General features: G+C 27.3%; 38 protein-coding genes (2 of these 38 cut by a window edge). 8 read left to right on the top strand and 30 right to left on the bottom strand.

Annotated elements, in window-relative coordinates; genetic code table 4:
* From ACSH4Z_RS03235 to trmB, 14 genes are all read right to left on the bottom strand, one after another.
* Window positions 1-789 carry the 5' portion of an IdeS/Mac family cysteine endopeptidase gene (locus ACSH4Z_RS03235; RefSeq protein ID WP_438340555.1) on the bottom strand. The gene continues 114 nt to the left of window position 1, outside the view, so only the first 789 of its 903 coding nucleotides appear in the window; the start codon lies at window positions 787-789; its stop codon lies off the left edge, out of view.
* Window positions 790-834: 45 nt separating this feature from the next.
* Entirely contained in the window at window positions 835-1,050 is a 216-nt protein-coding gene (locus ACSH4Z_RS03230) for a hypothetical protein (protein WP_438340554.1), read from the bottom strand.
* A 64-nt stretch (window positions 1,051-1,114) separates the two neighbouring features.
* Window positions 1,115-2,266 carry a hypothetical protein gene (locus tag ACSH4Z_RS03225; RefSeq protein WP_438340553.1) on the bottom strand — a complete coding sequence of 384 codons (1,152 nt, stop codon included), beginning with the start codon at window positions 2,264-2,266 and terminating at the stop codon, window positions 1,115-1,117.
* Window positions 2,267-2,508: 242 nt separating this feature from the next.
* Window positions 2,509-3,699, bottom strand: coding sequence for a coiled-coil domain-containing protein (locus ACSH4Z_RS03220; RefSeq protein ID WP_438340552.1), 1,191 nt, complete (start codon window positions 3,697-3,699; stop codon window positions 2,509-2,511).
* A 402-nt stretch (window positions 3,700-4,101) separates the two neighbouring features.
* Window positions 4,102-4,317, bottom strand: a complete 216-nt coding sequence (locus ACSH4Z_RS03215; protein WP_438340915.1) for a transposase — start codon at window positions 4,315-4,317, stop codon at window positions 4,102-4,104.
* A 499-nt stretch (window positions 4,318-4,816) separates the two neighbouring features.
* Entirely contained in the window at window positions 4,817-6,367 is a 1,551-nt protein-coding gene (locus tag ACSH4Z_RS03210) for a hypothetical protein (RefSeq protein ID WP_438340551.1), read from the bottom strand.
* Between the two features lie 574 nt (window positions 6,368-6,941).
* Window positions 6,942-7,697: a hypothetical protein gene (locus tag ACSH4Z_RS03205; RefSeq protein WP_438340550.1), complete on the bottom strand. Its 756-nt coding sequence runs from the start codon at window positions 7,695-7,697 to the stop codon at window positions 6,942-6,944.
* Between the two features lie 213 nt (window positions 7,698-7,910).
* Entirely contained in the window at window positions 7,911-8,552 is a 642-nt protein-coding gene (locus ACSH4Z_RS03200) for a hypothetical protein (protein ID WP_438340549.1), read from the bottom strand.
* A complete protein-coding gene (locus ACSH4Z_RS03195) occupies window positions 8,524-8,871 on the bottom strand; it encodes a hypothetical protein (RefSeq protein ID WP_438340548.1) in 348 nt (115 codons plus the stop codon). Before ACSH4Z_RS03195 ends, ACSH4Z_RS03200 begins: the two co-directional genes overlap by 29 nt.
* Before the next feature lie 152 nt (window positions 8,872-9,023).
* A complete protein-coding gene (locus ACSH4Z_RS03190) occupies window positions 9,024-9,179 on the bottom strand; it encodes a hypothetical protein (RefSeq protein WP_438340547.1) in 156 nt (51 codons plus the stop codon).
* A gap of 349 nt (window positions 9,180-9,528) precedes the next feature.
* Window positions 9,529-10,155 (bottom strand): hypothetical protein, encoded by a 627-nt coding sequence (locus ACSH4Z_RS03185; protein WP_438340546.1) that lies wholly within the window; start codon window positions 10,153-10,155, stop codon window positions 9,529-9,531.
* 360 nt (window positions 10,156-10,515) lie between these two features.
* Entirely contained in the window at window positions 10,516-12,516 is a 2,001-nt protein-coding gene (locus ACSH4Z_RS03180) for a variable surface lipoprotein (protein WP_438340545.1), read from the bottom strand.
* 311 nt (window positions 12,517-12,827) lie between these two features.
* Entirely contained in the window at window positions 12,828-15,569 is a 2,742-nt protein-coding gene (gyrA, locus tag ACSH4Z_RS03175) for a DNA gyrase subunit A (protein WP_438340544.1), read from the bottom strand.
* A gap of 95 nt (window positions 15,570-15,664) precedes the next feature.
* Window positions 15,665-16,270, bottom strand: a complete 606-nt coding sequence (trmB, locus tag ACSH4Z_RS03170) for a tRNA (guanosine(46)-N7)-methyltransferase TrmB (RefSeq protein ID WP_438340543.1) — start codon at window positions 16,268-16,270, stop codon at window positions 15,665-15,667.
* Between the two features lie 139 nt (window positions 16,271-16,409).
* Between trmB and ACSH4Z_RS03165 the strand changes: the two genes are divergently transcribed.
* Complete coding sequence (locus ACSH4Z_RS03165) at window positions 16,410-17,024, top strand: DUF402 domain-containing protein (RefSeq protein WP_438340542.1); 615 nt, start codon at window positions 16,410-16,412, stop codon at window positions 17,022-17,024.
* Between the two features lie 52 nt (window positions 17,025-17,076).
* Here ACSH4Z_RS03165 and ACSH4Z_RS03160 read toward each other — a convergent pair whose 3' ends face one another.
* The 5 genes from ACSH4Z_RS03160 to ACSH4Z_RS03140 all read right to left on the bottom strand — a co-directional run bounded on the left by ACSH4Z_RS03160 (window position 17,077) and on the right by ACSH4Z_RS03140 (window position 24,616).
* Window positions 17,077-18,354 (bottom strand): hypothetical protein, encoded by a 1,278-nt coding sequence (locus tag ACSH4Z_RS03160; protein WP_438340541.1) that lies wholly within the window; start codon window positions 18,352-18,354, stop codon window positions 17,077-17,079.
* 204 nt (window positions 18,355-18,558) lie between these two features.
* Window positions 18,559-20,754: an ATP-dependent zinc metalloprotease FtsH gene (ftsH, locus tag ACSH4Z_RS03155; protein ID WP_438340540.1), complete on the bottom strand. Its 2,196-nt coding sequence runs from the start codon at window positions 20,752-20,754 to the stop codon at window positions 18,559-18,561.
* A 59-nt stretch (window positions 20,755-20,813) separates the two neighbouring features.
* Window positions 20,814-21,755, bottom strand: coding sequence for a tRNA lysidine(34) synthetase TilS (gene tilS, locus ACSH4Z_RS03150; protein ID WP_438340539.1), 942 nt, complete (start codon window positions 21,753-21,755; stop codon window positions 20,814-20,816).
* On the bottom strand, window positions 21,745-22,299 hold the full coding sequence (gene pth / locus ACSH4Z_RS03145; protein WP_438340538.1) for an aminoacyl-tRNA hydrolase: 555 nt from the start codon (window positions 22,297-22,299) through the stop codon (window positions 21,745-21,747). Before pth ends, tilS begins: the two co-directional genes overlap by 11 nt.
* A 40-nt stretch (window positions 22,300-22,339) precedes the next feature.
* The gene (locus ACSH4Z_RS03140; RefSeq protein WP_438340537.1) at window positions 22,340-24,616 is read right to left on the bottom strand and encodes an ATP-dependent DNA helicase; all 2,277 of its coding nucleotides are present in this window, start codon (window positions 24,614-24,616) and stop codon (window positions 22,340-22,342) included.
* Between the two features lie 131 nt (window positions 24,617-24,747).
* Here ACSH4Z_RS03140 and serS point away from each other — a divergent pair, with 131 nt between their 5' ends.
* Both serS and ACSH4Z_RS03130 read left to right on the top strand, forming a co-directional pair.
* Window positions 24,748-26,013 carry a serine--tRNA ligase gene (serS, locus tag ACSH4Z_RS03135; protein WP_438340536.1) on the top strand — a complete coding sequence of 422 codons (1,266 nt, stop codon included), beginning with the start codon at window positions 24,748-24,750 and terminating at the stop codon, window positions 26,011-26,013.
* Between the two features lie 87 nt (window positions 26,014-26,100).
* Window positions 26,101-26,691: a hypothetical protein gene (locus ACSH4Z_RS03130; RefSeq protein ID WP_438340535.1), complete on the top strand. Its 591-nt coding sequence runs from the start codon at window positions 26,101-26,103 to the stop codon at window positions 26,689-26,691.
* A 69-nt stretch (window positions 26,692-26,760) separates the two neighbouring features.
* Here ACSH4Z_RS03130 and pyk read toward each other — a convergent pair whose 3' ends face one another.
* On the bottom strand, window positions 26,761-28,182 hold the full coding sequence (pyk, locus tag ACSH4Z_RS03125; RefSeq protein WP_438340534.1) for a pyruvate kinase: 1,422 nt from the start codon (window positions 28,180-28,182) through the stop codon (window positions 26,761-26,763).
* Window positions 28,183-29,133: 951 nt separating this feature from the next.
* Here pyk and ACSH4Z_RS03120 point away from each other — a divergent pair.
* The 5 genes from ACSH4Z_RS03120 to ACSH4Z_RS03100 all read left to right on the top strand — a co-directional run bounded on the left by ACSH4Z_RS03120 (window position 29,134) and on the right by ACSH4Z_RS03100 (window position 34,434).
* Window positions 29,134-30,597, top strand: a complete 1,464-nt coding sequence (locus tag ACSH4Z_RS03120) for a DUF1846 domain-containing protein (RefSeq protein WP_438340533.1) — start codon at window positions 29,134-29,136, stop codon at window positions 30,595-30,597.
* A 9-nt stretch (window positions 30,598-30,606) separates the two neighbouring features.
* On the top strand, window positions 30,607-31,791 hold the full coding sequence (locus ACSH4Z_RS03115) for a phosphopentomutase (RefSeq protein ID WP_438340532.1): 1,185 nt from the start codon (window positions 30,607-30,609) through the stop codon (window positions 31,789-31,791).
* A 69-nt stretch (window positions 31,792-31,860) separates the two neighbouring features.
* Window positions 31,861-33,294: a proline--tRNA ligase gene (gene proS / locus ACSH4Z_RS03110; RefSeq protein WP_438340531.1), complete on the top strand. Its 1,434-nt coding sequence runs from the start codon at window positions 31,861-31,863 to the stop codon at window positions 33,292-33,294.
* Window positions 33,295-33,311: 17 nt separating this feature from the next.
* Window positions 33,312-33,614, top strand: a complete 303-nt coding sequence (locus ACSH4Z_RS03105; protein ID WP_438340530.1) for a thioredoxin family protein — start codon at window positions 33,312-33,314, stop codon at window positions 33,612-33,614.
* Between the two features lie 7 nt (window positions 33,615-33,621).
* Window positions 33,622-34,434, top strand: coding sequence for an HAD family hydrolase (locus ACSH4Z_RS03100; RefSeq protein ID WP_438340529.1), 813 nt, complete (start codon window positions 33,622-33,624; stop codon window positions 34,432-34,434).
* 116 nt (window positions 34,435-34,550) lie between these two features.
* On the opposite strand, the gene ACSH4Z_RS03095 is transcribed toward ACSH4Z_RS03100, so the two are convergent.
* From ACSH4Z_RS03095 to ACSH4Z_RS03050, 10 genes are all read right to left on the bottom strand, one after another.
* On the bottom strand, window positions 34,551-36,245 hold the full coding sequence (locus ACSH4Z_RS03095) for a hypothetical protein (protein ID WP_438340528.1): 1,695 nt from the start codon (window positions 36,243-36,245) through the stop codon (window positions 34,551-34,553).
* A gap of 946 nt (window positions 36,246-37,191) precedes the next feature.
* Window positions 37,192-47,745 (bottom strand): hypothetical protein, encoded by a 10,554-nt coding sequence (locus tag ACSH4Z_RS03090; protein ID WP_438340527.1) that lies wholly within the window; start codon window positions 47,743-47,745, stop codon window positions 37,192-37,194.
* A 281-nt stretch (window positions 47,746-48,026) separates the two neighbouring features.
* The gene (locus ACSH4Z_RS03085; protein WP_438340526.1) at window positions 48,027-48,857 is read right to left on the bottom strand and encodes a hypothetical protein; all 831 of its coding nucleotides are present in this window, start codon (window positions 48,855-48,857) and stop codon (window positions 48,027-48,029) included.
* A gap of 20 nt (window positions 48,858-48,877) precedes the next feature.
* Window positions 48,878-50,350 carry a hypothetical protein gene (locus ACSH4Z_RS03080; RefSeq protein WP_438340525.1) on the bottom strand — a complete coding sequence of 491 codons (1,473 nt, stop codon included), beginning with the start codon at window positions 50,348-50,350 and terminating at the stop codon, window positions 48,878-48,880.
* A gap of 9 nt (window positions 50,351-50,359) precedes the next feature.
* Window positions 50,360-51,115 carry a phosphotransferase family protein gene (locus ACSH4Z_RS03075; protein WP_438340524.1) on the bottom strand — a complete coding sequence of 252 codons (756 nt, stop codon included), beginning with the start codon at window positions 51,113-51,115 and terminating at the stop codon, window positions 50,360-50,362.
* A 9-nt stretch (window positions 51,116-51,124) separates the two neighbouring features.
* A complete protein-coding gene (gene gyrB / locus ACSH4Z_RS03070) occupies window positions 51,125-53,092 on the bottom strand; it encodes a DNA topoisomerase (ATP-hydrolyzing) subunit B (RefSeq protein ID WP_438340523.1) in 1,968 nt (655 codons plus the stop codon).
* Between the two features lie 626 nt (window positions 53,093-53,718).
* The gene (locus ACSH4Z_RS03065; protein ID WP_438340522.1) at window positions 53,719-54,384 is read right to left on the bottom strand and encodes a LemA family protein; all 666 of its coding nucleotides are present in this window, start codon (window positions 54,382-54,384) and stop codon (window positions 53,719-53,721) included.
* Between the two features lie 29 nt (window positions 54,385-54,413).
* A complete protein-coding gene (locus ACSH4Z_RS03060; protein ID WP_438340521.1) occupies window positions 54,414-56,294 on the bottom strand; it encodes a hypothetical protein in 1,881 nt (626 codons plus the stop codon).
* A 14-nt stretch (window positions 56,295-56,308) separates the two neighbouring features.
* Complete coding sequence (locus ACSH4Z_RS03055; RefSeq protein ID WP_438340520.1) at window positions 56,309-57,253, bottom strand: hypothetical protein; 945 nt, start codon at window positions 57,251-57,253, stop codon at window positions 56,309-56,311.
* A 278-nt stretch (window positions 57,254-57,531) separates the two neighbouring features.
* Window positions 57,532-57,671 carry the end of a ribonuclease J gene (locus ACSH4Z_RS03050; RefSeq protein WP_438340519.1) on the bottom strand. It continues 1,516 nt past the right edge of the window, so only the last 140 of its 1,656 coding nucleotides appear in the window; the start codon falls outside the window, past its right edge; it ends in the stop codon at window positions 57,532-57,534.

Below are 57,671 nucleotides of genomic sequence, written 5' to 3'. Positions count from 1 at the left end.
CTGATCATCTGAGTCAGTTACATAAAGAGCCTTAACTATCCCGTCTTTATCAAAATCAGCTCCCCAAACATTAACAATATGATTAACAACAACTGAACCATAGGTATGAGAGATAGCAAGTGCCTTATTTGATATTATTTCATTTCTTAATCTTTCGCTTAGATTCTTTGCACTATGTGCATTTCTAAATGACCATCTATTTGATAAAATATTACTTTCAAACACATCTTTAAAAAATCCTTTTCAGTTAGCTTTAAGACTCCAGTTATTTGGATTATTTAACTGTTGTGATTTCGGTCCGATGCGAAAGTACGGATAACCACTTATTAATTCATCAAATAATTTAAATGGTGTAACAAAGCCCTTCCCAGTTCTTTTATCAACATTACCACCATAATCTTTTTTAATTCATTCAAAAAGTACGCTATTTTCTCTTGTAGTTCGAATTCCATCATTTCCCATATGATTAACAAAGGTATTCAAGTTGCGAAAATCAATTGTAATATCCTGCAATGAGTTTTTAAATGAAATTACTCCCTTTCTAGGATCTAGTAAATATTTATCTAAATATTGCCTATTTTGTTTAATTCAATAATGTAAAGCATTAACCACTACAATAGCACCACATAAAAAGTTATCGCCACGAGTAAATTCCTTATTTATATCAAATCATCCTTCTTCATTATCATTATGAGCATACCATCAGCTATCAACACCATCTTTTTGATTAACATAGTGAATAAATTTTGCAAAGTTAGGACTTACATCCTTTAAAAACAGAGTTTCCACAACCTCCTCGTTGTGTAAAAATTTGCCCAGTTCTGTTCCTTTGATTTACTGTGTCCTATCATTACCCAATGTTTTTTGCGGTTTATGAGGCGGGGTTGGCTTTAGATCAGGTGGGACAGGAGTAGGTTTTGGTACTGGTTCTGGTTCAGGTTGAGGTTTTGGTTTTATGTCATCTATTTTTTGACATGACAAAACAATTGCTGGTATAGAAATTACTGATATAATCTCAAAAGTAAATAATGTTGATTTTTTATGCTTCAATTTGGAAAAACCTCCTTGAAAATGATGATTTTCTTATGAACTATATTTTTACCATTAGTGCTATTTACTGAATTAAAGATAATTGTTCTTCTTGTTGAAAAATATTGGCAAGTAAATCTTTTATTTGTTCTCTTAAAGTAGTAAGTTTAGTTTTTCTATTATTTAATTCTAAACTTAGCTCCATATCTTCGCTATTTTGACTGTTTTTTTTCATTATTTGTTCTAATTGGTCATCAATATTCATTATAACAGAATTAGCAAGCGATAAATCCTTAAAAAGCGCTATTCTTTTATCTATTTGTTTCTTATATTCTTCAAATGTCTTAATTAAATTATCAATATCAAAGGAATTTTTTTGTTCCTCTTTCTTCAATTCCATAAGTTGCATGATTTGTGTATCTATATTTTCTTTTTCATCTTCAAGTTCCATTATTTCCTGACGAGATTCAGAATAATTTGGATCATAAGTTAAAAGTTTAATAACTTCTGATTTTCTTTGTTCATCATTCTTTTTTATTTCCTCAAATTCTTTTATCAACTCTTGAAAAACAGATTCATTTTCCTTATCGAATTCTTTTTCTTCATTAAGATTTTTAATTTGTTCATTCGCTTCACTAATTTCGTTATTTAATTCTTCTAATTCCTGATTAATAACATTTTTTAGTTCTTGACTCTTTTGATCAATTATTTTTTCATTTTCATTAATTTTCTTTTCTAATTTTTCTGCTTCAGGATTAGGCTTAATCATGTCTTTCGCATCATCCTTATTTGCATTATTGGATTCATTATTGCCTTCATTATCATTGCCTTGTGAATTATCTTGATTAGATCCAGAATCATCTGATTCTTCATTATCGCTGGCATCGGGATTATTAGGATCAAAATCCTTATCACTAGGATCATCACCATCATTTTCATCCGTTTTAGATTCATCTTCATGTATATCTGGTTTTTTTATTTCAGGGCTTGTTTCGGGACTATTTTCACTTGAATTATTACCCTCGATATTTGGCATTGTTCCCTCAGGAGTTTCAGGTTTTGGGCTATCGGTATTTTTTTCTAAACCTTTCGCATCGCTAATTTGCTTGTCTTTTTTATCAGTCATTTTTTCTAGCTTATTAGTCATGCCTTTACTGCACGACATTACAACTATTGTTGTGAAAAATGGAACAGACAAACTAGCTAGTGACAACAAGATTCTACTAGATCTTTTCATATTTTCCCCTTTTTAATTAATGTGCTTTTCAATATAATATATACCATAGTTTTTTTATTTTTTTTGCAAAGTGTATCTACTTTATTAAAATTATTATTTATTTAAAAATATTAAAATTTAATTTTCTATTCATTTATTTCTAAAATGTAAAACTCTATTTTTATTAGATCTTAGTAATATTAAAAAAATATAAATAATAAAATAAGATGATTATTAAATCATCTTATTAAATTCAGTAACCATTATAAGTATTTTTCAAGTTGTAATTGTTCTTGAGAAATTTTATCAATTAATTCTTTAATTTCCTTTCTTAATTCAAATAGCAAATTTCTCTTCTTTGTTAATTCATTTTTTAATTCTTCTTTATCAGGCATGTCATCCATTTTTTTCATTAGTTGTTCTATTTGATTGTCTATATCTACTATAATTGAATTGGCAATTGATAGATTTTTATACAAATCAATTTTTTTATCAATTTCTTTTTTATTATCTTCAAAGATTTTGACTAAATCATTAACACTTTTCTTGTCCACACTATCATCTTTTAAAAGCTCTTTTAGATCATTAATTTCTAAATCAGCATCTGCTTTTTCTTGTTCCAAATCTTTTATTAAGTTAGAGAATTCTTGATCATTAGAATTATAAACTAGTAGTTTTTTAACTTCTTCTTGTCTTTTGTTAGCCTCTGATTTTATATCCATAAAATCTTTTATAAGTTTATCATAAGTTTCTACATTACTCATATCAGAGGTTTTCTCTTCATTTAAATACTTAATTTGTTCATCTGCATCTTCAATAGTTGCTTCTAAATCATTCAATTCTGATTTAAAAATAGCTTTAAGTTCAACGATTTTTTTATCGATTTCATCTTCGTTAACCTTAATTTCATTTTGTATTTTTTGTGCTTCTGGACTAATTTTTGGTGTTATATCATCTTTTTTAGTATCAGGTGTTTTGATTAAACCCCTTTCTTTAAGAGAATTAAAAAGTTCAGTCAAATCCTTTTCTTTGATTTGTGTTTTAATCTCTTGTAAACTTTTTTGTAATGATTCTATTTTAAACATTTCTTCTATTTCTTCATCTGTTAAGTTGCTTAACAACTCATCTTCTATTGGATCCGGTGTTGGCTCTGGAACAATCGGAGATGTAAGGGTATCATTGCCATCCTCTTCTTCTATTTTGCCATCAGGAAGTGTTTTTCCTAAATGTTTAATTTCTGGTTTCTTTTCTTGTTCTTCTTTCTTTTTAGGATCTTCTGGTTTCTTTTCTTGTTCTTCTTTCTTTTTAGGATCTTCTGGTTTCTTTTGATCATCTATTTTAGGATTGCTAGGTTTGTTATCATTATTTGAACTGCATGAAATAACAGTTGCAGCTGTTATAAAAGGTATTGAAATGCTTGCTAATGTTAATAAAATTTTGTTAGATTTTTTCATAAATTTCCCCTTAAAATGTTTATCAATTTACTAAATTACACCATAGTTTTTTTTTTTTTTTTTTGTGAAATTTATTAACAAAATATCAAAAAATTCTGTTTTTATAAATAAAAGTTATCCTTAGTTTTATCAATTGAGTCTACTGGTTTAAGTCATTAATATAAAAAATAAGATGACTCTAAAATCGAAACTGTAGAAAATTTTGTGTAAATTAATTTCTGGCTTATTTTTTTATAAGTAATTTGAGAATAGCAATTACACAAAACAAAATTTATTATACAAAACAAGCCCACAATTAGGAACAACTTTATTTCATTTTTCCAACTGATTTTGAATTGCAAAATAAACTATTTTTATTAATATGTAAACTGACTTTTCAACAAGTTTATTTTCTTCTTTAACTTAAATCTTATTTCATCAATAAAAACTATGGCATAAGTTTTTTTCTAAAGGTCTATTTCTTCACTCTGTTATGTGTGGAATTATCTTATTAGTTACTCTACTTACAAAACTTGGATCAACATCTATAGCATACATATCTTTTAATGTATCTGATATGTCCCTAGTTAATACACCTCTTGAATATAAGCTAATAATTTGGCTTTCAATTTTGGAAATATCGTATTGAAATTTAGAAACTACTTTTGATACAAATCTTGAATTTCTATCTCTTGGAATTTAGTTCAATTTCTCCGAAATTAGATCTTACATTTTGGAATAACTACCATTTCAATAGTTGTCTTTTATAGCTCTTTCGTGTTCATATTTATCTCATGCAAGAAAGTTTTTTAATTTTTTCTTGCATCATAATTTCTATAAGATCTTTTATATTTTTCTTAATAATTTCATAAACATCTTCTTTGGTTGTTGGTTTATATTTAATCATGTAATTCTCTTGAGCTTAGCATTTTAATATCTTTTTTGGCATATTAAAAAATCTCCTGTGTAAATATTTTAAATTTAAATATTTGCCATTGGGAGATTTTTAAACAAAATTATCTATGGTACCTAATTTCTAATTTAGGGTTTTTATATTCTTTGAATATTTTTAACTATTGCTCTATATTTGCAACGAAGGAATAAAAATCGCCAAAAAAGAATCAATTTATTTTTTTCTTTATTTTTTTCAACCAAGGTTAAGAGTTTGCCCAGACCTATTGTCAATTGTTATTTCAAACCCGTCTTTTTCTTTATTATCAAAATAAAATCTTCTTAATGTCTTAATTTTTCCGCTTTCTACAACGACTAAATATTCAACAAAATATAGTTCTGTTTTGTAAAATCTTTCTTTTTTATTATTTCTTTCAAATAATCGAGTTAGTACATTTACTTTATCAGTTTTATATGTAGCATAAAATGCTTCATTAAGTTTTTCAAATAATTCCTTATTATTTCTACCTTGAGAATTTATTGCATCTATAACTTGCGATTTTGTATATTTAGAAGAATCAAGTTTTGAAGTATCATGCATCAAAAGGTTTTGTGGTTGTCCTATTTTTAATTCATCAAGTGCATAAAACAATTGAGTTAAAGCGATATTGTAATTTTGCATACGATGAATATCCTTATTTGTTTGAAGGACATAGAAACTATCATTTAAATTTTCTAATCAATTTTTATATATGATTTTTTCTTCTAATTTTTTAATTGATTCTTTACGATATGTTTTTAATTTTTCAAAATCTCCAGTTTTGATAGCGTTATTTTTCTTTTTAATATCTTCCTTAGTAATAATTCTTGAATTTGAACCGAATAATACAAATTTATCTCCAAATTCTTTTAAATATACATACCCGCCCAACAAAGGTTTTAGCATATTGAAATATCTATCAACATCTGCTTTGTCTTGCAATAGTTGTTTAATAGTTCTCTTTGTAGGATCAGCTGCTTTGTAATATTCACTTATGCTGTTTTTAAAACTTTCAACACTAAGATTATTAGAAGTAAATAATGTTTCATCATAAACAAAAGATTTTGTTATATCATTTCATTTATTTTTAATATGTTCTTCAAAGGTATTTAAAATTTCTTCTTGTTGTTCTTTTTCAAATAAAGATAATGTTATACTGTTATTATTACCACTTAAAGAGGCTTGTGTGTTATTTTTTAAATCAGAAACAATGGTTTTAGATAATTGTTTTAAATATTCTTGTTGTTTTTGCTTTTGTTTTTTACCATCGATAATGATGTCTTTATTAAAAATAATCTTATCAGTATTTAATGGATTTTTATTTTCTTCTTCTAATGAAAAAGAAAATCTAATTCCTTCTCCCTCTTTTGAGGGGTCGTATTTTTGATATAGATATTGATTATAATAATTATTAATTATCTTTTGGATTTGTTCATTTGAAGGCTCGTTATAATCAAAAATAATATCTGGAGCAATGTTTTTGAAAGCATTCTCGTCTAACTTTATAGACGGTTTATGAGGTTTTTTATCATGATCTTGTTCTTTGCCTTCTTCTTTCTTTTTAGGATCTTCTGGTTTCTTTTCTTGTTCTTTGCCTTCTTCTTTCTTTTTAGGATCTTCTGGTTTCTTTTGATCATCTATTTTAGGATTGCTAGGTTTGTTATCATTATTTGAACTGCATGAAATAACAGTTGCAGCTGTTATAAAAGGTATTGAAATGCTTGCTAATGTTAATAAAATTTTGTTAGATTTTTTCATAAATTTCCCCTTAAAATGTTTATTAATTTACTAAATTACACCATAGTTTTTTTTTTTTTTTGTGAAATTTATCAACAAAATATCAAAAAATTCTGTTTTTATAAATAAAAGTTATTCTTAGTTTTATCAATTAAGTCTACTGGTTTAAGCCATTAATATAAAAAATAAGATGACTACAAAATCATCTTATTAAAATTTTTTTGTGCTACCTACAAATTTAGTTCAAGTTCTATTTCTTTTTGAAATACCTTTGCAATTAAATCTTCAATTTCTTCACTTAATTTATTTAAAGTTTTCATTTTATTATTTAATTGTGTTTTTAACTCTTCATCTTCAGGATCTTTATTAGGAGATTTTTCTAATTTTTCTATTTCCTTTTTGATATCTTCTACTATGGCATTAGCTATTGAAAGACGTTTATATATATTAATTCTTTTATCAATTTCTTGTTTATTTTTTTCAAAGACTTTGATTAAATCATTAATATTTTTACTATTGAAATCATCATCATTTAATAGTTTTCTTAACTCAACAATTTGGGAATCAGCGTCGGTTTTTTCTTGTTCTAATTCGACTATTTGATTAGAAAACTTAGAGTTATTTTCCTTATAATTGAATAATTCTTCTTTTTTTGTTTGCTCTTTGTTTTTAAATCTTCATATTCCTTTATTAATGCTTCGTATTCCTTAGCATTATCAGCATCGTCGGCTTTGCTTTGAGTTAAATTATCAATTTGCTCGTCTGCATCCTCAATAACTGCTTCCAAATCATTCAATTCTGATTTAGAAATAGTTTCAAGTTCAACGGTTTTTTTATCAATTTTTTCTTCATTAACCTTAATTTCATTTTGTATTTTTTGTGCTTTAGGATTAACTACCATTGATCCATTAATTTGTCTATCAAAATCATCATAACTTATATCTGACGAGCCGAAGTTTAATAACTCATATGCTGGAGGTGTTTGATGATCTTTTGGTACATCTGGTGTTCCAAAAATTTGACGATTAAAATCTTCTAGCTTAACATCTTCTCTATCATATCCCAACAATTCAAAAGATGAAGGGACATCTGCATCATTTATTTTACCGGTTTCAGATTTATTTTTACCTTCACCATTTTTATGTTGGTTCTTAATTTCTGATTCTGGTTTCTTTTCTTGTTCTTTGCCTTCTTCCTTCTTTTTAGGATCATCTAGTTTCTTTTGATCATCTATTTTAGAATCATTAGGTTTTTTATCATTGTTTGTACTACATGAAATAACAGTTGCAGCTGCTATAAAAGGCAAGGAAATGCTAGTTAATGTTAATAAAATTTTGTTAGATTTTTTCATAATATCTCCTTAATGCAATTTTTAGATAAAAAAAATTAAACCATTTTTTTTTTTTTTGGAAAATTTTTCAACAAAAAACAATAGATTTATTTTTGTCATAATAAAATATGCTTTTTAGTTTTGTTCTAAAAGCATTAAAAAATAAGATAAAAAAATAGGATAGTATATATAACTACCTTATATTATCATTTTGCCTATATTTATATTTTTTGCTTATAAATATTTAGAAATCTCTATTTCTTCCTGAAATACCTTCGCAATTAGATCTTTTATTTTCTCTCTTAATCTATAAAGATTATCCTTCTTTTGCTTCAATTCCATGGATAATGTTTCATTACTATCATCATTTGTGGAACTAATTGTTTTATTCTTCATTAGGCCCTCTATTTGATTATCAATATACTTAATTACCAAATTAGCTACCGATAAACGTTTATATAAATCTATTCTCTCATCTATTTCTATTTCATTTTTTTCAAAAATTTTAATTAATTCTTCCGCATTTTTCTTATCGATTATTTTTTCTTGTAAATCCATTTTAATTTGTTCGACTTGAGTATTAGCATCAGTTTTTTCTTGTTCCAATTCAGCTATTTGACTAGGAAATTCAGACTTATCTGGCTTGTAGTTTAATAATTCTTCGACTTTTGTTTTTCTTTGTTCGTTCTTTGTTTTTAAATCTTCATATTCCTTTATTAATGCTTCATATTCGCTAGCATTATCAACATCTGCCTTATTTTCAGATAGATTAGCAATTTGTTCTTTTGCGTCCTCTATTATTTCATTTAAATCATTCAATTCTGATTTAGAAATAATTTGAAGTTGATTACTTTTTTTGCGTAATCATTTCTTCATTTTCTTTGATTTCTTCTACTATTTTTGCGACCCTTGGGACAACATTTGGTGTTGCTGAATCTTGTTCACTAATTCCTGTTTTAGCATCCTCAAAATCACCTTCTTCATTACTATCTTCAATAATTAGATCGCCTAGATCATCACCATCATTTTTATCATTCACATCTTCAATAGATTCAGAATCGCTAAGTTCTTCTTCGCTATCTTCGGGGTTATTTGGATCGAATTCTTTATCATCCATATCTTCGCTGTCGTTAACTTGATCATTTTTATCATTGTTTTTAGATTTTAAAGATTCTTCATCATTAAATTCTCCCAAATTTTGGGAATTATCAATTTCCTGTTCTTTTTTAGTTGAATCTTCTTCTTGTTTTATTCGATCTCCTTGAGGTGTTAAGGTTTTACCATTAGATGTTTCATTTTTTGGACTCTTCCAATTCTTTTTCTTTCAATTCCTTTATTTTATTGATTTTAGGTTTTTTTAGTCTCATCTTCTTTTAACTTTTTATTTATATCCACTTCTGATTGTATAGGGTTCAAATTACTACATGATATTACTGAACAAGCGGCTACCGTTGATATTGATAAACTAGCTATGGTTAGCAAAATTTTACTTGATTTCTTCAATGCCGTCCTCCATTATGATTTTAAAATTAATATAAAACATATATTAGTCATTAAAAAATGAAATTTACAATTATTTTAATATTTAAAAAATAGTACAAATATTCGAATTGCCTAAAATAATTTAAAATTATGAGCAAAATTTAGCTCTTTATAAAAATTATTCAATAATTATTTTGTTTACTTTTTATAATTCAAATTATAGTCAGCAAATACATATTTATAATTTATTAGCTTAATTTCTATATTTGATTTGCTATAATTAATTAATCTTAAAAATCGTGATTAAGGGGGTATGTGCTTTCTTTATAAATTGAGTTCAAGATATACATAGAAATATCAAAACTAAAACCTATCGGTTTTCAATTTTTGAAATAGCACTTTTTGGTCTATTATTATCATTATATATGGTGTCCGCAGCCATAGAAAAATTTGTATTTATTGGTGCTTTTAACATTTCGATAACATATGCAGTTTTTATTATTTTTGGTCTTGCGCTTGGGCCTTGAAAAGGGGCAATTATTGGTTTATTATGTGATACGATTAATCAACTGATCTTTGGAATATCAACATGGATGCCTGAGTATGCGATTGTCCCTATTTTAATAGCTTTTCTTGCTGGATATTTTATGAGAGGATTAAATAAAAAAAACGAAACTGCAACATGAGCAATTGGTTTTATTTTTCTAACCATTATTACAACAATTTTTATTTTAATCCTACTAAAAGAATATAATTCCCTACCAATTAGTGAGGGGTCTCTAAAAAGAAAAAGAAAACTATCAATCAACGCTGTTATAGGCATATCTACATTTGGAATAGCATCTATATGAATAATATCGGAAGCATTCTTAATAACATATTTAGTAACAAGAAATGTCCACGTTAAATATGCAATGTTTCTATTATTCAATATTTTATTAACTGTATTTGGAATACTAATCATAACTAGATGATTATGAGGTCCGTATGCATACATTAACTATCATAACCGTTTCCGAAGCGGGACATGAAAACATAGTGAATATTACTTCTTCTTTATGGTACCTATCATATTTAAGAGTTTAGTTGAAATACCAATTTATACATTTGCTATATTTGCAGTTTATCCAATTATTAGAATAATTAGAAACAAAATTAATTATGTATCTAAAAAAATAAGTGTTTTTTAACATATTGCAAAAAATAGTTTCTAGTCTCTAATAAAAATCAACACGGCTCAAAATTAAGACTTTTTTTACTTTCGTGTTTATAAACTATAAATAAAAATCTAGGTAGTAAAAACCTAGAATTTTATTTATATAAATTTTTAAATTACTTATTTCCAATAAAATTTATGCTAATTAACTTCAAATACAGTAACAAAAGCAAAGGATTCAACATTATTTTTTTTGTATCGAACAATTACAGAAATTTTTGTCTTAGACTTTTTGGTCTTAACCTCGAATTTTGTAGGTTTAATTATTTCAAATCCTTCAGGTATACTTATTTCATCATAAATTAAATTTTTAAGGTCAAAATTTTCCTTGGTAAAACTACCATTATATTTAAGTTTTTTATCAAAACCTCTTGCTTTTATTTCTTCGGTTAATTGAAGTCTTTTTATATCCTCTTCTGCTGTTTTTTCATCGTTAATTTTAACTCTTGTTGAGCTTATTCTTGCATAATCTTTATTCAAAACATCAGTTAAGCTGCCCAAACTTACTTTTATTGATTTAATTTTTTTGTTTTCAATAATTGGTTTTGAGAATATTAGAACATTTTGTGTATCAATAAAGGTTTGGGTGTAATTGTAAAAGAATAATTCCGAATCAATTTGATAAGTATTTTTGTTAAATTCAAAATGTTGGGCTGCTATAAATTTTTCACCATCTTTTAAAATTTTTTCTTTAATTTCATTATTTATTAAAACTAATTCTTTTGATTTAAGATTCTTCAAAGCCTTATCATGAATTCTTTTAAAACCATTATCACTAGTTAGATATTCATCAGAAGATGTTTCCTTAAAATCAACTAATTTTATTTGTTTATATTGTTTATTTTCAATGGTATTAGTTGGAGCTTGAATATCTTCAAGGGGTTCTTGGCCTTTTTGCTTTCTTATATTATTTAATTCTTCAATGCCTAATTTATTCAAATCAAATTGCACGTCATATGAAATCATAGGGCTTTTGCTTCAATCAGCAAAGGAAACTTCGATAGTTATTTTTTTAATATCGTTTTCTTCTTTTATATCTTTAAAAACATATTGTAATTGATGATTCTTTGTTGTTAATCAATAAGATTTATTGGTTAATTTTGCATAATCGCCCTTTTCGATAAATGTTTTATCTTTTGAATAATAAGGATAAACAAGAACATTCTTAAGTTGTGCAACTAAAAATTCTTTTTGCTTTTCTTGTGTTAAATTATGAGGATTAATAGAAGAAGGATGCGCATATCTTTCTTTATCAATTGTTTTGGTTATTTTTTTACTTATTTTTTTGTCTGTATTTGAATATAATAGAATATCAATTTTATATTCATTATCAGACACCTTAACTAGATTAGAAAGTTCAAAATTATACAAATTTTTATCATATTCCGAAACAACAAAGTTAGGCTTATTTTCAAAATTATTAATTGATACATTCGTAAGTACATTTTGATAAGCCTTTTCATTATTAAATCTTATCTTTAACTTTGTAAGGTTCTCATCTAATTTTGTTTTTTCTTCTAATTCTTTGTTTATTTGATTCATACCTTTTTTTCATCCAGTTAGAATGAAAAATTTATTTTTTTCATGTCTTATATTGGTATTTTTCTTTTGTAGTCGATATATAAAGGTAATGTCATTAGTTTCTTCGTTTTTAACAGCCTTGTATTGACTAAATTCAAAAGTCTTAGGCAAAATCTTAATAATTTTGTTCAAATCAGCTTGTGCTAATGTAGTATTTTCTATACTTGGATAACTAAATCTTGTATACGATTCCGCTAATTTAAGCAACTCTTGATCAGATTTTTTTGACAAATTAGCAATTTTAGATTCCATTTCATTTTTTGCTATTTCCATATGATTAGTAGTAGATTCTATCATAATTAAATCACTACTGTTTTTTAAAATGTCCCTAGCTTTATCTATAGCCTTTTGATAAACTTCCTCTTCTTCGAAGCTAAAAGCTAGCGATGCCTTATTTGCACTAAAGATTCTGTTTGTTTCCTCAACAGAAGTTTTTAATAAATTCTTAATTTTTTTTAAATCTTTTTTTGCATCCTGACTGCATGAAATTGATATCACAGGAATGGTAATTAATGGTGAAATTAACCCTATTGATAATAAAATTCTCCTATTTTTAGACATAAAGTTCCTCCGTAAATTTAAAAGAAAAGGCCACAAAAAAGTGGCCTTTTTATCCCTTAGATTTTATTGATTTTAATTCTTAATCTGATTGATTTATTCATTTTATAGTGAAATTATAGCATAATTAACATAGGCATTATAAAAGCACTAAAAAAGTAATAAAAAAGTCCTAAAATGGACTTTTACTTGCAACTATGCGTATTTAATATATAACAACAAAAGATTTATTTTGTGCTTGGTTTAAATACATCTAATATTTTATAATATTTTGACTAACTAATTTAATATTATATTTTTTATTTAAACAATTTTTATTCATTATTATTGGTCTTTTCTTCATTTTGAATATCAAGATCAACATCACTGGTAATATCTTTTAATTCAGTATCAGTCAATTGACGTGTTTCATTTTCCCCGCCTGTTTCGTTAATTACTTTTGCCACTGCAACAATAGAAGAATTTCTCTTCTTTAGATCGATTAATTTAACTCCTTTTGCATTTCTTCCAGTAATACTTACGGCTTTTAGTGAAAATCTAATTGTAACACCCTCGTCAGTTATAACAATTATATCCTCAGTTCCTTTCACAGTTGCTGAGTAAGCAAGTTCGCCAGCCTTTCCTTCATTTAAAGCTAAAACACCCTTTGAATTTCTTTTTGTTTTTCTAAATGAATCAACAAGGCTTAATTTTCCATATCCACTTGCACCAAGGCTAAAAATATAATTTCCCTCGCTCGAGGTCGAAGCAGAAACTACCTTTTCATTTTCTCCTAATTTTATTCCCACAACGCCAGCTGCTAATCTACCTTTTGAATTAATATCAGCCACCTCAAAACGTGATAATTTTGAATTATTGGCTGCTATAAAGATGTCCTCATTATCAGTCGCAACTAGTGCCTCGACAAGACTATCTCCATCCCGCAATCCAAATGCTAGCTTTCCGTTTCGATTAATTAATTTATATAATGATAAATGTGATTTTTTAATAATTCCCTTCTTAGTTACAGTTACTAAGAATTTATTTTTATCATAGTCGCTATCATCAACACTTAATATTTTTATAACACGTTCATCACTACTTAAAGCACCAATGATATTAATAATTGGTGTACCTTTTGATTGCTTAGTCCCCACTGGGATTTCATATCCTCTTACACGATAAACCTTAGCTCCAGTAGTAAATATCAATAAATCAGTATGTGTATTAGCTACCAGAATGTCTTGAATATCATCGTCTTGATAGGTTTTAGCAGTTGAAACACCAACGCCACCGCGGTTTTGTTCTTTGTACTCATCTAAATCTAAACGTTTTAAATAGCCATTTGTAGTAACAGTAATGACAACGTCCTTTCTAGGAATCAAATCCTCATTATTAATATCAGAGGCTTCATCTCAATTAATTTGCGTTTTACGGCTATCTCCATATGCTTCTTTGATTTCGTTTAACTCTTTTATTATTAGATCAATTAAAGCATTTTTATCGCCCAATATTCTTTGATATTCGCCAATTCTTTCGTGAACTAATGCCAGCTCTTCATTCATCTTAGTAATAGCTAATCCAGTTAGTCTGCCGAGTCTCATATCAACAATGGCCTTGGTTTGAATTTCACTTAAATTAAACTTATTACTTAATTCTGTTTGTGCTTCTACATCAGTTTTTGATTTCTTTATAATTTCAATTACACGGTCGATATTTTCAACGCAAATTTTAAGGCCTTCCAAAATATGAGCTCTTGCTAAATCTTTTTCTAAATCAAATTGCAATCTTCTTGTAAGAACATTAATTTGGTGTTTTAAATATACTTCTAAAGCAGTTTTTAAATTAAGTTTTTGCGGTTCATTATTAACTAGAGCTACCATATTAAATGAAAATCTAGTTTGAAATTCTGTTAATTTAAATAATTTATTCAAAATAACTTCTGGGACATATGCCTTCCTAATTTCGATTACAATTCTTATACCATCACGGTTTGATTCATCACGAAAATCGGAAATTCCTTCAATTTTTTTATCCTTAATTAAATGATTTATACTTTCAATTAAGCTTGCTTTATTTTTACCGTATGGAATTTCTGTAATAATAATTTTAGATTTGCCGTTACTCAATTCCTGAATAGTTGCCTTTGAACGTATAGTAACACGGCCAACTCCTGTTTCATAGGCGCGTATTAAACCTTCTTTGTCAAAAATTATCCCCCCAGTTGGAAAATCTGGCCCTTGAATATATTCCATTAATTCACTTATTGTAATATCAGGGTTTTTTGCCAATGCACAAACACCATCGATAACCTCATTTAAATTATGAGGTGGGATACTTGTTGCCATACCAACAGCAATACCATATGAACCAGAAACTAATAAATTAGGAAATCTAGAAGGCAATACTACTGGTTCTTTTTCTGTCCCATCATAGTTATCAATAAAATCAACAGTATTCTTCTTAATACCATCAACCATAGCGCCTGCAATCCTTGACATCCTTGCTTCTGTATAACGCATAGCCGCAGCAGAATCGCCATCAATAGAACCAAAATTACCATGGCCATCAATTAAAGGATATCTCAAAGAAAAATCTTGAGCCATTCTAACCATTGCTTCATAAACTGAACTATCACCATGAGGGTGATATTTACCCAACACATCCCCAACAATACGAGCAGATTTTTTATGTTGCACATTATGAAACATCCCTAATTCGCTCATACCATATAATATTCTACGATGAACTGGCTTTAGTCCATCCCTTGCATCAGGTAAAGCTCTTGCAACAATAACACTCATTGCATATTCAAGAAACGAACTCTTCATAACCGTTGCAAGATCAGCTGGTCTTAGTCCGTTTACTTCACTATCTAGAATTTGACTTTGGACAACATAGCTTTCATTATTTTGGGGAATATATTCCTCTTCATCATCTATTGTTTCTTTTGGCTCGTCATCAAAAACTCTTTTAATTTCGTCGCTAACCGCATAAAAATCATCTATTGTTTCCTCTTTGCTTTTTTCCTGGCTCATTTTTAGTTCATCTAGTTTTTTTTCTTCATCATTAAGCATATTTACTCCTATAATATATTACAAAGTAATATATTAATTATATCAAAAAAGATATAAAAATTAAAGGCATAAAAAAACCATAAACTTTTTATGGTTTAAAATTTAAAAGCAATAAAATAAATTTTTTTGCCTTCATTTCTGAATTTTTCTTCATAATCAGTCAATTTATTTTCAATTTGATAATTACAATTATGTAAATCCGACGTATGATAAATTATATCAGCGTTAAATTCCTTTAATTGTTCCAATGCAAATTCATATAACCCATTATTATCAGTCTTAAAATAAACTTTGCCTTCCTTATCAAGAACAGATTTATATTGTTCTAAAAAAGTTTTATAAACTAGTCTCCTCTTAAAATGCCTTTTTTTAGGCCATGGATCAGAAAAAGTTAGCCAAATTGTTTTTACCTTATCGGCAATAATTTCATTAAGTTTAGCAGCATCACCCACAATTATCTTCATATTTTTTAAAGATTTTTGTTCAATCTTTTTGAGCGCCGATAATGCTGGGGTCGAGTATTTCTCTATACCTATATATTCGTTTTCCGGATGACATAGTGCTAATTCTGAAAGCATCTTACCCTTCCCCATACCAATCTCAACAACGGCATTCTTTTTAGGTGTATAAGGGAATTGGTTAATATAAAATTCGCTATTTTCGAGAGTGCTTAATGCGTTTTTATTATGTCTTAATCTCATAGATAAAATTGTATAAAACCTTCTTGCATATTTTTTAAAAAAGATGGTTTTTAGTAACTTTTGTTTATAATTTTTATGATAACTAACTAAGTAAAATTAGTTTCTTATACATATATTAATTATTTAAAAATGAGGATACATGAGCTCTAATAATGAGATTAAGAGTTTTCATGATTTAGCAAAACAAGAAAATATATCAAAATTAGAATCAAGAAAACCTAAGAAACTATATCAAATGGGCCAGCTAGTTTCTGTTCAAGCTTTTAAGTATGATGGCACATTATATCGACAATATGAAGGGTGTAAAATCATAGCTAATCTTGATGATTTTGTTGTTGTTTTATTAATGAAAACAAAAGTGCAAGAATCAAATATCAACTGGCTAGTTTCAAAACCTATTTTGTTTTTCTTTGCCAAAAATAAATTTTATAATGCTTCGATAACTCTTAATGATGATAGACCAAACAATATTTATGTTAATTTAGCTAGCCCCTTTTTTATTGAGGATAATATCATTAAATACATTGACTTTGACCTTGATATTAAATGTTACAACGATGATGAGTTTAACGTTATTGACTGAATTGACTTTAAAGAATCGATAACTAAGTTAAATTATCCTTTAAAATTGATTTATCGCATCTATAATGAACTTGATTTTTTAGAAGAACAAAGTAGATTAAAAAGGGGTATTTTTTCTAAAAAACTTATTAACGATATTAAAAAACAATTAATAAATTCCGGCGATATTTAGAATATTTAAGACTAATAAAAATAGAGGAAATTCCCTCTATTTTCTTTTTATTTTAAGCAATTTCTATTTCGGAAGAAACAACTTCATTGCCAATAATAGGAACACCATTTTTAACAAATTCAGCACCTTTATATTTAATTATTAAAATAAATTTGCCGTCTTTTTCATTAACTTCGTAATCAAGCTTGCTACTGATTTTTGTTTTATTTTTACTAATGTATGTTGGATTAGAAGAGTTTGCAAGTTGATAGTTCTTTCCGTCTTTATTTCACTCAATACCACTTGATAATAAAACCTGGTCCGATTCATTCAAATCTCTTCAATTAGGGTGTTGATCTCTTAGGGTCCAAACAATGGCATGCGAGGTGTATGAATATCATAGATCAATCTTCTTTTGTTTTAAATCATCTTTTAAAGAATCTTTTTTAGAATATTTATCATTTAGTTTAAACTTACCTTGTGTAGTTTTAATAAAGGTATCAACATCGCTAATTTTTTCATTAGTTTTTGGTACCTTAATTGAAAATTCTAATTTAGAAGTATTAGAAATATCGGAAATTATGTGATTTCCATCTTTACTGTATGATGCACTTTTATATTCAACAATTACTTCAAAATCAACAGTCTTATTTTTTCCATCAGAATCATCTTTCTCACTCTTTTTGACTATTTTATAGTTAAGCTGTGATTGCAATTCTATTGAATTTCTTTTCTTATTTTCATAGGTTGATTTTTCAGAATTAACAAGTTGTGTATCTTCTAATAAACTAGCATTTTTTATTGTAAATATTACATCAACCCCTTTTTTTCAATTAGGATTCTTACCTTGTTGTGTTACAACTATATTTTTATCTTTTCTGCCATATCATAATCAAACTTCTTTATTTAATAATTTAGCACCATATTTAGTTTTATTTTCTTCACTAACCTCAAAGATATCTTTTAATTTCTTAATTACTTGATTTTCTTTTTTTGTTTCATCAATAGGAGCACTTGGATTATCGCCTGATTTGTCATCTGGTTTAGGTGTTGGTTGTTGTTTGTTTTTTAATTTAATCTCATTAATTTCATTAATAAATGCATCCTTTATTCGTTTAATTTCTGCATCTGACTTCGCTTGAGCTAATAATTTTCTTGTCTTTGTAACACTTTGTGCTAATAAAACTTTTGTTTCGGCAGTTAAACTTTTATCCTCTTTGATAGTTTTATTAACATTTTCAATTTCTTTTTCTAATAATTGTTTTTCAGAATTAGAGCATGAAACTGCTAAAACAGGAACAATTCCGATACTTGTTAAGGGCAATAATATTTTTAATAAACTCTTCTTCATAATCTTTTCTTCCTTTGCGTGTTTAATTTACATTATCTATACAGTAATTTATAATTAACTAAATTATAATATATAACAATTACATAAACAAATTAAAGCTAAAAAAGACACTTAATATAACACATATGACAAATTATTAAATTAAAATCCCAAAAGACACCATGTTATTGTCTATTGGGATTTTAAATAAAAAGTTATTCAATTTTAATTATTATCATCATTTTCATCATTACCAGACAAATTATCATCCAATGGAACATCATGTTTTGCAAGTTCCTTTGCTAAGTCGTTTTTATATTTATCCTCAGTTATTTTTTTAGCTCCTGAAACTTCATTAAATAAATTATTAAAATCAACTTCTGAATAATCTACTTTTAATTGTTCTTTTGTTTTGCTTAGCCCTTCTGGTAATTTCATATTTTCAGCAATATATTCAATTTCCTCAGCAACGATTGTTTCTTTAATAATAAGAGCATCTTTAATTAACTCTAATAAATCGCGATTCTCTGAAATAATTTTATGTGCTTCGCGTTCTGCTGTAAGAATAATTTTGCGAATTTGTTCATCAATTTCTTGGCCGACCTTGTTTGAAAAAGAAGCGTTTTTCATATAATCACGCCCTAAAAATGGATTTGATGTATCTTCCTCATACTTAATAGGTCCTAAATCAGATAAACCTCATTCAGTAACCATTCTACGTGCAATAGATGTTGCCTTAGCAATATCATCACTAGCACCAGTTGACACATTTTCCTTTCCATAAATAATTGCCTCGGCGACACGGCCACCCATAAATGAAGTAATAATAGCAATTAACTCTGATTTTGAACGATTGTATTTTTCTTCCTCAGGCATCATTAAATTATATCCACCTGCCTGACCACGAGGGATAATGGTAATCTTTTGTACCTTATTGCCGCCTTTCATTTTAATTCCAACAACGGCATGTCCCGCTTCATGATACGCAACTGCTATATTTTCTTTTTCAGAAATTGTTCTTGATTTCTTAGCAGGACCCGACATAACTCTATCAATAGCTTCATCAATTTGTTCTAAAGTAATAAATAGAGTTCTTTCTCTAACACTCAATAATGAAGCCTCATTAATTACATTTTCGAGTTGTGCACCCGAAAATCCAGGAGTTCTTCTAGCTAATTGTGAGAAACTAATTTTAGGATCAACTCTTTTTCCTCTCGCATGTAATATTAGGATTTGTTCTCTTTCTTTAATATCAGGAAGTCCGACAGTAATAGTTCTATCAAAACGACCAGGTCTTAATAAGGCAGGATCAAGAACATCGGTTCTGTTAGTTGCTGCCATAATTAAAATTCCACTATTTTCCTTAATGCCGTCCATTTCTACTAGCAATTGGTTAAGAGTTTGTTCTCTTTCATCATTTCCGCCACCAATTCCAGCGCCCCGCGATCTACCTACAGCATCCAATTCATCGATAAATATAATTGCAGGTGCATGTTTTCTTGCTTCTTCAAACATATCTCTAACACGTTTGGCCCCAAGACCAACAAACATTTCCACAAAATTCGAAGCGGAAATAAAGAAGAAAGGCACATTAGCTTCCCCTGCTGTAGCTTTTGCAATTAAGGTTTTACCAGTTCCTGGAGGGCCTCCAAGTAAAATACCTTTAGGGATTCTGGCACCCGCAGCATCATATTTATTAGGATTTTTTAAATAATCAACTAATTCTTTAACTTCTTCCTTAACTTCCTCATTTCCTGCTATATCTGAGAATTTTTTATTTGAATATACTCTTTGTGCTAATGATTTATTACCTATACCAAAATCACCGCCCAATCCTCTTCTTGACATTGATTTTAAGCTAAATACAATAGCAATAATAATAATTCCAAAGAAGATTACATTAATTGCTGGACTTATGTATTTTTCGAAGATGCCTGCCTGTGGAATTGGTGCTGAACTAAATGAGCCAGAAATACCACCACTTGTTGAAGTTATGACACTAAGAGCTTCATAATATGTTTTAGTATTTGTTCATGAAATTAATGAAGATGGTAATTCCCTTTCTAATAATCCACTTAAGTTAATCGTAAATGAATAAGATGAAAAGGGATAAAATTTTCGACCAAGCAAAAATTGCAATTCATTCTGGGTTCCATTAACTGTAATATTTAAAGTATCAGAATAAGTATTTTCTAATCATTGCGAAACATAAAGACCATCAGTTTGACTTTTTGCTGTTTCTCTTACGACTTTTTCTAAAAAACCTAGATTCTCGTATTTGATTGAAGCAGCACGAATTTGATCAACTGCAATTAAAACAAGAACTATAAAGGCAACAATAGCAATAAAAATCCCAACTATTCCAAATAATCCAATTTTTTTCTTTTCTTTCGGTTGTGGAGAGTTATTTTTATTTCCCATATAAAACTCCTTTCTATAGTAATTTAATATAATTTATTAGCAAAATTATAAAATAAAAATTAATTTTTACAAATTTTTAGAGACGCTTGCTTCTTATAGATAATTACTTCATCATTAATTTTAAAACCTTTAAAATTTTTTTGAGACATAATAAACTTTTTAAATGAATTTAATTTATTTAATGAAATTTTAATATCCTTAACATTAGCGTGCAAATATTCAAATAAAATTTCATTAATATAACAATGATCAAAATTTAGAATTTTATAATTGTAATTAGATTCCCTAAACTTTTTAAATTCATTATTTACAAGATTTTGTTTTTTCTCTAATTCTTTATTCAAGAATTTTAATTTTAAAAATAATTCATCTTTTTGTAAAGAAGAACATTTTTTTAGACCAATTCTAATTTTATTTCTAGTATATATAGGCAAATTATTTGTATAATCAATAGCATATGGAATCGCAAATTGATTACAGAATGCTAAAATTTCATCTTTATACCACAAATTAATCATCGGTCTAAAAATATTCATATTATTAATTTTATTTAATGGCATTATTCCATATTGTTTTGGGTGTCTAAAAGTTTGCTTCTGAAATAAGAATGTTTCAAGACAATCATCCTTGTGATGCGCAAGAACTAAATAATTAGCCTTATATTTATCATAAATTTTTTTATAAAATGTATATCTTTGATCACGTGCTTTTTTTTGAAAATTACCAGCATGATCATTTGATTTTTCTATTGAAAAAATTTCGCATACGATGTTATTTTTATAGCAAAAATCTCGAACTATTTTTTCATCTTTTCACGAGTCCTCACGCTTATTATAATTAACACAAGCAACAATAATTTTTTGATTTTTCATAAGATTGAGCAGTCACATTGAATCAGGACCACCACTAATGCCAAGGATAAAGGTTTCATCCAATGAAACAAGGTTATTAATAAATTCATTAAAAAATTTTTGTCTTAATTCAATTAACTTATTTTCCATAAATTTTACCTGAATAGTTATTCATAACATAACGAATATCATTACTAATAAATTGAATTAAGGCATCAGATGCTGCATCAATAACTTTTTCAATTACCAATGAATCACTATAACTAAATTTTCCTAAAACAAAGTTAATAGCGTTTTCCTTTCTACCAATCCCCACTTTTAAACGTTTAAAATCTTGGGTGCCTAGATGGTTTATAATGCTCTTAATGCCATTATGGCCTCCTGAAGAGCCTGATTGTCTAATAGCAACTTTACCAAGTTCGGTATCCATATCATCATAAACGACAATGATATCGTCGATCATTATTTCAAAATAATCGCAAATTGCTTTAATAAATTCGCCACTATTATTCATATATGTCAAGGGTTTAGCTAAAATTATTTCACTATCCTTATAAAAAATTCCATTAAACTTTTTTTCCTTTAGGGGACATTCTAATTTCTCGGCAAGTTTGTCAATAACCATGAAACCTACATTATGTCTTGTTCTCTCGTACTCAACACCTGGGTTTCCCAATCCAACAATTAATTTCATAATTTCTCCTTAATAATTAAAAATTAAAACAAAATATTTGTTATTTATGATTTTTCATTCATAGATATTGAATATTAGTAATTCTTTTCGAATCATCGTCATTTGCAATACCAAATTCTAGCGCACTTTTTTCGCCTATAATAACACTATATTGCTTTGCTCTTGTTATTGCTGTATATATTAATTTTTTACTTAATAATTTTTTGGCTTCTGAGAATAAAATTACAATTACAGCCTTGCACTCACTACCTTGATATTTGTGAACACTTGTACAATAGGCTGAATAAGTATTTTCAAAGAAATAGGCTCTTGGTAAGGTAACCACTTTGTCATCACTATCAAATTCAATGGAAATGTGTGATAAAATAGGTTCCTTTTTTGTTGTTGATTTAGCATATATAAATTTCGAAATATAACCTATTTCACCATTAAAAACTTTCAATTTAGAATCATTAACTAGGTTGATAATTTTATCATTAATTGCTAATGTTCTTTCACGATATTTAGCGACTTCAGGTTTTTCTTTATTTCTAAAATAACTAATAAGAGCCTCATTAACTTCATCAATACCAGTTTCATAACGATATATTGGGCTAAGAATAGCTATGTCTTTTTTTGTATAGCCTTGAGCTAATAATTCTTCAATCTTCTTAATTAATTTATTTTTAAGTTCAAGGCGATTTGTTGGATAAAATTCAGAATTTTTTGATTCAAAATCCGGAAATACCCCTTCATTTATTTTTAAAGCATCTTTAACAATATCAAAGTTTCCAGATTGACGATATATATTAGTTAAAATAATAGTTTTAAAAATATTATTCTCAATAAAATCCTTAATTAAGTAACCACTGCCAATGGCCGGCAATTGATCCTTGTCGCCAACCAAGATAATTTTAGCTAATGTATATTTTGATATACCTTTTAAAAGATTATAAAATAAATCCAATGACACCATTGAAAACTCATCAATAATTAAAATACTAATATCAGAGGTTGAATCTTCATTAGTAAAAAATCTGTTACTTTCTTGATCTCAACGCAAAAAACTATGAATAGTTTGGGCCTTCATATTTTCTTGCTTTATATTAATATTAATTGTTGCTCGACCAGTCGGAGTTAAAATTGCTATATCGTTATGATCATATTTTTTAGCTAATTGGTCAATAATTTCATTAGTTATTAATGTTTTACCAGTCCCAGGATTGCCAGTAATTAATACTAAATTCTCAGTTAAAGCTGATCTAATAGCTGTGACTTGTTGTGCATCAAAAATCGATGGAATATTTAAAATATTAGGCTCTTCGTAATTTGATTTCTTTAATATATATGAAAGACGCTTTACAACATATTCTTCTTTATAGATTGTATCGCGAGTAGTATAGTACTCACCATCAATGTATTTTAAAGAAATAAGCAATCTTTTTTCTAATAATTGGGCAACTGTCTCATCAAAATGTTTCTTAATACTATTAAAAATTTCATTATTAAAAATATTACATAGGGTTTTATAAAATTTATCTACTTTAATTCGCGTATTACCAGAATTAAAAAAATATTCTTCCACAAATGCATATAAATAAGTTGCGTTTTTTTGAACTAGCGATGTAGGATTAAATTCAATTGCAATCTTATCAATATCAGATATCTTAATATTTTCATATTCTTCAAGGTCAAAATAAAAATCGTATAAATTATCAAAATACTCATCTAGAAAACTTTTAAGGCTACTAAATTTCTTTAAAATTAACCTGCTTGTTGCCTTTGAAACATTAATCTTAAAAAGGTGTGATATATCAATTAAATATTGAAAGTTATTTTTTATTATTTCCACAAGTCTTTTTCAATCTTCCGCAGTAATACCAAATGTTTGCCCATAAAGCTTTTTATCGTCATAAATTTTTTGAAAAACATCTTCTCCTAAATCTCTTATCAATGTATTAAACTTAACATTTTTTAATTCATTAAATAGCTCTAATTTAAAAACTTGACTTAAATATTCATTTTTTTCCTCAATTAGAAGCTCAGATGTAACTTTTTTAAAAGGGATTTGGGAATCGATCAAATAACTATCATTATATTTTGAAAGGTTATTTTTAATTACGCTTATTTCATATTTTTTTTCGTGAATTTCAATTTTTAATTCGTCAAATAAATGATCATAAAAAGTTATGGTTATTGAATTATAGGAATTTAAGATTATTGGATTTTTTTTATCATTTTCTAAAACTTTAAAAGCCACAATTGCTGTACGCTGATCTCTTGATCTCCATAACACTTTTTCAAATGTTCCAGTTACTATAAAATTCTGTTTAAGCATATCTTTTTAATTGTAGCACAATCATACTTTTTTATGACCTATTTAAGGATATGCAAATTAAAGTTAATAACAACCATACTTTATTAAAAAAGTATAAAATTATTGATAGTTTAATTCAGGGAGTTTAAAATATGATTGACCTAAAATATCTTTTAAAAAATAAGGAAGAAGTAATTAAAAAACTTGCTAACAGAAATTTTGACCATTTAGCACTTGATAAAATTTATGAACTTGGTGACAAAAGAAATTCATTGATTCATAATTTAGAAGGTCTTCAGGCCAAAAGAAATAAACTAAGCGAAGAAATAGGAATCAAAAAAAGAAATAACCAAGATTATAACTTGCTAATGCTAGAAGTAAATGAAGCCAAAAAACAAATTGAATCAATCGAATCTGAAACAAATCAAATTGTCAAAGAAGTAAATAAGTTATTATTACAAATACCTAATATCCCGTATGATGACGTGCCAATAGGTTTAAGCGATGAGGATAATGTTTGCATTGGCGAATATGCTAACCTTGGACGTGGATTAGTTAAAAATGTCTTGCCGCATTATGAAATCGCAACTAAGCTTGATATTGTGGATTTCCAAAGAGCCGTTAAACTTTCAAAATCACGCTTTGCACTTTATAAAAACGATGGGGCTAGATTAATTAGGGCGCTTGAAAATTTCATGTTAGATACACATATAAAAAATGGATATAAAGAAATTATGCCAATGCACCTAGTTAATTCAAATATGCTTTATGGCACAGGACAACTCCCAAAATTTGGCGAAGATCTTTTTAAGGTCGAAAATAGTGACTTATGACTGATACCAACTGCCGAGGTTCCAGTCACCAATTTGCATTACGATGAAATATTAAATCTTGAAAATCCTATCAAATATGTCGCATATACTAAATGCTTTAGATCTGAAGCTGGGAGTGGTGGTAAAGATACAAAAGGCTTAATTAGACAACACGAATTTCACAAAGTTGAACTAGTTAAATTTGTTAAACAAGAAGATGGTTTATTGGAATGACAAAAAACGGTCAATGATGCAAAAAGCATTTTAGAATTACTAGAAATACCTTTTAGAGAGCTTATATTATCAACAGGTGATACGGGATTTGGGTCAGCTAAAACAATTGACCTTGAGTTGTGAATTCCTTCTGAGCAGAGATATCGCGAAACTAGTTCAATTTCAATTTATAAGGATTTTCAAGCAATTAGAGCAAAAATTAGATATAGAACTAAAGAGGGAAAAACTAAATATGCATACACAATAAACGGTTCTGGTTTAGCCATTGATAGAGTTGTTGCTGCTATCTTAGAAAATTATCAAAATGAAGACGGTTCAATAACTGTTCCAAAAGTTTTAGTTCCATATATGAATAAAGAAATAATAAGATAAATAACGTTTAATATTTTAAACAACTAAATGTTATTAAGAAATCAAATTATAAATTCTTTATTATCCTAAAAATGGGGAAGAATAAATATGCAACCAGAGAAAAACGAAAATATTCAAAATGAAAATGTGTTATATGAGGAATCAAAAAATTTGTTAAAAAAACTTAATGAGCCGTTAAATTCCTATGAAGATTTCACTAAAATTTTCTCGATTGAGGAAATAAGTAAGAAACAACATGACGATTTTTGCAAATTATATGACGGGGAAGAAGAATATAACCAAGAATGAGGCCACACATTTTTCTGTTATTACTACTATCTTAGCAAACATAAAATTATTGACTCAATAAAAAGAGATTTCTTCCTAACAAAGTCAGAATCAGAAGAAAAATTATATAGTTTAACTACCTTAGAAATTCTTGACAAATTGCCAAATATGATTCTTTTTTTGGATAGAAAAATTCTTGCTAATAAATATATTTGACTAGACACCAAAATAGGCGAAATTCTATACTCAATGTATGGTGAAACAACATTTGGTTTCTTGGATAAATATTTTGAAACAAATGAAAGAATTACATTTAACCCTTTTTCATACATCATAAATCAAGAAATTTCTAAGCAACTAAAAAAGTTAAGAAATACATATAAACTCGACAAAAAAATATGATCTAAATAAATAAATTAAAATTGTTTAAATTAAAACCGCATGCCTAACGCTGCGGTTTTTTATTAATAAAAATAACTTTTAGAACTCATGTGAAGTAATATTTAAACTATCCACAACAATAAATTTATCACCTTTTTTAGCACCATATTCCTCTAAAACTTGACGTCCAGCATCGTGATTATATTTTATTAAAGATCTTACAGCTTCTGAATGTTTTTCGCAAAATACGCCCGCAGTTACTCCATAACTCCATACAAGTTTGTCGTCACTTACAACACCAATAATATGAGCATTAGGACGATACTTAGCTACCTCTTTTAATAATTTACCACTATGTGATAAAACAATAGCAAACTTATAATCGCCAGGTTGCAATATTGATGCTACTTCATAAGCAATTAGCATTCTTGAATTTTGATCATTAGCAACCTTTTGAATTTGTTTCTCATAGAATAATTCAGTAAAATATTCTTTTTCAGCTCTCTTTGCTATTTTGGCCATTGTTTTAACAGCTTCAACTGGATATTTTCCAGATGCGGATTCACCAGAAAGCATAGTTGCATCAGCACCTAATTCAACAGCGTAATAAACATCAGTAACTTCTGCTCTTGTTGGTAAAGGATTATTTTCCATTGAGTCAAGCATTTGTGTTGCAACGATAACATTCTTTCCTTGAATTCTTGCTGCACGAATAATTTTCTTTTCTCAATATGGAACGTCATAATAAGGTATTTCTAAACCTAAATCACCTCTAGCAATCATAATTCCATCAGATGCTCTAATTATTTCGTCAATATTGTTAATTGCCATTTGAGATTCAATTTTTGAAATTATTTGAATATGTTGTCCGTTATGCTCATCAAGAATTTTTCTTATTTGATTAACCTGCGCTGCATTATTAACAAATGATGCTGCTATATAGTCAACTTTATATTGAGTTCCTCAAATAATATCATTAATATCTTTTTCTGATAAAAATGGTAGAGAGAAATTAACACCCGGAATATTAACTCTTTTATTTGTTTTTAATTTATGAGAATTTATAGTTTCAACAATAACTTCATTAGGTTTTACTTCTTTAACAATAGTTACCAATTTACCATCATCAATCAATACCTTATTACCTTCATTAACATCTAGGTCCATACGATATGAAACGGTAATAGTATTCTCATCTCCAATTAAATTTTCATATGATTTTTTATCTGTTCTAATAGTTAATTTATGTTTAGCAGGAATTAAGCAAACGCCATCTTGCATCTTACCAATTCTGATTTCTGGCCCTTTTGTATCCAACATCAATGAAATTGGTCTATCTATTTCTTTTGATATTTGTCTAGCAATGTCAAACTTTCTTTTATGATCGTCAATTGTACCATGTGAAAAATTTGCTCTAATGGTTGTAACACCAGCTTCAATTAAAGCTTTCATTGTTTCATAACTTTCACTTGAAGGTCCGACTGTAGCGACTATCTTAGTTCTTAGTTCATTAAATTTCATGTTATGCCTTTCGAAATTTTTTATATAATAAAATTTTACTCTTTATTTAAAACTTGTTTTTTTAAATAATGATAAAAATACCAAAATTACTTTCCTTTAAAGATTTTTTAATTTTACATTAGTTAAGATTTGACTGCAATAATAAATTAGCAAGATAAAAAATTATTTTTCTACTAATTTTAAGGGACAAAATATACAAGGTAGATAAAAATCTACACAAAGATGGGAACAAACAAATAAGATTCAATTATTAACTTTTTAAAACACCAAAAACTTATATGCTAAAATCAATTTTGTTTCTATATCTAAAGAATCTTTCTTTGCCAAAAACATATTTTTACAATAAAAATTGCACTTAAAAAACAATATATTTTAATTTTATAAATACAACTATAGTTTGAAAAAATATTTAAAAAACAAAATTTAAAAAATTAGTAATAACATATTAGGTTCTTTTTACTTCATATTATTTAAAAATTAAAATAAATAAATCTTTCTTTAAGAAGCATCAAAAATTTTTTGCACTATAAATAGTAACGTCTATCATTTGATCTTAGTAGTTTCACTGATGATGTAGCATTCTTTAAAAGTTTATTTACTACCTAAAAATCAAAAATGTATGAGGATTTATAGTCTTGGCGCCTTTGATAATGCAATTAAAAATAAGCATTCAACACGGTTAATTGAAAAATAAAAATCGTTTTTATATAACAAAGTTCAATGTAAAGAGAAGCAATTTAATTGTCAAAATTCCCCTTTATTAATTTTTTGTAATCATAATTTTTAAAAACTCATCTAAACTTTAAAAACTAATTATCATTATATAGTTTATGAAGCGTTGCGTTGTTTTCCTTTTAAAAGATGACTATTTGTAATTTCTTAATATCATAATATTAAATTGTTATAAAATTATTTAAGAATTAAAATAAATTTATATTTTAGGAAAAATTTATGGAAATTGGTTTTGATAATAACAAATATATTAATCTTCAATCTGATGAAATTAGGAAGAGAATTGATAAGTTTGGCAATAAATTATATGTTGAATTTGGTGGAAAACTATTCAATGACTTTCATGCCACAAGAGTTTTGCCAGGATTTAAACATGATGCAAAATTACAAATGCTGTTAAAACTTAAAGACGAAGTTGAAATAATGTTAGTGATTGCTGCCCAGGATATAAAAAACAGAAAAATAAGGTCTGACATTAATATTACATATGAAGAGGATATTTTTAGAATTATTAATAAATTTAAAAAATATGACCTTGAGGTTAAAAATGTTGTAATAACACAATATGAAGATTCTATTCAAATCAAGTCCTTTATTCATAGGCTAACTAAACGAAGGATTAATGTTGTTAAGCAATATCATATAAAAAACTATCCCCACGACATTGAACATATTGTATCTGAAAGCGGTTTTGGCAAAAATGACTATGCTATTACTAAAAAAAGAATCATTGTCGTAACGGCACCAGGACCGGGATCTGGGAAATTAAGTGCAATACTTTCACAACTATATCACGACAATAAGAATAATATAAAATCTGGCTATGCTAAGTTTGAAACTTTTCCCATTTGAAATCTACAAGTAAATCATCCTACCAACCTAGCATATGAAGCAGCTACAGTAGATTTAAATGATATAAATATGGTCGACTCATTTCATTGGAACGCATATAAAATCAAAGCAACAAATTACAATCGAGATCTTGAAGCATTTCCAATATTAAATAATTTATTAACAAAAATATACAATACATCACTGTACAAATCGCCAACAGATATGGGTGTTAATATGGCAGGATTTTGTATTACCAACGATCAAGCAGTTACCATAGCCTCTCAAAAAGAAATAGTATGTAGGTATTATCAAACCAAAGTAAATTACCAACAAGATAAATGTCCAAAAGTCTATCTAAATAGATTAAATAAAATAATTAAAAATAACAATATTGACCCTAATATTATAGGATCAATAAAATTTGCAAATGAATACACCAACAAAAATAATTTAGTTTGCTCAGCTATTGAAATAAATTCTGGTCATGTTTTGTTAGGGAAAGAATCTAAGTTATTAAATTCTAATAGTGCTGTAGTTCTAAATGCCTTAAAGTATTTTGCAAAAATTGATTCAACAATTGACGTTCTAAATCCTGATGTCATAGAATTAGTTAAGGATTTAAAACAAAACTTACATTACAATCATCTATCACTTGATGTTAAAGAAACGCTTATGGCCCTTTCAATTAGTGCGCTAACATCTAAAATAGCTAAAAAAGCATATGATCAAATTAATAAACTTGCTGGTTTATATTTACATAGGACCACAATATCAAGCGAATCTGATAAAGAAATTTTAAAAAGTATGGATATATATTTAACCGAACAAGTTGAAGTAATAAAACATTAAGGAGAAATTATGAAATTTAATCGTATATTTTTTATTGTAACAGATGGTTTAGGAATTGGACCTGAGCCTCGTCAAGAAGAATTTGGTGACAAAGGTGCAAATAGCTTATTGCATGCCTCTGAAGCCTTACCACTAGAAATTCCAACATGAAAATCATTAGGTGTTACCGAAGTAGCCAAAATTGCAGGACATAATCAAAAAGTAAAAAAACCGCTTGCATATGTTGCAAAAATACATGAAATATCAAATGGAAAAGATACTCTAACCGGGCACTGAGAAATGATGGGAATTTATACAGAAGTTCCAAACCCTCAATTTACTCAAAAAGGCTTCCCTGATGATTTGGTAGCTGAACTATCAAAAGCATTTGATGGAAGAAAAATTATTGGTAATAGAAACGCTTCTGGTACAGTTATTTTAACTGAACTTGGTCATCAACATATGGAAAAGGGAGATATGATTATTTATACTTCTCCTGACTCGACTTTGCAAATTATTGGTGATGAAAAAACATTAGGTGTTGAAAAACTTACCGAATATGCAAAAAGAGCAAGAAAAATTTGTTCCTCAAAACCAGAATGGAATGTAGCAAGAGTTATATCGAGACCCTTCGTTTATGAAAACGGAAAATTTACAAGAACATTCAACAGACACGACTTTGCAAACAAACCAACAGGTCACATTATTCTTGAGGACTTACAAAAAAAGGGCATTGAGGTTATTGCAATCGGAAAAATTAACGACATTTTTAGTGGTGTTGGCATTGATAAAGTGTACGGCCCTGCTTCTGATGATGAAAATATGGACATTGCTATCAATATCGCTGCATCTTCATCAAAGAATCAATTTATATTTGTGAACTTAGTCCAATTTGATAGCCACTATGGGCACCGAGAAGATCCGATTGGATATAGTCAAAATGTTTCAAGATTAGATATTAAACTAGCAAAACTAATTAATGCTATGAAAAAAGATGACTTATTAATTATGACTTCTGATCATGGCAATGACCCAACCTTTGGACCAGACCATACTAGAGAAGCTCTACCTTTAACAGTTTATTCAAAATCATTCATGCATCCGAAAGTTTTAGGGTCGCTAAGAGGATTAGGAACAGCTGGTAATATTGTTGCTAGAAATTTTGATATTCCTACTGTAGCAACCGGCGATGATATTTTTGATGATTTAATATAACAGCCTATCTGGCTGTTTTTATTTATAAATAAAAATACAAAAATAAAAAAAACTATAAAATTATAAATTGTGAAAAAACTAGAAAAAATTACAACTCAAAAAGAGAATTTTGCAAAGTGATATACCGATGTCATACAAAATGGCGACTTAATGGCTTATGGCTCTTCGAAAGGTTCGATTATATTCAAACCATTATCATTTGGAATTTGAGATAATATTCGCCTTATCCTTGACAAAAAATTTAAGACCTTAGGTGTTCAAAATGTCAATCTACCTCTTTTGATTCCGGAAAATTTATTAGCGAAGGAAAAAAATCATATTGCAGGTTTCAATCCAGAATTAGCAACAATCACTGAAGTTGGTGGAAAGAAACTTAATGAAAAATTCTATATAAGACCAACAAGTGAAGTTTTATTCGGCGATTTCTTTAAAAACGAGGTTGAATCATACAATGATTTACCTTTAATTTACAATCAATGAGTAAATGTCCTTAGATGGGAAAAAACAACAAATCCTTTTTTAAGAACAAGAGAATTTTTATGACAGGAAGGTCATACACTACACTCTAATTCGCAAGAAGCACAGGAATTAACTAAGAAAATGTTGGATGTATACACCAACTTTATTGAAGAATATCTAGCAATACCTGTTGTTAAGGGACAAAAAACCGAGCATGAAAAATTTGCCGGCGCCAATTATACTTTTACTGTTGAAGCAATGATGAAGGATGGCAAAGCATTACAAGCTGGAACAAGTCATTATTTGGGCCAAAATTTCACAAAAGCATTTGATATTACATTCAAAAATAAGGAAAACAAACTCGAAAATGCTTATGGAACATCATGAGGTGTTTCGACAAGATTGCTAGGCGCGTTAATAATGACTCATGGCGATGATAGAGGAATTATTATTCCACCTAAAATTGCTCAAATAAAAGTCGACATTCTTGAATTATTTGCCTCGAAAGATCCGAGAGTAGCACGTGTTGCTGAACAAATTCATGAAAAACTAAATGAATTAAATATAGAATCAAAAATAGATAAAACTAATAAAAGTGCAGGGTATAAGGCTGCCAATTCCGAAATTCATGGTACACCATTAAGAATTGAAATAGGTCCTCGAGATCTAAATGAAAATAAGGTTACACTTGTCAGAAGAGATACACTCGAAAAGATTAGTGTCTTTATTGATGAGGCAATAAATAAAACTCAAATGTTATTGGTTGATATACAAAATAACCTATTAAGTGAAGCAAAAAAGAGATTAACTAACAATATAAGAGTAGCTTCAAACTATACAGAATTCAAGAAACTGATTGAAGATGGGTATTGAGTTATAACTAAATTTAATGGCAACGGCGATGATGAAGATAAAATCAAGGAAGAAACCGGAGCTTCAACACGTTGCATACCTTTTAATGTCAATATATTGCCAGAGTATGAAAATTGTTTCTATACAAACAAAAAAACTGATAAAGTTGTTATTTTTGCTAGAGCATACTAAATGAACGGAGATTAAATATGTACAAGAAATTACTACAAAACGAATTAAACGACGATCACTTGACAGGCAAAGCGATTTTGGCTTTTAGAGCGGTTTGATGTCCACCATGCCAAATGATAGGCCCAGAAATCCAACGTTTAGGCACAGAAAATGAAGGAATTAATGTTTTTGACTTTGATATTGATCAAAATCGTGATTTTGCACGTGAAATGAACGTATCAAGCATACCTTCATTGTTCTTCTATGTTGATGGAAAATTAATTAATACTTCACAAGGATATATGCCTGCTGAAGAATTAATTAAAAAATTTAACAACTAAATAAAATATGATTAATTTTAAACCAAAAGCCTATTTTACAGACTTAGATGGTACATTATTAGATTTACCTAAAACAAAAGAAGGACTAAGTAAAGAAAATTTTGAAATAGTTAAAAGCAAAAACGACTCGGGAATACCTTTCATCATTGCCACTGGACGTTACGCATCAGATTTTGTTCTTAATTTAGCTAAACAAACAAATTCGCCATATGTAATATGTCAAAATGGTGGTTTGATTGTTGATTCAAATGGTGAAACCATATTAAAAAACGAAATTCAAAAAGACACTGTAATGTCTATTGTTGAAATTCTAAAAGAAAAAAAATTATTTTTCATTTTCAATAGTGGTAACACAATCTACGGTACATCCTCTAAACTAAAGTTATTCAGACCTTGAATTAAAAATTTAATTCAAAAAACTTATGATGATATTCCTCATATTACTAATGCCACAAAAATCATTACCTTTGGCGGAAGCAAAAAATATATAAGAATGTTAGCTGAAGAATTGGCCAAGAAATTCAGAAACCTTTCACTTCATATTGTTTCAAAGGGTTATGCGATTGAAATTAATGACATAAACGCAGGAAAAGGAAAAGCAATAGATTATGTCTGCAGACTTCTTGATATCAACCCAATTGAAACTGTACATTTTGGAGACTCAGGTAATGACACTTCAACAATCCCTTATGTAGGGGCATTTATTGCTATGAATAATGCATTAAAAAACATTAAAATTCAAGCCAAATGAGTAGCTGGCTCTTATAAAAAATCTGGGGTTGCTAAGGCTGTAAAAAAGATCGAAGGTAATAATAACTAATTTTATATTTATTAATAAAAACAAAAATAAGGCACAACCTTTTTTAATGTGTTGTACCTTATTTTTTTGATTATTTCTAGCAAACTAATACAATGGTGATATTAAATCCCATGATTTTAAACAATATTTTTAATAAAATCCTCAAAATCTAAATTGTAATGATTTGTTAAATCTAGAATTTTATCTTCAAAATAAATTTCAAGACTGTTTTGTGATTCAAGAAGGGTTTTATCTGTATCGATATCTTTTATAAATGTTTGAAGATAATAATTTGTTATTTCTTTTGTTTTAGTTTCAATATTTAAATCCTTAAATGCATTAGCCAAATCATTTTTAAAATTATTCACTAATTCATCAATTTTTCCAAGCAAATCAATTCTAGTTTTTACGGTTTGATAATTAGCATCAGTCGAAAGGAATTTATCTAATAAAATATTAACAACATCATAATGTGAATTTTTTTCGATTGGATATAATAAAAACTTTTCATAATATTCTTTACCAAGGCTACCGTTTTGAACCTTGTCATTATAAACGTCTATTAATTTATTGGCAGATAATAAAAAGTCAATCAATTGTTTATTAAATGTTTCCTTATTTTCCCATCACAAATCATGTAAATCATAAAATTTTTGCAATTTAGGCATATCAATATTTAAATTATCATCATATAAACCATATCTTTGTATTCTTAACTCTAGTTGTAAATCTGAAAACGCTTTTTCTAGTTCGCCAAAAAACATTGTTTGTGGTGTATAAAGTTTTTGATATTTTTCTTCGATATTTTTTTGGGAGGTTAAAGAATCAGTAAAGTCATGAATAGAATTACTTCTATTAAAATGGGTATATAAAAGTGTTAAAAATCTTTTTAATAAAGGTGTATCAAGATTTTTGACTAATTGTCTGTTAATAATAAATTTTTCATAATTTCAATAAAGCCCTTTGTCGTTATAATCCTTTTCTAGAACTTTTTTTAATTTATCATTAAAAACAAAAACATTTTTAAGTTCGTTAGGATAAAGTGGGGATGGGTCATATGGATTATAATAATGCTGGCTGATTTGTTGTCTGACACCTTGCTCATATCTTTCTATAAATGCTTCGGTATTATAATAATGTCTCAATCCCACTTTTTTAACTTCTTCAACATCTTTTAGATAAATTGGCAATATTTGATTCTTAAAAATATTATTTAAGTATTCTGCCTTATAATAGCCGTCTGAGATTTTGAATTTTTCATCATTAAATTCTGAATTATCATTAAGAAATTTGCTAAATCTATAGTCGCTTTGGTAGTAATCTTTATATTTTTCTTTAAAGTAATTATATTGTTCATTAAGTTCCTTAACATCGTAATTAAGAGCAAAAAATTTTAAGGTTGGTTTATCCTCGCCTTTGTACTTATATTTTAGTAGAATGTATAATTCAGCACTAGGATCGTTAATAATATATTTTTCGTCTTTTAATTGTTTAATGAAATTTTTATCAACAACCTTGATCTCGTTATATTCTAACTCATCCTTATTTGTTATTTTTAAAACCTTAGTATTATCTTTTAAATCTTTAAATAATTCTGGTTGAAATGGAACTTCTTCTTTTAAAACCACACTATTTTGTCTATCCATTGAAGGTTTAGTTTCTTTCGCTGGTAGCACAGTTTCTTTCTTCATTTGATAGGATTGACCTATCCTAATTCCGCCTAGCAAAGCGCCAACAACAACGCCCGTTCCAAAAATAAGCGGAAGTGCAATAGCTAATGCTTTCCTTTTTCTATTTTTTCTTTCTTCTTGCGAAACATTTCCATCTTGCATATATATTCTCCTTTTCATTTTATTAGCAACTTATATTAATATTTGATATTCGAAAATAAAATAACGCTTATTTTTTAAACGAATCTACAAATTTATTCTTTTATTTACTAATAGATTTTTCTATCTAGTTTTTACCGATAGATACGCAAAAATTTTAAATTATTTTTTATGCTTTTTGAAAAAAAAAAAAATAGCGAAAATATAAAAAATAAAATTTTTAAACCTTAAAACTATGCTTTTAAACTTTTTTTAAAATTTAATTCTTGTTTTTTGCATTTTTATAATTTTTCTCTTGTGTAAAATTCTTTTAAATTTTTAAAAAATTCGATTTTTTTCATAATTAATTCCTTTTAATAACAAAAATCTAGACATTAATTTGTCTAGATTTTTAAACTGTATACATCAATATAGGTTTATTTTTTATAAAAAAATTAATATCAAAGTTATTGAAAAAACATTTTTGCTAAAAAACTATTTAAAGCAGCAAAAATTATAATGTCTTACTTAAAAATCCGTGTTCATACTACACATCATTATTTTCTTCTACATTTTTTTGCACTAGCATTTTTTTTATATCAATAGTAATGCTCTATCACAAATATTAGAATCCTGGCGATTGTAAAAAAGCGGTAATATAAATAAGAATAACATAAAAGCGTCTCATTAGGTGGTCACAACCCAAATATAATATTTTTTTCATTAAAACAATTGTTTATGGCATTTTTTAAAATTATTTTGAGCAATAACAAATTCTTTATTTTGCTCAATATTTATCATTAACCCCCACTAATATATTGATTATCTATAAAAATAAATCAATGATAAGGCTAAAAACTTCTTGATTTTTTAGTTTTTTGAATTTGCTTGCACTACTAAAATAACTTACAAACTTATTAACATTTTGAATTACTCTTATTCTTTTTTAAAAAAACATAAATCAATTTTTTTATATTTTCCAACCTAAATCGTAATGCGTCAATAAATTACTATTTTTATTTTGCCTACGGAAATAATCGTATGTTGTTGCTCCACCTACAAAAGCGGCTACAAGGTATTCATTTCCTTTAACTTCTTGATGAGTTCTTGCATTATCTAATAAAGCAGCAACGGAAAAAATTCCATCTTTATTTGGATTTTCCTTAAATTTTGCAAAGCCAAATCCTGCAATAGTATCTACAGTTGCATATAAATCCTCTATACTTGTAAGTTTTTTATCTTTTTTAGCTAAACTAATTGCCTGATCAATTAAATTATGGTAATTGTCTAGCGGAAATTGATTTCATTTATGATTTTTAACATAAATGTCATTATATATTGGCCTTCATTGCGTAGCGGCGCTGAATATATCATTAGTGTCCTGCTGATTAAAATATCCAGTTTGATCGTTGCTAATTTGCACTCACATATGTGCAAATTGCGCTAGTGTTCTATCCGAACTATTTGATTCTGTATATGTATAATTATTTTGATACTTTGTTTCGCCGTTATTTTTAAATCCTTTAATAAAATCCTTTTCTTTAAATTTATTAATTAAATTAATATATTTAGGATTTAAAGATTTTTTTGCTTTACTAATAAGAATTTCGCCTATGAACTCAAGTGAATTGAGCACACTGTAAAGACGCTTTGATTCATAGTATCTGCTAAAAATAAATTCACGCTCAATTTGTTCTTCTTGTTGTACGTTAGAAGCTCTTTCAATCTTTTGTTTAAATTCCTTTATATATTGTTCTTCAGGAGCATTAAGAATTTGCTTCTTATTTTTTTCTGGATCAGAATTGCTTGTTTTTAACTGTTTTAATCTAGTTTCAACCCTTTGTACAATTAATTCTTTTCTAGCATTTGATATAATATTTTCTAATTTAGTTAAGGAATCAGCATCATCTAACATACCGTTATATTTTGATTTTGAATCATTACTTTTTAGTTTACTAATCATTGTTTTTAAATCACTTAGTTTTCTTTGATATGATCTTAGCTCAGGAATAATAACATTTTCAATTGTATTTTTATCAGGAGCTAATTGAACTCTTTGGTTAAAGATATTTAATACTGATTTAGGTATTCCGCTTTTATCAATTATTAAATAATCAATATATCCATGATATAAAGGAATTGTATAATCATTAAATTTCTTTAACTCCGCTGCACTATTAAATGTTCTTGCATCATTAACTAACTCTTCATATCGTTTAATTCCATTAAGAACATTTTTGCTTAGTAAGCCCTTGTTGTCTCTTATATATTTTTCAAGATTCTCAGAACTACTTCAAAATCTCGTCAACTCTCTTTTGTACTCTCGAAGATCATTTCTAATTTCTTCTAGCTGTGCTGCATCGCCTGCAGATGCAATCTTTTTAATATAAGCTTTTTCTACTAATAAATCGGTTTTAAATGAATCTTTTAGCAATCTAACCACTTCATTTGCCTTTTCTACAAATTGATTTAATTTATCAATATCATTTTCTTTTGTTATACCCAACTTATCCTTATAAGATTCACGAAGCTTAGACAATTCTTCATTTACTTGTTGACTATGAACTAATTCATTACCGCTTCCAACATCAGATGATTGTAAATCCGTAATTCTATTAATCTTTTCTAAAACCTGGTCAAATTTATTTATTTTAGCAAGTAATAATCTTAATTTTTCTGATGTATCAGCTTTTGAAAATTCTTCATTTCAAACGGATGTTTTGGTTTCTACATCAATATTTTGAATTTTAGTCTTAATATTATTAACCAATTCATTGAGATTATTTAGTTCGCTTTCCAATGCTTGCACTTCTTGATGATTATTAATTTTAGTACTTATTTTTGTAAAACTATTAACCAAAATATTTTTTAAGTTATTCTTTGAATTCAAGGAGTTTGCTTGATTATGGTTATCATTAGGTAAAGCTAATTTATCAATGAAATTATTGTAATTTGCCTTAACTGCTTCAATATAAATTAAAGCAACTTGTTGCATCCTATTTTCGTCTGGAAAGCCATTTATAGCATCGATTCTTTCTATAAACACTTTTTTAGAATCACCTAAATGTTTGAAAGTGTTGATATGATTTTTAGCTAATACTTTCATTGTTAGCAATAATTGTTTTTCCAATTCACTAACCGTATGGTCAGAAGATTTTGGGTGAGTTCTATTAAATCTTGCTGCAAGATTCGTTTTATTTTGTGCTTCAAAATATTTTTCTAACACTTGCTTATAATAAGCAACTTTTTGACTTCAATCATCTGGAAAAGCAGTCTTTACTTGGAGTATAGTTGTTGCTTTATTTAATTCAGTTTTGATTGCTTGTTTTGCAAATGCATTATTTTCACTATATTGTAATAAATCAACTTGCGGAGCCTTTTTGTTAATCTCATCATTAAGTTCGCTTAATTCAATTGCTTTATTTATAAATTGATCAATTGTATTTAAATTATCAACACCTACACTTAATACATTAATTGAATGTTGCGCCTCACTACTATTCTTATTTGGATAAGGAATATTATTAATAATTAATTTTAATTTACTCTTAAATTCAGATTTAATTTCATTTATCAAAGAGTTAGCTTCATCACCGTCTTGGATAGCGTCAAGTTTTTTATTATATTGATCAAACCTTGTAGCATCTTTGTTATTAAGATTTTTATAGGCTTCAACTAACTCCTTAGATTCGTTATACTTAATTTTAAAATCATTAATTTGAACTATTATGTTTTGCATTGTTTGGATATCTAAAGCATTTGAAATTGTTTTATTAAATGTCGTTTTGTTACTATCCTTAGCAAATAAAGAAAGAATGTCTTTGGCAGTTTTCACTTTTTCATTAAATTGCTTAGCCTCATTTGTTAACCTAGTTATTTCAGCATGATAATTTAAATAATTTATTCCTGCTTGTCTAAGTAAGATTATATATTTATTTTGTTGATTGATATTTAGAAAAATCAATTGCTTTACTTGTGCAATTGCTTTTGCTCTTGCAATTTCAACTTCAATTTCATTTGCCAGTTGCGACGAAGTATCTGCTTCTTGCAATTTATCTAATCTCGTTTCAAAATCTCTAAGCTTAATTTCTTCTTTCTCATTTAGTGACTTATATTCGTTAAGTTTTAAAGTAGCATTGCTAAATTGATTTCTAAATTGTTCTATCTTATTCAACACATTTTGAATATTGCTTGCATTATTTGCATTTTCAATTTCCATCATTAATTTAGCTCTATTCCCAACCTTTCCAATTTGGGCTAGTTTATTTCTTGATTCAAGTACTTTTTGATTAAATATTTTAGCATCATTAACTTGGAGCTCAATTTGTTGCTTCGTAGTTGCTTTAAGAATTTCATCCCTATAATACTTATGAGCAGCCTGAGTTAGATTATCTTTGGCAATCAATAAATAATCAATAACACTATGATATAAAGGAACCACCTGTTCAATTATGCTCTGCAATTCATTTGGATTAGTTTGAGTTCTTATATGTTTAATGAATTCATCAAATGTTTTGAATTTTGTGCCGTCAATTATTCTTTCATTATCGGGCTTGGCAGCGTTTTCTAAAAGTTTGTCTCTATGATCAAAAATATAAAAACCGATATATGGGGATGTCTTTTTTCAAAATACATCCATTTTATTTTTAACTTCAGATGCATTATTCATTATGGTCTCAATTGAACCTACGCCAATAGCCTCTTTGATTTGCTTTAAAAACACTGACATCATTAATGTATCTCTTTTTACAAATAACATTTTTAGCTTATCATATGCGGCCTTTACTTCACTAACAATAGATTTTAACTGCATTATTTCAGATTGATTATTAGCGCTAAAAATGTAGTTTAATAATTTTTCTCTTAAACTTACTATGTTTTGATTTACATCTAAAACATCTTCCGCCTTGCTACCGTAACTAATGTCAAATTCATTTTTTTCGAGATCAATAATGGATAAAATATCTCTTTGTAGTTCAACATACCACTTGATCTTATTTTTAAGTTCCTTTAGTTTTTCTAAGTTATCTGCTCTTGAAAACAAATCATTGTAGAACATTTTTTTAGTAATATCTGTTATCAAATTTATCAGGCTATTTAAGTCATCAACCTGCTCTTTATATTTCTTTAATTTATCATGCAAAATTGTGACTTCTTCATTGACCAAAATAACTTGATTTATCTTAAACGAATCAACTAATTGAGTTTTAATTGTTGCTTTTGATTGGGCGGAATTACTATCTTGTGGATAAGCAAGATTTTGAATAAATTCAATCGCATCATCAGCAATAGCTTTATTAATAATTTGATGCGGTTTTTCAAAAATATCTTGATCTATAGCAAAAATTATACCATCAACTAAGATATCATTAATTTGCTTATGCAATTGTTGTTTTTTGCCTTCATCAGCTACTAATAAACTATCAATTTTAATCTTTGCTTGTTTTTTAAATTCGGTTATTAATAGTTGACAAAATTCTTGCAAACTCAAACCTTCGCTATCACTTGCGTTCTTTTGAGGATATGTATGACTTAATTTATTGGTTACAAAATAAGAATTAATACCAAAGTACTTCTCAGCCAATTTCTTGAGTGTTTTAATATGCTGAGGTCAACTTTTAGGAAGAATTTGTTCTAATTTGGCAACTGAGGTTGCAGAATCAAAACCTTCCAAAATTTTAACTAGTGCATGCGAATTGCTTTCGCTATATTCAATGGTTTTTGCTAATTCTATCAATTCTTTGAGCTTAGTATCAAATGTTTGTATCTCTTGCTTCTTTATTGTAACTTCACTATTGTTATTTAAAGCTTGAACTTCATCCTTAATTTTTTTAATTGACTTAGCAACAAAATCATTATTTTTCTTAGGATAAGAAACCCGATCAATTAACTTAAATGTTTCTTCTTTTTTATTTTGTAACTTTGCAGATTCAACTACTAAATTAATGTCAATATCATTAGTTTTTTTATCTATTTCACTTTTATAGTCTTCTTTTTGTTTGACAGATAAATCAACTAAATTATCAATGACATCAGCTGCTTTGGCCCTAAGTAATTCTAATCTAATGTTCTCAAGATTTTTTATGTCAGTAACACCGTTAATTAACTTATTTATTTTATCTTTCCGAAAGGCATCTACAATCAGTGAAACCTCATTATTTATTGTGGTTATTTCATTTTTTAATAAATCTAAAATATCGTTAATAGGATACAAGCCCTCTTCGCTCTGAACAGAATCAATTTTTGCATTAAATAAATTTCTTGAATTCTGTGAAGTCACATCATTAATAGGATAAGGTATTTTTTGAATCTTTTGCTTGGAATTTTGTTTTTGAGCTTCAAATATTTTTGCATTAATATCAGTTAACTCTTGTTGTAAATCCAAACTATTTCCAGATATCTTTTGGGTTATTTCTTGTTTTTTATTTTCTTTAACTAGATTATCTAAATCAGTTAATCCATCAATTAATTTATAGGCGGTTTCACGTTTTGCATTATATATATTTAGTTTTAAAACCTCTTCTTCTTGCTCGTTGGTTAGAGAACTCAATTCATCAAGTAATTTTGCCTGATTTTCAACTGAAATAGGATACTTAATGCCTTCAATTAATTCCTTATATTTTTCTATCTTGATTTTTAAATCATTATTAGCTAATTTATTTATTTGGTCTTTATTAATTGACTCATCTAATTTATCATTTAATTTCTTCTTAGCCAAACTAGGTTCCATTGGATAAGAAAGAGAATTTATTCTATTTTTAGCGTTATTAATGGCTACTTCTAGTTCGCTAAGTTCCTTTAATTTTAAGTAATAACTATTTTCATTTATTATATTGCTTAGTTGTGATTTTAAAATAATTTTAGCTTTGGCGTTACTTAAAGGATAAGGTAATTTGTCAATCTTAGCAATAAGATCAATTTTGTAGGCTTCATTCAAAACCGCAACCATTTCATTGTATGATTTGTTATCTAATTTTTTGATTAATTCAGAAGATTTTGTTGTCTTGTCAAGATTAGATAAAGCTTTAATTTTTTGTATTATTTCTTGTTTATCTTCTTGTAATGCTTGATTAATTTTTTTGTTAAATATTTCAAATTTATTTGATTCATCAGCCTTATTGAATTCTATATTTAAATTATCTAAATGCTTAGGATTTATTTTTTCCAAAATTCCTTTAGAATTAAAAATATTTTTCTCAATATCTTCCAGTTCTCGTGCTCATTTATTATTTAATAAATTTGTATCATTAGACATAGTACTAAAATCAACTTCAATCTTTTTAATAATTGAAGTAATTGCTTCAGATTGTTCTGATTTAACTGATGGGTATTCTAATCCTTTAGCTTTTTCAATTAAATTTTGTTTCCGAGATTGACGATATTGAGACTCATTTTCATTTTTTGCTGCATTAATGTTTTTCAACAAATTATCAAAGTTATTTCCATCAACAGATCTATTTAATTCCTCCTTTAAAGCTTGTTTTCTTTGCGCTATATTATTTTTTAATGGGCTTTTATCTAAACTATCAATTGCTTCCTTTGCCTTTTTAATTTTTTCTGGAATTGATTTAATTAGATTTTCTAGTACTTCAATTTCATTACTATTTTTAGCTAAATCAATCTTCGAATTCAATATGATAGTTGCAGGGGCTGGCTGAGGAGTATCCTTATAATAATCAAGTTCTAAAATTTGTTTTTTTAACTTATATTTAGCAATCTCGACCTCAACTTTTTCAAGATCACTTTTATTAATTATTGTGGTAATTAACTTTTTAAGTTCAAATTTAACATTATTTACATCAATAACATCTTGCAAACTTAAAGAATCAATTAAGTCTCTAGCCTTATGAAGTTCGGCAACAAAATCTTTAGTTTGCTCCTTAATTTGATTATAAGAATTATCATCAATAACTATTTGATCAATAACATTATCGAATTGGGCTTTTGTTGTATTAAAATTATTTTTAATCGATACATCTGAATTACTATCATTAACATAGTCGCTCATTGAAATTAGTTTCTTAATTTCTTCTTTTTTATCTTTTAACCTTGCCTCATTGACTATCTTTTTTATATTTTCATAGTCATCATTAGCCTCTATTCTAGCATTAAATGCACTAACTAATTCTTGGCTTAAATTGGTTAACTTAGTTATTTCTGCCTTCGCCTCGACCACATCGCTAGCATGTGCATTAGCAATCTTTTTAATTAATTCATTAAATTCTTGATCGGTGTAAGAATCTCTTAATTTGTTTCAAAGTTCTAATTGATTCTTTTTTGATATTTTATTAATAGCTTGTTTACTTGATTCAATGTTAATTGTTATATTAATAATTTTGTTATCTATTTCAATAATTTTTTCAGAAATTCCAACACCATTCGAATCAGTATAATAACTTTTAATCTTGGAAATAGCTGGGGCATCATTGCTTCCGATGTTAAAAACGCCATCGCTTTTTGGATATGGGAGAGATTCCACCTTATTATCAAGCGCTAATTTATTTGATTGGTTATCAAGTGCATTTTGAACCAAAGTATTTAAATTGTCAAATTCTTCATCTGTATTTGCTTCATCAAATTTTTCTTTTATTTCATTAGAAATTACTAGCAAATTAGATAGTTTTGTATTAACAATAGCAATATTTCTTTTTATTTTTTCGATTATAGATTGGTAATTGATTACTTGTTGCAAATCTTGTAAGGCTTCAATTTGAGAAATTATTTCAAGAACTGCTGGGGCTTTATCCTTATGCGGATATTCAAATTTCTTGACCTCGTTAATTAATTTATTTTTTTGATTTTGCAACTTAGCGTTTATTACTACTTTTTGAATTTCATCATATGTTTTAAAAGTACTATCATTTATTTTTTCTTTAAACTCTTTGGATTGATCAGATGTCAATAAATTAAGTTTTTCTATTTCGGCAATTGCCTCATTTTTATCCTCATTTTTAGCATCTTGAATTATTCTTTTAAGTTCATCAAATTCATTATTATTTGGAGGTAAAAAATTAGAGTTATCAAGTTTATTGTTTAAACGTGCCTGTTTTTGCGGATTTACTTTTTTAATATCATCCTTATAGCGATTTATTTTATCAGCTAAACTATTAATTATTGAAGCTATATTTTTAATTTTTTCTAATTTTTGATTTTGACCTAATGTAGAATCATTTTCAATATTATTTATCTCATTAATCATTTCTTTTATTGCAGGAGCATCTTTACCAGAAGGATAAGGAAGCCTATTAATCTCAGATTTAATAATTTCAATCTCATCCCCAGCTTCCAAGGCAATAATAAGCTCTGAGTCAACAATAATTTTCTTTATTTCATCCAATGCAATATCTAAGGCTTTATTAATTTTCTTAACTAAATCATTTTGTTTTTCGCGTTGGCCAACATCTTTAATTTTATTGTTAATCAAATATGCTTTGATTTTTTCTAGTATAACATTTAGCTGATAAATATTCGCAGCTTCATTTATTTCATCATTTATAGAGTCGCTTAATTGCATACTAAAACTTAATGAGCCAAGTTCATTTATTAGATGCTTTTTCATATCATTAAATAATTTCAATGCTTCAATTTCGATATTTTTATACTCATCCTGCGTAGTATTTTCAGCATTAATTTTCTCTTTAAAAACATGATATTGTGAAGAATTATATGATTTTGAAACATTCATTAATGCTTCATTCTTTGCCTTTTCTAATATAGATTGGGCCTCGGTTATAATGTTACGTAGGTCATTTTCAGTGCTTGATTTATTAGCAATTATGGATTCGAAATTAGACTTTTTGTCACTTTGTGCAAGACGCATAACTATTTCTGAAGCAACTTTTCTCAAATCTTCTGTATTTGCTAATAATGCATCAATATCTTTTTCTATCTTTTTGATTTCATTCTCTGTTTCTGCTTTAATTAATTCACTATTAAATTTATCCCTTGTTGTTGAATTTTCTATTTTATCGGCCTTATGTTGAACACGATCCTTAAAATCCTTAATATAAGTATTTATTTGATTAATAACATCAAAAATTTGTGAAGGATTATGAATTTCGGTATTTAATTTTTGTTCTATAGCAGTCTTGAAATTTGAAATATTTAGTTTTTTAATCAAATCCTTAGCTTCTACTTGCAAAATAAAAAGAGCTATTGTATCGTTTACTTCAACCATAACTTCATCTAAATTTTTATTGTCTAAATTGTTTACCTTATTAACTAATTCTTCGATCATAGGAGATAAAATTGAACTATCATTAATTTTCTGTATCAAGGAACTATTAATTATTTTGATAAAATCAGCTTTATTTTCAAACTCTAAAGCCTGAAAGAATTTATCTTTAATATCAGTTATTTGTTTAAGATCAAAATTATCACTTTTTAACAAGGCTCCATACATTTTTTTTATATATTGATCGGATACTCTTGATAACAAAAATTGAGCTTCATTTTTATTAATTTTCTTTGCTCTATCAAATGTATTAAACACTTTTTCAAAAAATATTTCATTTTCTACGATCTTAATTAAGGCTTCAATTTCATTTTGATTTATTGCCTTATTTTGCTTGTTATAAAAATAGCTTTTCGTTCTTGTAACAATCAATTTTGATACAAGGTCCAAAAGTTTTTTCTTTTTATCATTCAATATTTTTTCAATCTTGTTATTGATATCGTTAAGCTGTTCAATTGTCGTTGAATCCTTTGCTTTTTTAACCAAATTATTTCTTTCTAATCCGTAAGATAGTGCTGAAAGATTATCCAGTGTGGCTATTTTTTGTTTAATAAGTTCGATGTAATTTAATGATTTTGTATCCTTGATTTTATTAATTAAGTCTGCCTTTTCTTCGCTACTCAAATTAGAATTTTTCGTTATTTCCTTAATTAAATCTTCCTTAATTTTTTCAAACGTTCCCCGCTCACCACGTTTAGCAAGATATAACAAAATATTAGATTTTAGTCTAGCTAAATCTTCATTATTTGCTACTTTATCTAGTTCTATATAAAATTCTTTAGCTTTATTTTTATCGATTAGAACAACCTTCTTAATTAACAAAATAATTTCATTTTCATATTTTATAAAGTCCACAACTTCTTTCTTTGTGTAGATTTTTTGTTCTAATGAATTAATTTCATCTGCTTTATTTTTTTCAATATTTTTAAGAGATTTCGAAATTATGTTATCAGCAAGATTTTTTATTTCTTCTATATCCTTTTTGTTTTCTGCTATTACCTTATTAATCAGTAAAGCAATCTTTTCTTGATTTTGTTTTGTATACTTATTGAAATAAGCATTTTTTAGAAATGCTTGCACTTCAATTTTAAGAGAGCTATCATTATATAAAGAATCGGATTGTTTTTTTAATATATCCTTTAAGTAAAAATAGTTTTGTTTTAAATCCAATTGATTTTTTAAATGCGAATCCAAAAGAATATATGTTCACGTCCCAGCAGTCATTAATGTTGCCGATCCAGCCATTGCATATAATACATTACGTCTTTTTTTATTCAAATTTTTAGCCATATATCACCTCTATAATATACTAAGTATTATATATATATATATTGCTTAGATAAAAACTTTTTTATGATAAAAATCAACAAAAACAACAAAAAACATATTTTTTGGTTTTTATTCTTTTTATGAACATTTTATTATTTATATAGCATAGACATCAAAAAATAAGCACTATATTTTCATATATGAAAAAATAAAATTTTAGAAATGATAAACAAAAAACCATCTTAATTAAGAGGTTTTCTGTTTACATGCTAAGATTGTTTTTGGTATATTTGCCTTGCTTTTTAATTCTTTTTTTCTTGCTTCGAATCGTTTTTAGATTCTATTGTTTCAAATGAAAATTTCACTAAAAATTTCACCTTATCTATTATTCCGTTTTTATTGATAACCTTTATTTTGAAAATAAAGTCTTCATTCTTAATTTCTTTTTTTGCCACAACATTTCTAAAGTATTCGTGTATTTTAGAAAATAATGTCTTTATTTCAAAACCAGTAACATTCTTCTTATTTTCAATAAAAAATGTTTTATTGTTCATAGTAAAATAATATGAAATAGCTAGCTTTAAACTAGTTAATTGTTGAATAAAATATTTAAAATCAATGTCATATTTATTTTTATCTTTAAATTTTTTAAACTCATCTTGCAGCTTCACCACTGCAATTTCCTTATCGGAATTTTTATCTAAAGCAAACACAAATTTCTTATTATCAAAATAACTATCTAAATTATAGCCAGTCTTATAAAACGAGTAGTTTGTCAAAAGATGAACTCCATATTCTCCATTTTGATTCGATATTTCAACTTTCTTGTCCAAATCAAACAATTCGCTTGCTGGTATTTCCTTTTCAAGCACAAATGTTGAAATTGTGTTGTTTTCAGATTTTTCGCTCTTTTCGAATTTCACATCACGTTCGCTATCATATAAGTAATTTACACTTCTCGACTGATTTGTTGAATAAAATATCGAAACACCAGAAATTACACCAATTGATGCAATTATTCCAGAATACATAAAAATAGTTGTCAATAGTTTTTTAATATTCTTTTTAGGTTTTGCCGATAAAGAATTATTCATATCACCTTTAGACTCGATTTTTTTGTTATTCTTTCTCATTAACTACTCCTATATATGTTTTAGCTCTTATCTTCAATTAAAATTTCTTTAATTCTATTAGCTATATTTCTAACTAATTTATCATCATTATTTAAAACCTTATTTTGCAAATAATGAACAAATAATGCCATAATACGATATCTATAAAAATCTAGTGGTTTATGTTTATTATATGATCGTCAAAATTGTTCCTCAATATTTTTATTAACTTTTAAATTTTCAAACATAAATGCAATATCTAAATATCTAGAACTGCGATAAGCAATTGATCAGTCAATCACATAAATTCCTTGGTTATCATCCCATAAAATATTTTCAAAATTAAGATTATTATGACAATTTGCATCAATCTCAATTTCTTTTATTCAGTTTACAATCTGAGAGATGAGATCATTACTACCAATTTCAATAACTAAATCTTTTTTATTTACATTATCCAAATATCACTTTATTTTTTCATACAATATGTAGTTAGGGAATTGAACATTTGAATCGTGATAGGTTCTCATAATTTTAGCCAATATCTTAATAGTTCTATGAGTTAATTGAAATTTATCCTTTCTAGTTAGCCATCTTCAAATAATTTTATTCTCATCTTCATAAATAAAAGTTGGAACAAAATAAAAATCTTCAATTGTCTTAATTTTAAGACGGTTATCAAATTGATTGTGGTGCTTATGCACAATAAATTTGTTGTTAATTATTGAGGTTCTAGTTTTATACACATTTAGGGACTCAGGAATTATATCCTTATTAATTGTTAAATAACGATAATCACTCTTATATTCTGCCTCGCGGTATGTATTAACCAAATATATGTAATCATCAAAAACATCCTTGTCTAAATTAAAATAGTCAATAATCATTTTTTTATCAATTCCAATGTTAATGTGCAGTAGTACAAAATCAAAATATGGGGAGTTAAGAGATACGCTATCCATATCCACCAACTTAACAAAGTTATACTTGTTAACTATAATATTATGATTTTGGATATTGTTATGGCTCAAAACCTGTTCTTCATTTTTGTACTTATGAAGCAATTCATGATATTTTTTGTCTTGAATAATAAACTTATTTCAATTAAATTTTTGCACCTCAATATTACACTCATGAAAACTCTTTACACAATTAAATATTGAATAAATAGTGACCTTTTTAAATTTTATATGAAATAAATCTTCGCCCGGAAATCATTTTTTTATATATATTCCGTCTTTAGCAAAAATATAATCCTTAAAATGTTTAATAACAATAAATTCATTCTCACATTCAGCATCAAATTTATGTTTAGGTATTCTTATTTGTACTCAAAGATTATTATACTTAGCAATAAAATATGTCTTATTTAATTCATGACGATAAAAACGGACATGAGAAATTCTCTTTGCAACTTCTTCATCAAAAGTAGTTCTAATCATTTCAAACATTCTTTCAATTTCAAACAAATGCGAATTATCAATAATATGATTGTTTTTTTCTTCTAAATACATAGATCTTCTTTATAAATTTGCCTTATATTCTTTATCATATTCAACTATTAGCTTATCAACCCTATCTAGATAAAGTTTGTCATCAAATGGTTTTATTGCATGTTTATTTATTCATAAAACAATTAATGCATTAACTATAATTTTATGAGCAAGTAAATATTTATGTTCAAAATCATCTCCATAAGCATCCAAAAATATTTTTTCCTGTTCCTTACTAAGATTTGATGATTCAATAAAATATGCTAAATCAAAATGTACATCGCCCATTGTTGCATACTCTCAATCTGTTATAAATATCCCTTTTTCATTGTCGATAAAGTTAAATAATCATAAATCATTATGAACAGGAGCTGAATTATCAATATTTTTTAAAAATAAGTTAATTTTTTTGTAATGTTTGTCTAAAATTGGAATTTTACGTCCTAACTTAGATATTGTTTCGCGATAAACCTTAAACCTTCTAGCTATTTGATTTTCCTTATAAAACTTTAATTTCGAATTATGAAGAGTAATCAATTTATTACCTATCTCTTTTAATTGTTCATTTGTTAATGTATTTGGATTTAGGATATCTCCTGGAATTCATTCATTAATAACCATGGTTTCATCTTCGGATATTGTTTTAGGAGCAAAACTAAAACAATTTAAAATACTATTAGGTGTCTTATGATTGAAAGAATCAAACTTTTTTATTTTAATGAATTGTTTATTTTCTTCATCAAAATATGTGGTGTTGGTATATCCTTGATTTTTAACTAACTTCATTCTTATTCCTTAAAAATCAATATTAGATACATATTTAGCATTTTCTTCAATAAAGTCATGTCTTGGTTCAACTTCTTCACCCATTAGTGTTGTAAATACGCGGTCGCAAACAGCTACATCATTAATTTGTACCTGAAGCATTTTTCTAGCATCAGGATTCATGGTGGTTTCTCACAACTGTTCAGCGTCCATTTCTCCAAGCCCTTTATAGCGTTGTATAGAGATAGCTTTTCTGTCATCAAATTTGCTTAATATTTCTTCTTTTTGAGCATCGTTGTAGGCGTATTCAACTCTCTTTCCTGCAACTATTTTATATAGTGGAGGTAAGGCTATATATACAAAACCATATTCAATCAGCGGTTTTAAATAACGATAAAAGAAGGTTAAAAGCAATGTTGAAATATGAGCACCATCAACGTCAGCGTCAGTCATAATAATAATTTTGTGATATTTTAGTTTATTAATATTAAAATCATGTCCAATACCAGTACCTAAAGCATGAATAATGGTCTGAATTTCTTGATTTGATAAAAATTTAACCTTATCATTTTTTTCAGCATTTATTACCTTTCCTCTTAAAGGCAGTATAGCTTGAATAGATCTATCCCTTCCGCCTTTCGCTGAGCCACCAGCAGAATTCCCTTCGACAATAAATAATTCTCTTATTTCCGCATTCTTAGATGAACAGTCGGCAAGCTTCCCAGGAAGACCGCTAAATTCCAACCCATCTTTTTTTCTTGAAGCTTCCTTGGCAGCATTAGCAGCTAATCTAGCACGTTGTGATTGCAAACATTTGTTAATAATATTTTTAGCAATATTAGGATTTTCAGCTAAATATCTTTCTAAAGACTCTGAAACGACTTTATTCGTTGCATAACGCGCATTTGCTGAGCCAAATTTTGATTTTGTTTGGCCATCAAAAACAGGATCACTATGCTTAATAGAAATAACTGCAATAAGTCCTTCTTTAGAATCCTCTTTGCTTATTTTTTCATTTCCCTTAAACAATCTATTTTCCTCAGCATATTTATTAAAGATTCTTACTATAGAATCATAAAACCCATTTTCATGTGTCCCGCCCTCAGTAGTTTGAATATTATTAGCATATGAAATAACTGTTGATTGATAGGCTTCATTATATTGAAAAGCAACCTCTACTAAAATTTCAACTTGCTTAGGCGGTTTGTTATTAGCAATCTGCTCCTCAGTTGGTTTGTCAACATCACTAAATGTGCCTAAGGCATAAATAACTTCTGGGTTTATAGTCTTTTTACCTTTATTAAGTTCTTTGACGTAGTCAACAATACCTCCATCAAAACAAAAAGTTTTTTTAGTATCTTTTGTTAAATCAATTAGGTTAAACATAAGGCTCTTATTCAAATAAGCCACCTGCTTAATATGATCGCTAATAGTACTAAAATCAAAATCTATTTTATCCATAACTGTATAATCAGGATGGAATTTAATTCTTGTGCCAGTTTCACCGATAGGCACTTCACCAATAACTCTTAAATCATCAATGGGTTTTCCACCATTTTCATATTTTTGATAATGTAATTTACCTGCTCTTTTTACTCAAACTTCAAAAGAATCACTTAAGGCATTAACCACAGAAGCTCCAACACCGTGTAATCCACCACTAACTTTATAGTTGCTTGAGTCAAACTTTCCGCCAGCATGCAAAACTGTTAAAATTGTTTCAACAGCAGATTTTTGTGTTGAAGGATGGATGTCGACAGGCATGCCACGTCCATTATCCTCAATCTCAATAAAATTATCCTTATGCAAGGTAACGCTTATCTCAGTAGCATAACCAGCCATTGCCTCATCAACCGAGTTATCTAAAATTTCTCAAATAAGATGATGAATTCCTCTATAGCCGGTTGAGCCAATATACATTCCTGGTCTAACACGTACAGGATCTAATCCTTCAAGAACTTGAATATCACTAGCAACATATTTTTTTTCCTCAGGCATTTTTTCTCCTTACAATATAATTGCTTTGCAATTATAATAAATAAATTATATCAAAAAGTCATGAAAAAATGGTTTTATGTAAGCATGGTTAATATTAATAAATGTAAAATTTTCTAATTAATATGTTGTTCTGCCTAACAAGTGATATTTTTCTTTTCATTTTAAGGAATAAAATGCAAATAAACATAACTTTATTAATATATTTTTTAGTATTCTAATATACAAAAACATCAGTAACTACAATATTTAACATATCTCTATCTTTACATAATCAACAAGTGCAAAATTTAAATCCTTTTCTTCTCCTACTTTTCGTAAATTGTTATTATTTTTTAGTTCTCAGCCTTTTCGAAACCAGTTCCTTTTTTAGGACTTTGCCACTTTTTATATTAAATTACCTTTTGCTAAAATATATATTTTTTACATATTTTTTTATATTTTAAAGCTGCTAGCTTCTTTTAAATACTGCTTTTAAATGCCATGGGCGCAATCCCTTATTTGTTTAAAAAGATCTAATCTGTTCTTTTATATTTGACTATCGCACATGATTAAATTTAATTTTAAAAAATCCGGGCACAAGTGTGCCTGGATTTTTTGACCGTGTTTGATTTGTTTTGATATTTTTATTATTTAAACGCGCCTGTTAAACTGCTAGTATCAACATCTTGTCTTTCTACTTCACTAGCTTGAAATAGTGGTTGGTTATAAATATTGTTCTTATTAGCAACAATGTTTGTTCAAAATTTATAAATTTCAGCATTAAAACTTCTTGCTTGAGCATTATAGTTTCTAATAGTTGCATAAATTTCATCTTCTTGAATAGCAATTTCGGTTTGAAATTGAAGATATGATCTATCAGCTTTTAGATTTGGATATTGTTCAATTTGAATATTAATTGCTCTTTGAACTGAATTTAACGTATCTGATACTTTTTTGACGTCTTTTTCTCCCTCTATGTCAACTAATTGTGAACGTAGTTTAATTATTTCTTTCTGAGTTGATTGTTCATATTCGGCATATCCTTTAACAACATCAAGTTGTTTAATCAATGTTGCTCTTCTTTTCTTTTCAGCCGCTTGAATAAGAGAAGATGCCTCTTGAATTCTATTCATTCTTTCAAGTAGTTCATTTCTTTTGCGAATGGCAACTAATAGTATTATTCCGATTGTTATAATACATAAAATTATAAATAACGTTCTTTCACCTTTAGTTGGTTGTGGAATTTTGATTGAATTATCAACATTAGGCTTAAACCCTTCATTTGATTGAGGTGTTCTTGAATCAAATAGCATATTGCCTCCTTTATGATTAAATAATTATACTATCTAAACATAGCAAAAATTTTATTTATCTCATCTTCACTAATTTTTTCATTTATATAAATATATGTACCGTTGCTATCAATTGATATTTTATAATCTTTATTAGAAATAAGCGATTTTTTTATTCTGTTAACAAACAAAAGGCAATCATCTAGTTCATTACTTCTATTATTATGCAAGCTCTTATTAAAGGCTAAATATTTATCTGTATATTTCGCTGCATCCATAAATGAATTTGAAATTGAATTTTCTCGAAACAAATCACCATATGATACAAAATCATTATCTTCATTTAAGGAAACAGAAGGAATTCAAATAATAAATTTTTCTTCTGTAAATAAATGAAACCTTTCAAATGGCACCTTAATAATAATCCCGCTTTTATATACTTCATCAATAAGTTGCTCTTTTCAATATGAATCAATACTAATCTTTAAAATAAGGGCATTTGAGCGCTTTATTCCAGTATCTTTCTTATATTCTCTATCAACAACTTGTTCTACATATTTAACATATAATTCACGAGCATTATCTTTTGTTTTCATTGAAAACTTATTTCCAGTAATTGCTTTATTAATTACATCAAAATAATTAAAAAAGTCTGTTTTATCCTCACCAACACTAGCATCTTCATAAACATAATCGGATAAATATCTCTCGCCCCGTTTTTCATATTTTTCTGATGCAATATTTGGATTTAAGTATGCCTTAGTTATTGCCTTAAATACAGGTATTAAATTATTTGCAATGATTAAAAGCATTCTTGAATATATGTCGCCAATAGTAATCAGATTATTTAAATCAAATAAAAATCCCATCCAATTATGCAATGAGGAATAACCGATTTTTTCCTCATTATAAACTCTTGAAAGCAATATATTATTTTTATACTTACTAAATAGTGGTCCTGGATAACCAAAATATTGCGCATAGTTAATAAAATTTTCTTGCGTTTTAACCTTAAAATAGTCTATAAAACCAATTTGATTATCATAATTAAAATTGTAATTTTTATAAAATTCCGGTCTTTCGAGTAAAAATTCTCCTTTTCTAAAAAGCTTATTATATTCTTTCTCGTTTAAATATTCTCGAGTTTCAATAAAGCTTAGATCAGGACGATAATTTGTTGGAATATTTAAGGCATGCATGGGCACTATAAATGGTGTAGGCTCTGTATGATAGGCATAAACAGCTTCTTCTACTCACGAGTCCTTAGTCCTAACAGTAATATATCCAACACCTCGTGTTACAACATCTCTTCATTCTTCAATGTTATATAAAACATCATAAAAATAAGAATTTCTAACTTTATATTTTTCTATCGCACTAAAACCGTAAAAGTCATCTCTATTAAAAATAGGACTAAATTCCTTTTCGCAAATTCCATATATTTTTTTAATATCCATTAGTGCTAAAACTTTATTTTTTCATTCCAACATTGAATACTTATTAAAAATTGTTGCTAGTATACTATTATTTTCATTTATTTTCGTTTGAATAATAGATAGCTTTTTACTTTTGAATTCTTTGAAATCTTTAATAGTTTTTTTATTATTATTAAAAATAGGGATAAAAAATAAACCTATTATTAAAAAGAAAAGAAAAATTATCAAACCATTAACGAATTTCCTAGAATTAATTTTGTTTTCCTTCTTGTTCTTGATAATTTCTTGCTCTAGTTCTTTTATTTTATTAATATTTTCATCAACAATTTTAATTTCGTTTTCATTATTCTTATAGACTTCTTCCTCAAAAATTTTATCAAGAGCTGGCTTAATATTAAATGCTAATGGTTCGTATAAAGTATTAATCTGGTTGGAAAAAATTTTATTTCAGTCTATTTTCTTGAATTTGTTTTGTTCCAAAGTACTTGCATTCATATCTTAATTATTCCTTAAAATAGATCTTCTTTATCTTTTATCAAAGTAAAGTTTTGTTTTGGCTTTTCATATTGCTTCTTATTATTAATAGCACTATTAATTTTAAAATCTTTCTTTTTTTCAATGCCTAGATCATCCTGATCAAAAATATTTTCTTTTTTATTAACTTCCTCATTTTTTAAAACAACAGATTCTTCTTGTTTATCAATCAATATTTTTTGTTGCTCATCAATTTTTTTTAGGCCCGCCGGATTAATATCCAAATCACCAGAATTTAGAGTACTAATGTTTTGCTCATCAATTAAGCCATTAGTAATATTTTCTCGATTTTGATCATCATACATTGATGCTTCAAATTCCTGCGTGCTAAAATCAGGTTCATCTGGAATTATACATATACTATCAGCAGTTACCTCTCTCGAATCACTTAAGGCGTTATCATCAAGAATGTATACTTCTTGACTTTGTACTATTGATGTATCATCAATCAGTATTGTCTCCTTGGTGGCATTATCTTCAGAAAAAATATCTTTCTTGTCTAAGTTAGCATTAAGATTATTTACTTCCATATCTCTTTTTAGCTTTTTATTTCTTGGTGATATTTTCTTCAATTTTAAATCACTAATAAAAAAGAAACATAAGCTAATTACCAAAATAATGATAGGAATGATAAACGATAAAACGATTCCAATCTTATTACCAGGAAAAGCCATCGCCACATATATAAATGAATTAATCAAACCTGCATTTCATTTATTTGGCAATCATAAATTTTGTTCATTCTTAAAATCAGAATACCATTTATCAAATATTGCTAAAAAAGCATTTTTAGAATTATATGGTGCCGGCTTCAATTTAGCATAGTAAATTGATGTGCCCAATAAAATTAGCGCAATAAAAATAAACAAAAGCCGCCATAAGCTAAAATGGAAAACACCAACAGAATATGTGTTTTTCATTTTAAAGATATTCTTAATTGCTAAAAAAAACAAATATAGAAAAAAAATAGGAGAAAATAAACCAAAAAACATTCCAAAAGTGTATGTATGTATTGTCGTCAAGCCCTTAACATTTAAAAAAGATACAACAGTAAAAAACACAACTATAAAACATATCATAGTCCAAATAAAAGGTTTGTCTTTGGATCAAAAATATGTCTTTTTTCTTTTTATTTTTTTAGGAATTTGCTCTTGTTTTGTATCATTTTCAATATTTGCTTCTGATGCCATATTATCCTCTAAATTTCATATAAAGTTATAACAATCATTGGTTCTTTTGATAGCACCTTAAATATTTTTCTTTTTATACTTTTCCGTAATTTTTCCTGTATTTCTTTTAAATCAATATCATTAGCCTTTTTATCCTTAAATTCTTTGG

It is taken from the genome of Mycoplasma sp. 125 (genome assembly GCF_051549845.1).
In the GTDB taxonomy this organism is placed as follows: Bacteria; Bacillota_I; Bacilli_A; order Mycoplasmatales; family Metamycoplasmataceae; genus Metamycoplasma.
The sequence above is the reverse complement of the archived record's forward strand: the minus strand, read 5'-3'. Positions and strand labels throughout refer to the sequence as shown.